Origin of the sequence: Lactovum miscens, assembly GCF_014202895.1 — a bacterium.
Taxonomy (GTDB): domain Bacteria; phylum Bacillota; class Bacilli; order Lactobacillales; family Streptococcaceae; genus Lactovum; species Lactovum miscens.
Window position 1 is genome coordinate 1 of the sequence record NZ_JACHHV010000013.1, and the last position, 45,873, is coordinate 45,873.

Annotated in this window: 43 protein-coding genes, 1 tRNA gene and 1 pseudogene; 11 read left to right on the forward strand and 34 right to left on the reverse strand. The window is 36.2% G+C overall.

Translation table 11 applies throughout. The features are described from left to right. Positions 1-416 precede the first annotated feature (416 nt). From HNQ37_RS04470 to ligA, 6 genes are all read right to left on the reverse strand, one after another. Positions 417-905 (reverse strand): PTS sugar transporter subunit IIA, encoded by a 489-nt coding sequence (locus HNQ37_RS04470; RefSeq protein ID WP_183539708.1) that lies wholly within the window; start codon positions 903-905, stop codon positions 417-419. Between the two features lie 377 nt (positions 906-1,282). After that, positions 1,283-2,638, reverse strand: coding sequence for a phosphoglucosamine mutase (gene glmM / locus HNQ37_RS04475; RefSeq protein ID WP_183539710.1), 1,356 nt, complete (start codon positions 2,636-2,638; stop codon positions 1,283-1,285). A gap of 55 nt (positions 2,639-2,693) precedes the next feature. Then, complete coding sequence (locus HNQ37_RS04480) at positions 2,694-3,395, reverse strand: CdaR family protein (RefSeq protein ID WP_183539713.1); 702 nt, start codon at positions 3,393-3,395, stop codon at positions 2,694-2,696. After that, a complete protein-coding gene (cdaA, locus tag HNQ37_RS04485; protein ID WP_183539715.1) occupies positions 3,392-4,267 on the reverse strand; it encodes a diadenylate cyclase CdaA in 876 nt (291 codons plus the stop codon). The genes HNQ37_RS04480 and cdaA overlap by 4 nt, the downstream gene beginning before the upstream one ends. Before the next feature lie 92 nt (positions 4,268-4,359). After that, the gene (locus HNQ37_RS04490; RefSeq protein ID WP_183539717.1) at positions 4,360-5,403 is read right to left on the reverse strand and encodes a diacylglycerol kinase; all 1,044 of its coding nucleotides are present in this window, start codon (positions 5,401-5,403) and stop codon (positions 4,360-4,362) included. 68 nt (positions 5,404-5,471) lie between these two features. Then, positions 5,472-7,439 (reverse strand): NAD-dependent DNA ligase LigA, encoded by a 1,968-nt coding sequence (ligA, locus tag HNQ37_RS04495; protein ID WP_183539719.1) that lies wholly within the window; start codon positions 7,437-7,439, stop codon positions 5,472-5,474. Between the two features lie 95 nt (positions 7,440-7,534). Between ligA and HNQ37_RS04500 the strand changes: the two genes are divergently transcribed. Further along, a tRNA-Cys gene (locus HNQ37_RS04500) sits at positions 7,535-7,605 on the forward strand. A 371-nt stretch (positions 7,606-7,976) separates the two neighbouring features. Further along, a complete protein-coding gene (locus HNQ37_RS04505) occupies positions 7,977-8,147 on the forward strand; it encodes a DUF3042 family protein (protein ID WP_183539721.1) in 171 nt (56 codons plus the stop codon). A gap of 70 nt (positions 8,148-8,217) precedes the next feature. On the opposite strand, the gene HNQ37_RS04510 is transcribed toward HNQ37_RS04505, so the two are convergent. From HNQ37_RS04510 to HNQ37_RS04575, 14 genes are all read right to left on the reverse strand, one after another. Next, positions 8,218-9,591 (reverse strand): glycoside hydrolase family 1 protein, encoded by a 1,374-nt coding sequence (locus HNQ37_RS04510; RefSeq protein WP_183539723.1) that lies wholly within the window; start codon positions 9,589-9,591, stop codon positions 8,218-8,220. 70 nt (positions 9,592-9,661) lie between these two features. Continuing rightward, positions 9,662-11,077 (reverse strand): PTS sugar transporter subunit IIC, encoded by a 1,416-nt coding sequence (locus HNQ37_RS04515; protein ID WP_183539726.1) that lies wholly within the window; start codon positions 11,075-11,077, stop codon positions 9,662-9,664. Between the two features lie 103 nt (positions 11,078-11,180). Beyond that, positions 11,181-11,930: a MurR/RpiR family transcriptional regulator gene (locus HNQ37_RS04520; RefSeq protein WP_183539728.1), complete on the reverse strand. Its 750-nt coding sequence runs from the start codon at positions 11,928-11,930 to the stop codon at positions 11,181-11,183. A gap of 177 nt (positions 11,931-12,107) precedes the next feature. Continuing rightward, complete coding sequence (locus tag HNQ37_RS04525) at positions 12,108-14,018, reverse strand: PTS fructose transporter subunit IIABC (RefSeq protein ID WP_183539730.1); 1,911 nt, start codon at positions 14,016-14,018, stop codon at positions 12,108-12,110. After that, positions 14,008-14,934 (reverse strand): 1-phosphofructokinase, encoded by a 927-nt coding sequence (gene pfkB, locus HNQ37_RS04530; protein WP_183539732.1) that lies wholly within the window; start codon positions 14,932-14,934, stop codon positions 14,008-14,010. Before pfkB ends, HNQ37_RS04525 begins: the two co-directional genes overlap by 11 nt. Continuing rightward, positions 14,931-15,632: a DeoR/GlpR family DNA-binding transcription regulator gene (locus HNQ37_RS04535; RefSeq protein ID WP_183539735.1), complete on the reverse strand. Its 702-nt coding sequence runs from the start codon at positions 15,630-15,632 to the stop codon at positions 14,931-14,933. Before HNQ37_RS04535 ends, pfkB begins: the two co-directional genes overlap by 4 nt. Before the next feature lie 154 nt (positions 15,633-15,786). Then, positions 15,787-17,214: an NADP-dependent phosphogluconate dehydrogenase gene (gndA, locus tag HNQ37_RS04540; RefSeq protein WP_183539737.1), complete on the reverse strand. Its 1,428-nt coding sequence runs from the start codon at positions 17,212-17,214 to the stop codon at positions 15,787-15,789. 131 nt (positions 17,215-17,345) lie between these two features. After that, positions 17,346-17,792: a YtxH domain-containing protein gene (locus tag HNQ37_RS04545; protein ID WP_183539739.1), complete on the reverse strand. Its 447-nt coding sequence runs from the start codon at positions 17,790-17,792 to the stop codon at positions 17,346-17,348. 57 nt (positions 17,793-17,849) lie between these two features. Next, positions 17,850-18,251, reverse strand: coding sequence for a DUF948 domain-containing protein (locus tag HNQ37_RS04550; RefSeq protein ID WP_183539741.1), 402 nt, complete (start codon positions 18,249-18,251; stop codon positions 17,850-17,852). Between the two features lie 132 nt (positions 18,252-18,383). Continuing rightward, complete coding sequence (gene lgt, locus HNQ37_RS04555) at positions 18,384-19,169, reverse strand: prolipoprotein diacylglyceryl transferase (protein ID WP_183539743.1); 786 nt, start codon at positions 19,167-19,169, stop codon at positions 18,384-18,386. A gap of 4 nt (positions 19,170-19,173) precedes the next feature. Further along, a complete protein-coding gene (hprK, locus tag HNQ37_RS04560) occupies positions 19,174-20,100 on the reverse strand; it encodes an HPr(Ser) kinase/phosphatase (protein WP_183539745.1) in 927 nt (308 codons plus the stop codon). A gap of 51 nt (positions 20,101-20,151) precedes the next feature. Next, entirely contained in the window at positions 20,152-20,526 is a 375-nt protein-coding gene (locus tag HNQ37_RS04565) for a hypothetical protein (protein WP_183539747.1), read from the reverse strand. A 658-nt stretch (positions 20,527-21,184) separates the two neighbouring features. Further along, positions 21,185-21,553, reverse strand: a complete 369-nt coding sequence (locus HNQ37_RS04570; protein WP_183539749.1) for an iron-sulfur cluster biosynthesis family protein — start codon at positions 21,551-21,553, stop codon at positions 21,185-21,187. A gap of 70 nt (positions 21,554-21,623) precedes the next feature. Further along, complete coding sequence (locus tag HNQ37_RS04575) at positions 21,624-22,577, reverse strand: alpha/beta hydrolase (protein WP_183539750.1); 954 nt, start codon at positions 22,575-22,577, stop codon at positions 21,624-21,626. A 126-nt stretch (positions 22,578-22,703) separates the two neighbouring features. Here HNQ37_RS04575 and HNQ37_RS04580 point away from each other — a divergent pair, with 126 nt between their 5' ends. The 5 genes from HNQ37_RS04580 to HNQ37_RS08505 all read left to right on the forward strand — a co-directional run bounded on the left by HNQ37_RS04580 (position 22,704) and on the right by HNQ37_RS08505 (position 26,397). Beyond that, a complete protein-coding gene (locus HNQ37_RS04580; protein WP_183539751.1) occupies positions 22,704-23,141 on the forward strand; it encodes a MarR family winged helix-turn-helix transcriptional regulator in 438 nt (145 codons plus the stop codon). Positions 23,142-23,418: 277 nt separating this feature from the next. After that, positions 23,419-23,580 carry a hypothetical protein gene (locus HNQ37_RS04585; RefSeq protein ID WP_183539752.1) on the forward strand — a complete coding sequence of 54 codons (162 nt, stop codon included), beginning with the start codon at positions 23,419-23,421 and terminating at the stop codon, positions 23,578-23,580. A gap of 421 nt (positions 23,581-24,001) precedes the next feature. After that, on the forward strand, positions 24,002-24,937 hold the full coding sequence (locus tag HNQ37_RS04590) for an IS30 family transposase (RefSeq protein ID WP_183539753.1): 936 nt from the start codon (positions 24,002-24,004) through the stop codon (positions 24,935-24,937). Between the two features lie 43 nt (positions 24,938-24,980). Beyond that, complete coding sequence (locus HNQ37_RS08500; RefSeq protein ID WP_246415598.1) at positions 24,981-25,346, forward strand: hypothetical protein; 366 nt, start codon at positions 24,981-24,983, stop codon at positions 25,344-25,346. Positions 25,347-25,617: 271 nt separating this feature from the next. Further along, a complete protein-coding gene (locus HNQ37_RS08505; RefSeq protein ID WP_246415599.1) occupies positions 25,618-26,397 on the forward strand; it encodes a tyrosine-type recombinase/integrase in 780 nt (259 codons plus the stop codon). 256 nt (positions 26,398-26,653) lie between these two features. On the opposite strand, the gene HNQ37_RS04600 is transcribed toward HNQ37_RS08505, so the two are convergent. The 7 genes from HNQ37_RS04600 to parE all read right to left on the reverse strand — a co-directional run bounded on the left by HNQ37_RS04600 (position 26,654) and on the right by parE (position 33,905). After that, positions 26,654-27,550: a class II fructose-bisphosphate aldolase gene (locus HNQ37_RS04600; RefSeq protein ID WP_183539754.1), complete on the reverse strand. Its 897-nt coding sequence runs from the start codon at positions 27,548-27,550 to the stop codon at positions 26,654-26,656. 150 nt (positions 27,551-27,700) lie between these two features. Next, positions 27,701-28,093: a rhodanese-like domain-containing protein gene (locus HNQ37_RS04605; protein WP_183539756.1), complete on the reverse strand. Its 393-nt coding sequence runs from the start codon at positions 28,091-28,093 to the stop codon at positions 27,701-27,703. Between the two features lie 2 nt (positions 28,094-28,095). Beyond that, positions 28,096-29,067 (reverse strand): ROK family glucokinase, encoded by a 972-nt coding sequence (locus HNQ37_RS04610; RefSeq protein WP_183539758.1) that lies wholly within the window; start codon positions 29,065-29,067, stop codon positions 28,096-28,098. A gap of 30 nt (positions 29,068-29,097) precedes the next feature. After that, a complete protein-coding gene (locus HNQ37_RS04615; RefSeq protein ID WP_183539760.1) occupies positions 29,098-29,322 on the reverse strand; it encodes a YqgQ family protein in 225 nt (74 codons plus the stop codon). Between the two features lie 702 nt (positions 29,323-30,024). Then, complete coding sequence (gene dinB, locus HNQ37_RS04620; protein ID WP_183539762.1) at positions 30,025-31,128, reverse strand: DNA polymerase IV; 1,104 nt, start codon at positions 31,126-31,128, stop codon at positions 30,025-30,027. Positions 31,129-31,136: 8 nt separating this feature from the next. Continuing rightward, positions 31,137-31,847 carry an XRE family transcriptional regulator gene (locus HNQ37_RS04625; protein WP_183539764.1) on the reverse strand — a complete coding sequence of 237 codons (711 nt, stop codon included), beginning with the start codon at positions 31,845-31,847 and terminating at the stop codon, positions 31,137-31,139. A 117-nt stretch (positions 31,848-31,964) separates the two neighbouring features. After that, positions 31,965-33,905, reverse strand: a complete 1,941-nt coding sequence (gene parE, locus HNQ37_RS04630) for a DNA topoisomerase IV subunit B (RefSeq protein ID WP_183539766.1) — start codon at positions 33,903-33,905, stop codon at positions 31,965-31,967. 55 nt (positions 33,906-33,960) lie between these two features. Between parE and plsY the strand changes: the two genes are divergently transcribed. Then, a complete protein-coding gene (gene plsY / locus HNQ37_RS04635) occupies positions 33,961-34,608 on the forward strand; it encodes a glycerol-3-phosphate 1-O-acyltransferase PlsY (RefSeq protein ID WP_183539768.1) in 648 nt (215 codons plus the stop codon). 63 nt (positions 34,609-34,671) lie between these two features. Here the strand turns inward: plsY and ftsX are convergent, their stop codons facing one another. From ftsX to queG, 4 genes are all read right to left on the reverse strand, one after another. Then, positions 34,672-35,607 (reverse strand): permease-like cell division protein FtsX, encoded by a 936-nt coding sequence (gene ftsX, locus HNQ37_RS04640; protein WP_183539770.1) that lies wholly within the window; start codon positions 35,605-35,607, stop codon positions 34,672-34,674. Continuing rightward, positions 35,600-36,292, reverse strand: a complete 693-nt coding sequence (ftsE, locus tag HNQ37_RS04645; protein ID WP_183539772.1) for a cell division ATP-binding protein FtsE — start codon at positions 36,290-36,292, stop codon at positions 35,600-35,602. Before ftsE ends, ftsX begins: the two co-directional genes overlap by 8 nt. A gap of 203 nt (positions 36,293-36,495) precedes the next feature. Continuing rightward, positions 36,496-37,596: a peptide chain release factor 2 gene (gene prfB, locus HNQ37_RS04650; protein ID WP_183539774.1), complete on the reverse strand. Its 1,101-nt coding sequence runs from the start codon at positions 37,594-37,596 to the stop codon at positions 36,496-36,498. Between the two features lie 69 nt (positions 37,597-37,665). After that, positions 37,666-38,733 (reverse strand): tRNA epoxyqueuosine(34) reductase QueG, encoded by a 1,068-nt coding sequence (gene queG / locus HNQ37_RS04655; protein ID WP_183539777.1) that lies wholly within the window; start codon positions 38,731-38,733, stop codon positions 37,666-37,668. A gap of 67 nt (positions 38,734-38,800) precedes the next feature. On the opposite strand from queG, the gene HNQ37_RS04660 reads away from it, so the two are divergent. Next, positions 38,801-39,664 (forward strand): metallophosphoesterase, encoded by an 864-nt coding sequence (locus tag HNQ37_RS04660; RefSeq protein ID WP_183539779.1) that lies wholly within the window; start codon positions 38,801-38,803, stop codon positions 39,662-39,664. A gap of 1,220 nt (positions 39,665-40,884) precedes the next feature. On the opposite strand, the gene HNQ37_RS04665 is transcribed toward HNQ37_RS04660, so the two are convergent. Next, positions 40,885-41,322: a MarR family winged helix-turn-helix transcriptional regulator gene (locus tag HNQ37_RS04665; protein WP_183539781.1), complete on the reverse strand. Its 438-nt coding sequence runs from the start codon at positions 41,320-41,322 to the stop codon at positions 40,885-40,887. An 86-nt stretch (positions 41,323-41,408) separates the two neighbouring features. On the opposite strand from HNQ37_RS04665, the gene HNQ37_RS04670 reads away from it, so the two are divergent. After that, positions 41,409-41,957, forward strand: a complete 549-nt coding sequence (locus HNQ37_RS04670; protein ID WP_343066570.1) for an NADPH-dependent FMN reductase — start codon at positions 41,409-41,411, stop codon at positions 41,955-41,957. A 112-nt stretch (positions 41,958-42,069) separates the two neighbouring features. Here the strand turns inward: HNQ37_RS04670 and HNQ37_RS04675 are convergent, their stop codons facing one another. Further along, positions 42,070-42,717 carry a TetR/AcrR family transcriptional regulator gene (locus tag HNQ37_RS04675; protein ID WP_183539783.1) on the reverse strand — a complete coding sequence of 216 codons (648 nt, stop codon included), beginning with the start codon at positions 42,715-42,717 and terminating at the stop codon, positions 42,070-42,072. 263 nt (positions 42,718-42,980) lie between these two features. Here HNQ37_RS04675 and HNQ37_RS04680 point away from each other — a divergent pair, with 263 nt between their 5' ends. Next, entirely contained in the window at positions 42,981-44,423 is a 1,443-nt protein-coding gene (locus HNQ37_RS04680; RefSeq protein WP_183539785.1) for an MDR family MFS transporter, read from the forward strand. A 1,260-nt stretch (positions 44,424-45,683) separates the two neighbouring features. Here the strand turns inward: HNQ37_RS04680 and HNQ37_RS04685 are convergent. Next, a pseudogene (locus HNQ37_RS04685) lies at positions 45,684-45,873 on the reverse strand (IS30 family transposase); the annotation flags it as partial.

A 45,873-nucleotide genomic window follows, 5' to 3' on the forward strand; every position in this document is an offset into this window, starting at 1 on the left:
ATCCTTTTCTACTTTATTTTTCCAAATTCAAGTATAAAGGTTTCAGGTGTTTTTTTCTTGCTTCAGGTGGCTAACTTAATTTTACAATTTGCCATTAGTAATTATATCAAAAAATGAGCAAAGTCAGATTCACTATTGACTAGAGTTGTTTGGTACTTTTTCATTGACTAACTTTTTTATGTAACTCTTCTAATAATTACCTTAAACCTATTTTGGAAATATTAGGTTCGCTAATATGTGTGTGCTTTTCTAATTTCAAAATCTTTTTAAAATTTGATCAGGCTAATCATATCATTTACACTTTTTGATTTTCATACTTTCTTTACGATTTCATTTTTTATAAAAAAAATCCTGAAAATTTCAGGAATTAACATACTGTAATGAAGAAACTTTTTATAAGGCTTGTTTCAACTAACTTATTTTATGTTAGCACTACCAATTGAAGCTCCGGCTTCATGTGAGCCGTAATCAACAGCAAAATCTGCCAATTTCTCCGCAGTGTTTGTGAAAATAACCATACTTGTCTTTTCAAGACCAGCAGCCTCAACAATTGACCAGTTTACAGAGCCAATTTCCTCGCCACCTTTAACAACATCACCAACTTTAACGTTAAAAGTAAAGGGAGCACCATCTAATGAAACTGTATCAATACCAAGATGAAGCAAAACTTCGAGACCATCTTCTCGTGTGAAACCTAACGCTTGAGCTCCTGCAAGGGTTACCATGCCAGAGATTGGAGCTGTGACTTTACCTTCTCGAGGCTCAATTGCAAAACCTTCACCCATAATTTTTTGTGAAAAGATAGGATCAGAAGTTTCTTCTATTTTTATTACTTGACCCCCAAGTGGGGCATAGAGTCCTTTATCATCTTTAAGTGCGTTTTTTTTCTTACCAAAACCGAGCATTTTGTCTCCCTAACTATTATGAAAATAAGTTTAATCAAAAAAATAAATATATTTCATTTTACTCCTAAAAAGTTACTTATGCAAAGAAATTACTGAAAGTTTGCAAATGCTATTTCAATATTCCTAAATTATGCCAAAAAATCTGCCCCCCCAAAAAAATGAGTGACAGATTGAAAAGATAAATTAAGTATCATAATGTAGTTAAATCCAAACCATATTTTGGTTTTTGTAAGATTTAATATTAACTTAGAAAATGGTAAATTTGTAATTTACCCAGATTTTATTTTATATTGACAGAATAATTAGTTAAAAAATAGACATGTTATTATTAACATATCTACCATAACAGGTATGATTAAATTCGTTCTTCTTATGGTTTATTCCCCAATTTCAGCCTTAACAACTTCAACGATAGAATCTACAACATTATCTACCATTTTTTTTGTGGATGCCTCAGCCATGACACGAAGAAGTGGTTCAGTACCGCTAGGGCGAACCAAGATACGTCCTGATTCACCAAGTAAAGTTTCCTTTTCTGAAATTATATCCGTAATAGCACTAAAATCTTTCCACGTATCCTTATAAGAAAGTTGCGACAGCCGTACATTTACAAGTTTTTGTGGGTATATTGTAACCTCAGCGGCAAGTTGTGAAAGTTTTTTCCCTGTCTCCCGCATTACTTTAAGAAGCTGAATCGACGATAACTGGCCATCACCTGTTGGACTTAAATCCAAGAAGATCATATGGCCAGACTGTTCACCACCAAAATTATAGGCAGACTTGCGCATTTCTTCCAACACATAACGATCTCCAACTGCGGTAACAATTGACTTCATACCATTTTCTTCCAAAGCCTTGTGGAATCCAATATTTGACATTACAGTTGTAACAACAGCATCTTGAGCAAGTTTTCCTTGAGCTTTTAGGTGCTTACCAATGATGAACATGATACGATCACCATCGACAATATTTCCCATTTCGTCAACAGCAATAATGCGGTCGCCATCACCATCATAGGCAAATCCAGCATCTGCTCCATTTTCAAGAACTTCAGCAACAAGTGCTTCTGGATGGGTTGATCCTATCTTGTCATTAATGTTCAAGCCGTCAGGTTTGTCACCGATGACCTCAATATCAACCCCCAAGTCGAGATAAACAGATCTTGCTGTTGTTGAAGTTGCACCATTTGCTGTATCAAGTACAATCTTAAAGTCTTCAAAATTTCCTTTCGCAGTATTTTCAAGAAATGAGATATATTTTTGTTTGGCTTCTTTGTATGTATGAAGTTTTCCCAAACCCTCAGCCGAAGGACGCGGAAGATTATCATTATCTGTATCAATCAATGCTTCAATTTCAAGTTCTTTTGCATCATCTAATTTAAAGCCATCGCCACCAAAGAACTTGATGCCATTATCCAGAGCCGGATTATGACTTGCTGTGATCATTACACCAGCTGATACCTTATCTTTTTTTACAATGTAGGCAAGCCCTGGTGTCGCAATGACCCCAAGGTCAAAAACTTCAATACCAACTGACAAAAGGCCAGAAATTAAACTTGTTGAAAGCATTTGGCCTGAAATTCTAGTATCACGTGCCACGTAGACCTTTGGTTGTTCAGTTTCATGTTGACTTAGGACATACCCCCCAAAACGACCAAGTTTGAAAGCCATCTCTGGTTTCAAGTCTACATTTGCTTCTCCTCGCACGCCATCAGTTCCAAAATATTTACCCAATTTTATTCTCCATTTTCAGTTTACTTTCTTTTATATTTTAGTCAACTGACTATATTTAGCCATTTTTACTTAACTTAACTGTCATTCTTACGGAAGTCTGTGAAAAGATTGCTGGAACAATTTTACCCGATCTGTCAACTGCTTGTAAGTTGACAGTAATTGTTGTCTCCTTTGTGAGATCTGTATCTGAAGGCAAAACTGCTTGTACCAACTTAACATTATTAATTGAATCTGTTCCTGCTATCACAACAACCCTTGACGGGCTTGTTGTAACACTTGTTAAGGTATAGTTTTCCGGAATCAAAGACTTATCAACTATTGGGCTAACATCAAACACTTTTGATTTTTTCCTTTCAACAGTGATTGCTAGACTGTTTGGGCTGGTCTTTGCATTCATATCTGAAGAGAGATTTTTTACCACAATAGGAATTGTATGTGTTCCGGTACCAATATCTGATAAGTCAGCTACCAATTTAAAAGTACGTAAATCTGTTGACTTTTCTTGTAAAATTTCTACTTGGTTATTCGAACTCAAGGTAACAGTCGCAGTGCTGTTGTACCCAGAAATAAAATATTTATCAAAATTATATTGTACTGAAATTGGAATATTTTCCAAAGTTGCAGTATATACTTGACCACCTGGCTGGACTGAGCCATCATTAAGCGCCGCACTTGAATTTACATTTAAGAAAAGAAAGACGGCAAAAAGAATACTCACAAGGACATAAAAAGGTTTCGAATTAATCAATCGGCTCATCTATTATCCCCCTTACCTCGTTTTTTGAACCAACTTGAGAGTCTAGTTTGACGTTCTTCTGGGCTATTATTAAGTTCATCCGTTAAAATTTGATGAAACTGTTCTTTACTAATATCTGAATAGAAATTTCCTCGATGAGCAACCGAAATTCCTCCTGTCTCTTCTGATGCAATAAGTACCAAGGCATCCGAAACATCTGCCAACCCAATGGCCGCCCGGTGTCTGGTACCATATTCTTTTGAAATATCAGAACGTTCACTTAAAGGTAGATAAGCCGAAGCCACTGAAATTTTATTATTTTCAATAATTACTGCTCCGTCATGAAGCGGAGTATTGGGAATAAAAATATTAATGAGAAGGCTACTTGAGATGTCAGCATCAAGCTTAATCCCCGAGGATGCATACTCTTTCAAAGTCTGTGAGCGTTCTATTGCGACCAGAGCGCCAATTTTTCGCATAGACATATATTCAAAAGAACGCTCATATGCCTCAATTTGATTAGAAGCTGAGTTTTTTGGCTTAATCCATGGAATTAAGTTAGTAGAGTAACCTAGTCTCTCTAGGGCTTGACGTATTTCTGGCTGAAAAACAATAATTAAAGCAATTACCCCATAAGTGATGACTTGGTTGAGCAACCATTTCAGTGTTGAGAGATCTAAAAAAACAGCAAGTAAGTCAATCACAATAAAAAGAAATACACCACGCACTAAAATCATCAACCGAGTTCCCTGAACAAAACGGGTTAGACGATAAATAATGTACGCTACAATGGCAATATCAAAAATTGACATTAACAGATGCCAAGGATTACTGTTTTGATTAATTATTTGTTGCCAAAAATTGTTATTTAAAAGATCTGTGATTGAAGTCATTTATTACTTTCTATTTTACTAGATTCTATTCCTAGTTTTAGTAAATATGCAATATAACATGTAAAATTTCAATTTTAACATTGTCTTTTACACTACTTTTCTTCATTGAGTTCATTAAGGCTTTCAGGTTTAATTGCCGCCGCATGTTCTATAAACTTTTTAGCCATTTCTTCGATTTCGCGATCTCTCAGTGTCTCTTCCTCAATGTATTTTCCATCAGGGACACGATCAAGATTTACAAAGGTTTCTATAGCACCCTTTAGATTAACAAACTCTACTGGTGCTTCTCCACCATATTCACCATCTAGATTAAGCATCCACTTATCATCTGTCAGTGGCTCAACCTTCACATTAGTAGCTTTGAGATATGTAACATTGACATCGTTCACATGATTACCTGACCCACTTGCAACAATAGCAAGAAGGGCAATAAGTTCAAAAAAGTTGTCGGTTTTAACTAAAATTAAGGTAAACAGGCCATCATTGATCTGAGCATCTGGAGCGATATTTTCAAAACCACCAACTGAATTAGTTAGGCCACAGAAAAACATTGAAATTTCTTCTTCAATCACATTGCCATCATATGTAATACGAACAAGGTGTTTTTTTACCCGAGGAAGAAGCTCTGCCCCTTTCTGGATATAAGCAAGGTAACCAAAGGTAGTTTTTAACTGACTAGGCACTGAAAAAGTCAACTCTGTTAAAGCACCAGCCGCTGCAATATTGATAAAATGCGTCTGATCATCCTTTTTTCCAACATCAATACCTAAGGTCTGCTTCTTACCAACGATTTTAATGGCTTCAAGAGGCTTATTGCTTGGAATCTTCAAGGCACGTGCAAAGTCATTGGTTGTTCCAGCAGGAATCAAGGCAAATTTAGGACGCTTGCTACGATAAACTGTCATCATACCATTGACAACTTCATTAAGTGTCCCATCACCGCCTGCTGCAACGATCAAATCATAGTCAGCTTTCGAAGCCCTTTCAGCCTCATTTCGAGCGGAATCTTTTTCAGCTGTCGTCGCAAAAGCCGATGTTTCATAGCCATAAGATTCCAATTCATTCAAAATATCTGCGATTGATTTCTTTATAAGTTCTTGCCCAGATGTTGGGTTATAAATTAAACGTGCCTTCAAGTATTACCTCCGTTCATTCTACAACAAAAATTTCTGTATTTTAATCGATGCCATATCTATACTTTATATTATATTGCTTTGAGGTCTGATTCAGACCAAATTTCAATCCCTAACTCTTGAGCTTTTTTGAGTTTGGAACCTGCATCCTCCCCTGCAACTAAAAGATTTGTTTTCTTAGAAACAGATTCCGTCACAGTTGCCCCAAGATTTTCCAATTTTTCTTTGGCTTGATTACGTGAGAGCGACGTTAATTTTCCTGTCAAAACAACTATTTTGCCAGCTAGTATCCCTCCCGTTTGGACTGGATCACCAAGAAAATCAAAATTCAACATTTCTTCTTGCAACTCAGACATAAGCTTTTGACTTCCAGCCTGATTAAAATAATTACTTACAGCCGTTGCCACGGTTTCACCAATTGTTGGAATTACAGAGATTTCTTCAATACTTGCTTCCGCAATTTTTTTTAAATTACCAAAATGTTGAGCAAGAATCTTGGCCGCCTTTGATCCAACATGACGGATTCCCAACCCAAAAATCAATTTTTCAACGGAATTACCTCGGCTGTTATCAATTGCAAACAACAATTTTTCCGCTGACTTCTCTCCAAATTTATCCAAAAGCAGAAGATCTTCCTTGCGAAGCCGATAAATATCAGCTTCATCTTTAATTAAATTTTTTTCAAAGAGCTGGGTTACTACTTTTTCACCGAGGCCAACAATGTTCATTGCATCACGGCTAGCAAAGTGAATCAGACGTTCACGTAATTGAGCAGGGCAGAGAGGGTTAATACAGCGCAATGCGACCTCGTCCTCAAAATGGATCAAATCTGAATTACATTCAGGACAATTTAAAGGAACCTCAAGGGGAACTGAGTCAATTGGCCGCTTTTCAAATAGAACCCGCTCAACTGCTGGAATGATATCTCCTGCCTTATAGATAATAACTCTGTCTTTCAGACGAACATCTTTTTCAGAAATATAGTCAACATTATGGAGCGTTGCACGTGAAACAGTAGTTTGAGCCAAAGTGACAGGCTTCATGTTGGCGGTTGGTGTTACCACACCAGTCCGACCAACTGTCCATTCAACAGATAAAATTTCAGTTTCTGCAAGATCAGGCGGAAACTTATAAGCAATTGCCCAACGGGGGTATTTTACCGTAAAACCAAGTTCATCTTGTTCGGCTAGACTGTTAACCTTAATCACAACTCCATCTATATCATATGGTAGGCTTTCACGACGTTTTGTTGCTTGCTCAATAAAACTCCATATTTCATCCATATTCTTCGCAAAATGACGTTCTTTATTAACAACTAGACCGAGTTCTTCAAAGTATTCAAGCACTTCTTCTTGAGTGTCTTTGGGTGAGGATCCAGCCACCTGATAAAAGAAGGTGGCTAGCCCACGTTTACGTACTACTGATGTATCAAGCTGACGAAGGGTTCCTGCTGCTGCATTCCGTGGATTTGCAAAAGCTGACAATCCTTGTAGCTCGCGTTCATCATTAAGCTTATCAAATGCCTTCTTAGGTAGATAGGCTTCTCCACGGACAACAATACTAATCTTTTCTTTTAGTGTTTGAGGGACATCTGAGATACGTTTAACATTTTCAGTAATATTTTCACCAATTGACCCATCACCACGGGTTGCAGCATTGACCAATTGACCATTTTCATAATAGAGAGATAGGGACAGACCATCGATTTTTAGCTCACAGATATACTCCGGATTAGGTATCGCCTTGCACACCCGTGATTCCCATTCAGATAACCCTTCTCTAGAAAAAACGTCCGCCAAAGAATAAAGATTAAAAGGATGTTGAAATTTTTCAAAACCAGAAAGAATAACATCTCCCGTTCGCTGAGTTGGTGAATCCTCACGAATTAAGCTAGGGTTCTCAGACTCTAGCTTAACTAATCGAGTATAAGCTTGATCATACTCAAAATCTAAGACCGAGGGCTTATCTAGAGTATAATACTCATAAGCCCATTGATTTAAACTTTCTACTAAATTTTTTATTTCTTCTTGAAGATTCATGTTCTTATTTTACCATAATTGAGCTTGCTTTTCTAAAGATTTTTGATATAATGAAAAAGTTGTTTGAGCCGTTCCTTGGCTTAATTACAGTATATGGCGTCATAGTGAAGTGGTAACACATGGCTCTGCAAAAGCCTAATCGTCGGTTCAAATCCGACTGGCGCCTAAAAAATAAACGAAGACCTTGCTATGAGTAGGGTCTTCGTTTATTTTTTTTTATGGAACAGAACCCAAAAACTCGGTATTTTAATGCCTAGATGAAGGGTGCTTCACTTACGGTCTCCCTTTAGGAAGGGGAAAACTAGAAGGCGATTATTTCTATCTTGTGCATAAGGTCATATAAAATGATAATACTACTATAATGATATTGGTCCATGTCTAACGCATAGTTGAACTTCTATATAAAATCTTAGCTGTTATCTCATTAAATTGATATTTATTATAATATTTTATTAAAAGACAAATAACAGCAAGCGATTTCAATTATTCTTATTCTTATCTGTTATAATAGATCTATTAAGTAAACGGAGGTAAGCTATGAAATCAAAATTCACAATCGGATTTGTAGTCGGTGCAGCTTTTGCTCTCACAGTAGTCGCTGGAGCACTAACAACTGTTAAACTTGCAGTCATTGATCCCATTGAAAAACACGATGAATGGATTGAGGAAAACAAGAAAAAAGCCAATCGAAAATTGGTTGGAAGATAATAAAAAATCCCTATCTGGCCCAAGCCAGTAGGGATTTTTTATTGATGCGTTTAATGCTAGATCGCAATAATCATATTTTTTCTCCATTAGATTTAAAAGCTCTTTGAAACCAACCAAATGACTTTTTCTTAGCACGTTTCATATCCCTCAAGTCATGATTTCCTCGATTAACATAGACTGCTCCATAACGTTTTTCCATATCGGCATGGCTTGATGGAATATCAATCAAGCCCCAACCAAGGTAACCAAGGACTTCTGTTCCGTCTAACTCGACAGCATCTTTCAATGCCTGAATGTGAGCTTTATGGTATTCAATGCGAACATCATCCTGAATCGTATTAATTCCATCCCAATTTTCTCGTTGACCAATTCCATTTTCGATAGGAAACACTGGAAGACCATAACGACTATAAAGACGGCTGATAATATTTCTAAACCCAACTGAATCAACGGTCCACCCCCATTCATTAGCCGGAAGACTGAGATCTGACTTCATACCAATTTCAAAATAATGATTTGGCGAATCATTTTCTGTGATTTTTGAGGCGTCAAGTAAGCAAGAACGATAGTAAGAGAATGAAATAAAATCTGAAATTCCCCTTTTAAGAATCTTCTCGTCGCCTTCCTGCCAATCCATGTCAATGCTATGGTTTTTTACAAAGGTTAATACAGCTTCAGAGTAATGTCCCCAAGCATAGACATCACAAAGATTATAAGTAAGAAATTCTTCAAATCTACGGACTGCTAGATTATCCACTGGTGAAGTACTGGCTGGATAAACTTCGGTGTGAGCCAACATGCCACCAATTCGCACATCCTCATAACTCTGATGTATGAAATCACTGATTTGACAATGTGCTAGCACAGTATGGTGGAAAATTGTATAAAGTTCTGATAATGTCTTTTCTCCTGATTCATAGCCAGCAATCGTGTATGCTTCAGGCCCAAAATACAAATTATGTTCATTGAAGACAATCCAATATTTTACACGATTTGAAAAACGACGTATCATTTCCTCGCTAAATCTGACAAAAGCATCAACGACATGACGAGATAAAAAGCCATTATATTTTTCTGCAAGTGCTAAAGGCATGTCAAAATGATATAAACAAACCATAGGTTCAATGCCTCGCCTGATCAAGCCATCAATTAGACGACTATAAAATTCAATACCCCCTTCGTTGAATTCACCATCACCATTTGGGACTACTCGTGACCAAGAAATCTGGAAACGGTACATATTCATACCCATTTCTTTCATCAAATCAAGATCAGTATCAAAGTCGTGAAAATTGTCAATGGCAACATGCCAGTCCGTTGTTTTTTCTGTGGCGGGGCGAACATCATAAACAGAAAGTCCTTTGCCACCTTCATTCCACCCTCCTTCAGTTTGCATAGACGAGGTTGAATTTCCCCAAAAAAAATTATCCTTTAAAGTTGTCATAAGATAATGTTTGACTCCTATTCTTTAAAAAGTCTGTCAAGTTTTTTGACAGACTTCAATTTTACTCAGATTATTCTGCAATCTTTGCTTCTTCGGAAAGTTCTTGCTCAAGTAAGAACTTGTCATAACGACGTGCGAATGGCAAGTAAATCAATATTGATTCAGCCAAGGCAAAGATTTGTAAAATCGCATACTTCCATCCGCCAATTAAGAATCCGGAAATAATTGGTGGTGTTGTCCAAGGCGCAGCAACACCATTCATTGGTGGAACAATTTGGAAAAAGATAGCTGCATAAACTGTTGTCGTAACCACCACAGGTACAAGGAAAAATGGTATTGCCAAGATAGGGTTCATCACGAGTGGTAGACCAAAGAGAAATGGCTCGTTAATATTGAAGAGGCCCGGCACTAATTCAACACGGCCAATTGTTTTCATTTGTTGAGAACGTGCCATGAAAACCGTAAAGATTATTAAACCAAAAGTAATACCTGAACCAGAAAGGTTAATAAAGTTATTGTAAAATTCATTAGTTACGATGTGAGCACCATTTGCAAGAGTCAGCTTACCCACCTTAAATAAAGCTGCATTATCTGCTGTGTTTGGAATCAAGAAAGCACCAGTGATTGCTCCCATGATCAAGCCACCATGCACACCAAAGAACCAGAAGAAAGGCACAAGGAGTGAAATTACCAAAATACCAAAATATGAGTCACCAATGTGTTGTAACGGAATTTCTAACCAGTGATAAATGAAAGTTACTAAATCAGTATTACCAAGTTTGTTGAACAAAGCGTAAACTGCAGTGGCTGCAATGATTATTACACCTGAAGGAATCATTGAAGTAAATTGACTAGCAACGTTTGCTGGTACTTGCTCAGGTAGAGAAATCTTCCATCCTGCATTCATCATGGCAACATAAGCCCAACCTGAAAGGATACCAATCACAATAGCTGCAATCATACCTTGTCCACCTTGCCAAGTCAAGTTCAAAACACCTGTCACGGGGGTGTGCAAGAATGCTTGCATTGCTTGTGGAAGTTTAGAAACTGCTGCTGCAGCTTGATTACCTGTTAAGTTACCAATTCCTGAAGCGGCTTTGCCAGTTCCAATAGCACTGACGATTGGATTTGCAATTGACAGTGATTGAACAATGAAGAATGCCGCCAAGGAAGTCAATCCAGCTTGAAGGGCAACTTCTGGATGGCCATCATCACGGACATAGACATAACCAATACCAACAGCCGCCCAAATGGCCAAGACGCCAAACGACATATTGAAAGCTTGACTAAATAGTGCAGACCAACCATTATTAGCCAACCAAGTGGCTAAAGATGGGATCGGGATATTTGACAGAATCAAGAAAATAGATCCGACAATTATGAATGGCATTGCATAAAGCATGCCATTTTTCAAAGCTGAGATAGCTTTTGTGTTAACAAACTTCATAATTGGGGGTAAAAGCTTGTCATTAACGAAAGTATTCATATTATTCCTCCTAAATTATTACAAAATTGATTGTAGCGCTTACAAAACAAAAAACAAGAGTTTTTTCGACTCTTGTTACATGTGACTTAAGTTGTCACAACTTTTATTCTAATATCTTATTGTCTTTAGAAGCCTCATGGGCTAATATTTCAATAATTGAAAGCACCGGGAGTTGAGAAGTCAGATTTTCAAGTGGATCATATGTTGAATACTCTTCCCTGAAATTATACGATAGATTTATATCAGACATTTTCGAAATTGTCGTATTTTCACGGTTGGTAATAGAAATAATTTTTGCGTGGTTTTCACGCAATTTCATTATACTATCAACGAGCTTATCCGTTTCACCAGAAACAGAGAGAATAATATTTAAAATATGATCTTCATTTCGCCTTTTAATCGCTTGATAAGGGTCAGATATAGCATAGCTTTCAATACCCGAATTAGTAAAATATTTTGCCGAATAATCTGATAATGAACCTGATGTTCCTAAACCTACAAAGACAACATAACTTGCGGATTTGATAAGCTTTATAGCTGCCGCCAATTTTTCAGAATATTCACGACTGGTAATTCCTTTAAGAAAAAGATCAAGCTGCAAAAGGTTTTCATAATAGTTAACAGGCAAAACTTCTTCTTGCGCCTTAGTTTGTAAGTAATATCGAAAATCTGTCCATCCTTTAAAACCTAGAGTCTTTGTCATGCGCAAAACAGTTGCCGTCGAAGTATGTGTCCGTGTTGCCAATTCACGGACCGTCAAATTTTGAGCTTCATCTAAGTTTGCCAAAATTTCGTCAAAGACTGACATTTCAAGTTCATTTAATTGGCGAATTTTTGAAAAGGTAAAGTTCATGTTTTTATTTTAACAGAAAAAAGTAACAGTGGTAAGGACATGCTGAATAAATAAAAAAATGCAGAAATTCCATGGCACTAACAAATATAAAAGTCTCAGAATATTATCTATTCTAAGACTTTTATTTTATACAGTAATATGTTTTACTCATAAATTAGTTACTGTCATACAAAAACATTATTTAACTTTTTTCAACCAGCCAAACAACACACCACTGACTAATGCACCAACTAAGATAAATAGCAAATAAAGTAGTGGATTATTTGTTAAAGCAAGAACGAAGATTCCACCATGAGGTGCCATTAGTTTGATGTTGGCCATTCCTGTCAATCCACCGGCAACTGCTGCTCCAACCATGAAAGATGGAATAGCACGTGCTGGATCTGCTGCTGCAAATGGGATTGAACCTTCAGTAATGAATGAAAATCCCATTACAATATTAGTCAAACCTGAATTTCTTTCTTCTTTGTTAAATTTATTCTTAAAGAGAAGAACCGCTACTGTAGTAGCAAGCGGTGGAACCATCCCACCAGCCATAACCGATGCCATAACAACAGAACCACCATGTGAAACTGTCGCAGCCAATGTACCTGTTGCAAAGATATAAGCTGCCTTGTTAATTGGGCCACCTAAGTCAATAGCCATCATTCCACCAACCAGTAAGCCAAGTAAGAGAGCTGAACTTCCATTAAGTCCGTTCAAGAAATTACTCAAAATCTTATTGAAATCTCCCATTGGTATATTGATAAAGAGCATTATAAGTCCAGTAATGAATGTTCCTAAAAGTGGGTATATCAAGATAGCTTTAATACCATCTAAAGATTTAGGTAACTTAGCAAAGATTTTACGAAGAAGTAAAATTACACCTCCGGCTACGAAACCGCCAACCAACGCACCTAAGAAACCTGAAGGAATTTGTTTTGTAGGATCTAATTGACCAAATGCAATTCCAGTCGAAGCCATTGATCCAGCTACAAAACCTGCAACCAAACCTGGCCGGTCAGCAATTGAATTTGCAATGAACCCAGCCAGAACTGGCAACATAAACCCAAAGGCAATACCACCAATTCCCTTAAAGTAAGCAGCAAGAGGGTGGTAAACACCAAGACTTGAAAGCTGAGATTGAGGAACACCCATTGACTGATCAATCAGAAAAGCAAGAGCGATCAGGATGCCACCTCCAACAACGAAAGGTAGCATAGCTGATACACCACCCATTAGGTGCTTATAGAATGCCTTGCCCAATCCTCCAGTACTCATATCACTTGTATTATCGACTCCAGAACCATCTCCCTGATATATTGGAGCAGTACCTGACAAAGCAGTTTGGATCAAATCTTCAGGATGACGTATTCCTTCTGCAACGGGCTTGTTAACCAAGTGTTTTCCAGTAAAACGGTTCATCTCAACTTTTTTATCCGCTGCTACAATAACACCAACTGCCCGAGAAATATCTGAAGCAGTTAGTCTGTTATCAACTCCTTTAGCTCCATTAGTTTCAACCTTAATTGAAACTCCAGCTACTGCAGCCGCCTTTTTCAAAGCTTCTTCTGCCATGTATGTATGAGCAATACCTGTAGTACAAGCAGTAACAGCAACAAGAAATTTGTCTGATTTAACAGGCGTCACAGCTATTTCTTCACGATGGCTGAACAATTCTAAAACTTCAGATGGATTTGAAGCTAATAAAAGCTTTTCTTTAAAGCCATCTTGCATCAAAAACTTTGCCAGCTCAGCTAAAGCCGCAAGGTGAGTATCGTTTGCTCCTTCAGGAGCTGCAATCATAAAGAACAAGTTCACTGGATTGCCGTCGAGAGCTTCATATTGAACACCTGTGGCACTTTTAGCAAAAAGTACTACTGGGCTTTTCACAGCTCTATTTTTCGCATGAGGCATCGCGATTCCATCGCCAAGTCCCGTTGAAGTAAGTGCTTCCCTTGCTAAAATGTCTGTTTTGAAAAGGTTGAAGTCCGACACAAAGCCCTTGTCTACAAGTTTTTGCACCATCTCGTCAATTGCTACCTCTTTAGTTGTAGCTGCGAGATCAAAAATCATGACCTCTTTCTTTAATAAATCTTTAATCTCCATTGGAGACCTCCTCAATTTTTATTTGTTCATAACATTTTTGAATAAAGCGAGCAGACGGCATATCTTCTGAGAAAACTTTCGCCGTGCCACATGCTACACCTTGTTTGAAAGCAGTCAATACGTCATGCGACTGACTCCATTCAGCTAAGAAGCCTGCAACTGTTGAATCACCGGCACCAACTGAATTTTTGATAATTCCCTTGACCGGTTGAGCAAAATAAACTTTTTCTTTTGTGAAAAGCAAAGCTCCATCACCCGCCATTGAAACTATTACATTTTGCGCACCCATACTGAGCAATTTTTGACCATAAGGAAAAATATCATCTTTCTTGCTAAATTTTACAGAAAAGATTTCTTCCAATTCTTCCACATTAGGTTTGATAATCAGAGGTTTCATCAGTAAAGTTTTTAGTAGCTTTTGACCATCAATATCAATTGCAAACTCTGCTCCCCTTGTTTTAACTAAACGTATCAGGAGGTCATAGAAATTTTCTCCCAAACTTTTCGGAACTGTGCCAGCAAAGGCAACGATGTCTCCTTCCTGAAGCGTATCAAACTTTGTTAAGAAATTATTCACATCCTCACTCGTCAAGTCCGGGCCTGCTGCATCGAGGCTAGTTTCATCACTTCTTGTCTTGATCTTGACGTTAATTCTAGTTTGACCAAATACTTGTGTAAAGTCTGTTTTGATTCCCTGTTGTTCCAAAGATTCGCGAATAAATTTTCCCGTAAATCCCCCAATGAAACCTAAAGCTGTGTTGGGAACATCAAGGCTTGACAACATTCGACTTTCCATGATCCCTTTTCCACCAGGTGTCATTCTGGTTAATTTAGTTCGATTAACTAAACCATTTTCAAGTTCATGATACTCCATAAAATAATCTAAAGCTGGGTTTAGTGTAACTGTAAATATCATTCTTCCTCCGTTATAACCTCTACTTCATCAGGGTTAGCAAATTTTACAAAACTAGTTTCACCCAGTTTGCTCGTATCAACTAATAAATAACTTATCTCAGATTGATGGATAGCAGAAGTTTTTACTGATGCTTCTTCACTATCCGGGGTCATCGCACCGATCTCCTTATCAAATGCATTTGCACCCATGAAAGAACTGTTGAAACGATAATTTGACAGCTGTTTCAAGGCATTTCCGCCTACAACAGAATCTGTAATTTTTTTGATTAAGCCACCTAAAATATAAACCGTCAAATGCTCCCCATTTAACTTTGAAGCATGGGTCACCGAATTTGTCACAATTGTTAGGCGAAATTGAGACTGATTTAACTTTTCAATTAAAGCTCCTGTAGTCGTTCCTGCATCCAAGTAGATGGTGTCACCATCTGAAATTTTTGAGAAGGCACGATCGGCAATTTGACGTTTTTCTTGAACGTTTTTGGTAGATTTTTCAATGAATGACAATTCTTTTGACAGATCTTGCAAAAGTTCTGCACCACCATGGACTCTCTTCAGCTTTTTTTCTTCTTCTAGATCATTCAAATCCCGCCGCATTGTAGATGCTGAAGATTCCGTAAGAGTTTGCAATTCTTCAATTGTTGCAATATGTTTCTGGTTGAGATATTCTAAAATCTTCTTTTTTCTGTCAAAAACTATCATTTTTTCCTTTCTGAAACCGCTTATATTTTGTATTATACACTTTTTATTTCCAATTTCAACCATTTTCTTCCAAAAATAATAAAAAAATTCCCATCATTGATAATATAATGATAGGAATTATTATTATTGTATAATTTTGGGTCGGTTTATTAGATTAATCTTCGTCAGTATACCAATCAAAATGGAAGAACTCACCACGAGGTGAATCTGTACGCTCATATGTATGTGCGCCAAAGTAATCACGTTGGGCTTGAATGATATTAGCAGGTAAATTTTCTGAACGGTAGCTATCATAATATGCTACTGCTGAGCTGTAGGTTGGTGAAGGAATACCTGCTTGAACAGCAAGAGAAACGACATCGCGAACTGATTGTTGATATTTACCAGTGATATCAATAAAATATTCATCAAGAAGTAAGTTTTCAAGAGCTGGATTCTTATCAAAAGCGTCAGTGATCTTTTGCAAGAATTGAGCACGAATGATACAACCAGCACGCCAAATTTGTGCTATTGTAGCATATGGAAGCTCCCAGTTATATTCTGCTGAAGCTTGACGCAATTGGGCGAAGCCTTGAGCATATGACATTATTTTGGAGAAGTAAAGAGCTTGACGAATCTTTTCAATAATTTCCTTCTTTTCACCCTCAAACTTCACAGTTGGACCAACCAAAACTTTGCTAGCCTTGACACGTTCATCTTTGAAAGCAGAAATAAAGCGAGCATACACTGATTCTGAAATCAGTGGCAATGGTACACCAAGGTCAAACGATGATTGTGATGCCCATTTGCCTGTACCTTTGTTACCAGCACGGTCAAGAATTTTATCAACAATAAATCCTTCACCTTTGTCATCTTTACGTTTCAAGACTTCCTTAGTGATTTCAATAAGGTAGGAATCAAGTTCACCTTCATTCCATTCCTCGAAAATGGCTTGAATTTCTTGATTTGAAAGACCAAGGGCGCGTTTCATCAGGTCATACGATTCTGCGATTAATTGCATATCACCATACTCAATACCATTGTGGACCATCTTAACATAGTGGCCTGCTCCATCAGCACCCATATATGCCACACATGGTGTACCATCTTGAGGAGCTTTTGCTGCAATTTGCTCGAAGATTGGAGCAACCAAATCATATGCTTCTTTTTGTCCACCAGGCATCATTGATGGACCAAGGAGGGCACCTTTTTCACCACCTGAGACACCTGTTCCGATAAAGTTGATACCTGAATTTGCCAATTCAGCTGAACGACGCATTGTATCTGGGAAATGCGTGTTCCCACCGTCAATTAAAATATCTCCTTTGTCAAGAAGCGGCAAGATTTGTTGAATGACTGCATCAGTTCCATGTCCAGCTTGGACCATTAGCATGATACGGCGTGGCTTTTCAATAACCTCTACAAATTCTTCAAAAGTTTTTGTAAAAACGAGATTTTTGTCAGGATGTTCAGCAATTACTTCTTCAGTCTTTTCAGTTGTACGATTATAGATAGCAACTGTATAACCACGTGATTCAACGTTAAGAGCAAGATTCTTTCCCATAACAGCCATTCCGATTACGCCAAAATTAGCTTTTGTCATTATTTTTCCTTTCAATGTCGAAATATCTCCGACGGTACATTACTCTTACTATTATACTGAAAATATCATTTAATTGTGTAATGAAAATTTCGGGAATCAATAGATTTCCGAAATTTTCATAGATTAAATTCTCAATGGGGTTGTTCAGTTGGATCTTCAGTCCAGCTATAATCCATAGTTAAATCTCCATCGTCAGCTTCTTCACCCGTCAGATTTGAGAAATGCTCTGCAAGTCCATCTTTTGTGTTATAAAAGAAATCCTTCACTGTATCAACTGACAACTCCCCTGATTCAACCTTTTCTTTGATTTCATCTCGTTTTGCAACTAAGAAATCCTTGGCTGCCTCTGCTGAGTACTCACCAGAATCGAACTTATCCTTAATATTATAGAACTTGTCAACTGAGAAGTCTCGTAGATCTTCAAAAGTACCTTGAGGATCTTCTCTGAAATCATTGTATTTATCAAGTGCATCCTTACGCAAGTCAGTTCCTTTTTTGGGAGCTACAAACAGAGTTGCCGCCACACCAATTGCAGCACCAATAAGTGCAGCACCTAAAAAACTAGATTTTTTTGCCATAAAACACCCTCCTCTTGTTAGTTTTTAAATTATTGATCAGAAAGTGAAAATCTTTTCTTAGTCAACAATTTTTTTCTTTTTTGAAAGAAGACTAGTTGCCGTTCGCCCTACCTTAATAATTGCAGATTGTTTGACATGCTTTGCCTTTGCTTTGCTAAACTTTGAAACAAAGCTACGTCCTGACTCGTTAACAGCTGATACAGACTCGGATAGATCCGAAACTGCCGCAAAGAGTGGATCAATCTTTGCAACTTTTCCATTCACATCTTCCAGCAATGTATTTGCCTTGGTCATCATATTATCCGCCTGATGCAATATAACATCAACATCACTTGATACAATTTTAACGCTTTTATTCACACCTGACATTGTTTGAATAAGCTTAATGACAAAAATAATAACAAAAATGACTAACAAAATTAATACGCCATAAAGCACTTCGAGTAGAGTGGTTTCCATAGTTTGAATCCCCTTTATTAATAACTCAGATGATTTTTAGTGTCCTTTAAACAAAATACCTTATCAACTTAGCTAAATTATAGCAAATTTTTAGAAAAAAGCGATTGCAAGAACAATAGAACAACTTTTACTTTAAATTTTTCTTGACATCTTATGATTGAAGGCAATTAGGATGACACCTGCAACAACTAAAATAAGTGAGAACCATTGTGATACTCTAATACTTCCCCACATAAGGCTATCCGTGCGCATACCTTCAACAACGTAGCGAACGATTCCATACCAGACTAAGTAAAAAGCAAAAATATCACCTGATTTGAGAAATTTTAACCTATGTCGGAAAATAATAATAAGCACGAAGCCTGAAAATGTTCCTATACTTTCAAATAAAAAAGTTGGTTGTCGAAAGTGGCCCTCAATAAACATTTGATTTTTAATGAAGCTAGGAAGGTAGTTCAAATTATTCACGATTTTTCCGTAGGCCTCTTGATTTACAAAATTTCCCCAGCGACCAAATGCTTGAGCTAAGAAAACACCTGGAATGCTAATATCAAGGAAATCTCGAGTATCAATCATCTTGTAGTAACAAAAGATGAGTAAGGTAACAAAACCAGCAATCAAGCCACCATAAATAGCCCCGCCACCATCCCAAAGTGCAATTATCTCACTTGGATGTAATGAATAATATGACCATTGAAAAGCCACATAATAAATGCGGACACCAATGAGACCAATAGGGAATGTGATAAGAATAAAGTCAATGACGGCTTCCGGATCAATTTTTTTCTTTGGTGCTTCGCGGTAAGCGAGCCAAACTGCCAAAATTGCTCCTACGACAATGAAAATAGCATACCAGTGAATCTGAAAGGGTCCAAGTTTGAGGGCAATCTTGGGAATAGTCATGCTCAAAAATTTCATATTGTTACTCTTCTTTATTTTCCTGTGTCAACTGAGTGAGATGTTCAAAAAACACTTCTGTGGTATTATACCCCATTTGCTTAGCTGAGAAATTTGATACTGCTGCCTCAATAATAGTAGATAAGTTTCTACCCACATTAACCGGTATTTTAAGCAGTGGCACAGAGACATCAACCAAGTCAATGCTATAGACATTTTCCCCGAGACGATCATATTGAGCTTCCTGATCATAATTTTCTAGTCGAATAGCTAAGTCAATTTTTGAAGAGGCTTTGACAGCACCAGTTCCAAAGAGAGTTTGAACATCAATTATGCCTACACCACGAATTTCAAGAAGATTACGTAAGATAGTTGGTGGCTCACCCATAACTGTGAATGCATCTTTCTTATAGACATCAACACGATCATCAGCAATCAGCTTGTGACCACGACGTACCAAGTCAAGACCTGTCTCAGACTTACCAATCCCGCTTGTTCCTTGAATAAAGACCCCAATGCCAAAAATATCCATAAGAACACCATGAATTGAAGTTCGTGGAGACAAGACTTCATCAAGATAACTAGCAATTTGCCCTGACAAACGGCTGGTTGGCTCATTAGACTGGAGAAGGGTAACATCACGATGGCGTGCTGCGTGAATCATCTCGATTGGTGCTTCTAACCCACGTGCCAAAATAACAGCAGGTGTTTCGGCAGCGAAGATTTTTCTTAACAAGTCAAAGCGGTTTAAGCCCACCTCGCGCATCATATAAGACCATTCTTTCATACCAAAAAGTTGGAGGCGTTCACCCTGAAAGTAATCAAAATAGCCTGTCATCTCAAGTCCAGGACGAGTAATATCAGATGATGAAATTTCCTTTTTTAAAGAACTTTCAGTTGAATAGAGTTCCTTAAAATTTATCTTTGCAGTTAAGTCTTTTACGGTTATCATATAGCTTTAATTATAACACATGCTTGCTTTTGGAAGAAAGTTATAAAAAATTTAGTTTAAAATATGTAAAGAAAAAGTCCCCTCTCGGGGATCTCTATTAAAAAATAAGCCTTTATTTTCACTTATAGATTCTACTTTCTTCCAGCCCAAGAGTTTAATGATTAAAGTCACAATTATCAGATCAACAATCAGCCATGGAAAAATTTCTTCAATTATAGCATGTCTAAGAACGAAAATACTGCAAATCGTCATTACCAATAACATTATAGAAAGCACAAATGCGAGATTAGTGAGCTTGTGGACGACCTGACCCAATTTATTTAGTTCTTCGTTTTCGCCAATTGGACTGTTTTCAGAATTTATATGAGGTACATACTGTTGGATCACATTGATAATAGCCTGAGGATTACCTACGCCGAGAACCATTTTAATTTCATAAGTACTGGAAAAGTGCATATTTATTTTAACCACTTATAAACATCTGAACTTGCATCTGATATTTTAACATGTTTCTTGGATAGCAATTTATCCATGTCTCAATTTTGGGGTTACAACATAAGTGATAAGGCCTTTCTTTACTATGAGTATTTCAAATAAGTTGTTAATTTTATTGTGGCAAAATTTTATGAAAATATCTTAAAAAGTATAAAAAAATTTATGAGTTAATATATTAGTATTTCAAAAGTTTTTACTTTCTATATTCTGATTTCACAACTTTCACAACATTTAAGGGCACTCTATGACTACAAGCCTACTGTAACATAGCCTTCTGCTCTTCTTATCATCATCCATAATCTCCTTTAATTAATAATATATTTACAATAGTAACAAAAGCCAAAAAGTGAAACGAACGATTTTATTTTTCTCATTGAATTTCTTTTTGTATTTGTTCAATACATAAGCTTAGATAGTAATGGCTGTAAAATAATATTGATAATAGCTTGGATTCATGACTTTTTTCCACAATGTCCCTTTATGGATATTTCTTTCTCAAATAAAAAAACAAGAAATTCTCCTTGTTTTTTTATAAATCTAATTTGTTAAAACTTACACTCTTTGCTTAATTCTGCTAATTGGTACACTTTTAAAAAATTGCACTTTTTTTACCACGAAAGTCTACAATTAAAAGGTTGGAACTTAAGAGTTCAGCCGTACTACGAAGCTCAATTAGATTATAAGATGTATTAATAACAGTATACATCTCATTTTGGAAGAAATAAGCACCATATCCCTTGTAATAAATTGGACCGAATTCTGAGCCGATTGTCCCATCAAATTCTTTTGGAATTTTACCCTTATCTACGGCTACAATGCGGTAGCGAGAAATACCACCTGCACATGCATCGACTTCAGTATTTTCCTCGCTTAATGTATGATCAAAATCAAAAGCCAAGTCAGCTTCGCCTAAATCTTTAATCTTAGTAGCAGTCTTTTCATCAAATTTAATTTTCATCCTATTCTCCTAGGTTCAAAAAAGAAAATCAGAAATACAAGTTTTCTTTTTATTTATAATAACCAATACTTTACAGATTGTTTTTTCTATTAACCCACTCTGTAGATAAAACCATTGCTGCTCGAGTCGCTTTGGTTTGGTCTAAACTATTCACCATAACAAAGTCATGAATCATTCCTTGAAAACGAACTTGTGTAACTTCTACACCAGCATCACGTAATTTTCTTGCATATGCTTCACCCTCATCACGTAAAACATCTGCTTCCCCATTCAAAATCATTGCGGAAGGCAAGCCTTTTAAGTCATCAATAGTTGCTTTTAACGGAGAAGCAGTAATTTGTGAACGTTCTTGCTCATTTGTTGTATATTGATCCCAGAACCATTGCATTCCTTCTTTAGTTAAAAAGTATTCTTCTCCAAATTCATTATATGATTCTGTTTCAAAATCCGAATCTGTCACAGGGTAATACAATAACTGTTGGTTAATTGGCAAGCCACTACGCTGTTTTGTCATAATCGTCATTACCGTTGCCATATTTCCTCCAACAGAATCACCAGCCACAGTTAAGCGACTAACATCAAATCCTTTACTTTCTCCGATATCAGGTAATTGTTGTAGGATAGAATAGTTTTGTTCAATAGCAGTTGGGTATTTTGCTTCTGGTGATAAACTGTACTCTGGAAAAACAACTACAGAGTTAGTTCTCACAGCAAGTTCTCGTATCAACTTATCATGTGTTTTAGCACTACCAAATACCCAACCTGCACCGTGGATATAAAATATCAGAGGTAATTTAGCGTAGTTTCCAGAAGGACGAATAAAGCGTACATTAATTTGTCCATACTTACCAGTATCCATTAGTTTATCTTCAATATCAACATCATATTTATTGACGATTGATTCTTGTACTTTTTCAAGTAGCTCACGACCATCTTTAGGATCTAGTTCATAGATACGAGGATGAGGCGCATTTGCCTCACTGAAATCAATTGCTTCTTTTTCTAATGAAATTCTTTTTTTCATTGTCAATTTCTCCTTTATTAAGTTTATATATTCATTATAGACGCTCACGATTAAATCGTCAAGGATTTAAGCTTGAACAATTTTATTATTTAGTTTATACTAGAAAAAATAAATAAAAGGTTTAAAATGACTCCAAATAAAAATTTAACTCCCTTAAGTGATCATCTTTGTTTTTCTCTTTACACCACTTCACGTGCGATTCAAAGATTGTATATTCCTTCATTAGAAAAGCATAGTTTAACGTATCCTCAATATTTAATTTTAGTGAGCTTGTATGATTTAGGAAAAATATCCGTAAAAAGAATAGGAGAGGAACTTGATCTAGCCAGCAATACTTTAACACCTTTGCTCAAACGTATGGAGCAACATGGTTTGATAAAAAGAGAAAGAAGTGAAGAGGATGAGCGAGTTGTCTTACTCACCATCACTGATTTTGGAAAAAAGATACGAGAAGAGTCTTGTGATCTTCCACAAATTTTATTAAACAAGTCCAGCTTATCAGATAAGGAGTGGAATGAATTAGCCAGATTACTAGAAAAACTTCATCAAGATACTAAAACATAATAGAAAATTTTATCCCAAAGTGTGGTCCTCCTTATAAATGAAATCATGTATAGAGGGGAAAAGGTATTCCAAAAAATAGTCTTAACTTGGCTTACTTCTATTTGTATTAAGTATAAGTTATAAATTGGTTTTAACTTTGTTAGAAACTATTTCTATTGTTGAAAAATATAATATGCTAATTATTAAAGATGACCAATAATTGTACTTCTTTTCTAATGGCTTTTTTTGTTTTTTGCTAAACTATATTTAATATATACATGAAAAAGTTGGTGTCAATATGGAGATCAGCATCAGATTATCTAGTGAAGCATTAAATGGGATTGCTGAACTAAAAGATTCCTATAATGGGAATAATCTTATGGATGAACTCAAAATTACAAATGGTGCTACAATTTGCCTAGCACTATTGGAGATTAAACAAAAAGCTTCACTCAAATAATACGACTGGGAGTCCGTTATATATGGTAATATGTTTCAAGGCAAAAATAATAAAGCTGAAAAATCAAGTATAAGAACAAGCCTAACACTTGATGAAGATGTAATTTCTGATATTAATCAATTAAAAATTGTATTCCCTCAATTCACTAAAACAAATATGTCACTACTTCCTATGTTATTAGAATCGTAGTAAGAGCTGCACTTAGTCAAAACAATTTAAATAAAAAATCTGATATCAATAGATATCAGATTTTTTATTTATTAACAATTGTACTTCTTTATTGACGTCTTTACTTTTTCTATTAATCTTAGTATAAAATTTGGCAAATTGTAAAATTAGTTTAGCCACCTGAAGCAAGAAAAAAACACCTGAATCTCTTATACTTGAGTTTGAAAGAACAAAAAGTAGAAAAGGAATTCAGATGCAAGGTTATTTTAACACAAAAGGCAAGGAACTTACTTATACAGAACGTCAGTTGATTGAACGTTGGCACAACAAGGAGAAGCTAAGTAACCGTCGGATCGCTCAGCGCTTAAATAAAGCCCCTCAGACAATTCATCATGAACTCAAGCGGGGACAGGTTCAACTGAAGACCAAGACAAAGTACTCTGCACATCAAGCACAAGAATTCCACAGCGCCAATAAGAGTCACTGTGGCCGACATTCTAAGCTCACGTCAACCCTCAATGAAACCATAAGTGCAGGTGTCAGAGATAAAAAATCATTAGAAGTCATTCTCCAAGAACTGACAGGTGTTTGCCTTCGCACCCTCTATCACTGGGTAGACAAAGGCTGGCTCGATGTAAAATACCATAATTTACTTTACCCTCATTATAAGAAAGCAAAGAAGCTTCGGAAAACACCCCCCAAGCGTCCCTATGGCTTGTCCATTGACCAACGTCCAGAGAAAATTAATCAACGTGAAGCATTCGGCCATTGGGAAATCGATACGGTGCTGTTGACCAAAGAAAAAAATGACTGCCTTTTGACACTCACAGAGCGCCAAACACGCTTCGAAATCATTCGTCTGATTCCAGATAAGTCTGCCCAATCTGTCAATACGGCACTCTTAGCACTTCAAGAGAAGGTTCAGTTTGAATCCCTCACGTCAGATAATGGCCGTGAATTCGCCCGTTTACATGAAGCAGTGACTTGTCCGGTGTACTACTGTCATGCCTATGCGAGCTTTGAGCGTGGAAGCAATGAGAATCATAACCGCATGATAAGACGTTTCTTACCCAAAGGAACAAAACAAACCACAGCTCAAGCTGTTGCCCAAATTGAGACATGGATGAATCGTTATCCAAGAAAAATGTTCAAGTATCAGACACCACTTCAGATGTATCGGGGTGGCTAAATTAAATTTGCAATTTGCATAGTATAAAATTTATTTCAAAATCATGAAAGGAGGTCATTTTTATGACTCTCAAACCAGTAATTTTTCCCCCCTAACTCTTGAAACAATCCTTGTTCTAGTCGATATAACAGAAAGAAATGAAATGGTAAAAAAAGAAGATGGTTCTTTTGATAAGACTGAAAATATCATAGGCTACAATTATGAGATTGTCTGCTTAGAAAGAAGGGAGTTTTTCTTAGAGTGGTACACCATAAATAAAAAATACGATGATAAAGAAAATTTGAAAATTTCCTCACAGCTTCAAAGTATTATTCAGCGAGATATGCAAAATCTTGCTAATACACTTTATCAAGATATTTCAAAAGTACAGCTCATCTCAAAAGATAAATTGACTATCCAAAAAGTTTAGAATGAATGGCACGATGATAGAGTTATGAAGAAAAAAGTAGCTCCCAAAACTATCGCAGGAGAAGTTGGAAGATTTAACAATCATATTACTCGATTTATTCCACATGATAGCCTTTTGAAAAATATTCATTATAAAGCTAATCCAAAGCTTACTTGATGATTTATATCCTATCGGAAATCATAAGCGCGTAGCCCAATCAATCAAATCTGATTTAAGCTCAATCTATACTTTTGCGATTAAGAAAAATTATATTTTACCCGAACAAAATCCAATGCCCTCTGTAACAATTGAAGAAAAAGGATTGAGTGAACAACTCGAACAGCTAGAAAATAGTAATATTCAAAATCATTATTTAGAAAAAAATGAACTAAATGAAGTTCTAACGATTGCCAGAACGTATAATCAGCAATATGCTCGAATTCTTGAATTTCAAGTGCTTACTGGTATGCGCATCGGGGAAGTTCTTAGATTAAAAACTTCTGCTGTCTCTTTTGACATCGCTCTAGCTACAATTAGGCAAACTCGTGCAACACATGGCGGAGCTTCCCAAGATGATTATGAGGGAGATGTAAAAAACAAACAAAGTTATCGTACCATTAAATTATCTCAAAAATGTTTGCTTCTACTCCAAGAAGAAATCGAAATCAATCAGCACCATATTATAGGCTACCCTGACTATAAAGATAATGGCTGGATATTTACTTCTAAGAATTCATATAAAAGCGATTATAATGGTACTCCTCTTCATTATTATTCCGTGATAAATAATTTTCTTAATTCTTTCGAAACTGGAAAAATTACTAAAACAGGTCACGTTAAAAAAATTGGTATAAACATTGATAATCTACTTAGCTTCAACAAGCATATAAGTCCTTATATTTTCCGCCATACATTTGTCAGCCATATGGCAGAGCAAGGAGTTCCATTGATTGCTGTTCAACGCTATATAGGTCACAAATCAGGAAGTAAAATCACAGAAGAAATATATACACATATCACAAAGAAAATGAGTGATACAATAACAGAATCAATAGACACACTGATTGATTAGCATTATATAGGACTTATCAAATAAGATACGTCCTATTTTTGTGGCAAAATGTGGCAAAGATTTTTGCAAGTCATCCTAGAAACATAAAGAAGCTTCAAATGCTTTTATAGCAATACCACAGTCTTATCGGATCTAAACTACTAATTCTAAGCCTTTTTATCATTCGTGGTAAAAGTGTGGCAAAACCTAAAAAATTGTACTAAAAAACGCCTGTCACAAGTGACAAACGTTGATTTAATCTTATTTTGTAAGCTAATTAAGCTTTGTTTGCTGAACCAAACACATCAATACGCTCTTCAACTGAAGTTGTAATTGCATCAAAGCCATCTTTCAAGAACTTACGTGGATCGAAGAGTTTCTTCTTCATGTATTCAGCTTCATTTGCATCAAATTTGTTAACAAACTTGCGTGTAGCACTTGCAAATACAAGTTGGCATTCAGTGTTAACATTGACCTTGGCAACACCATTAGCAATAGCTTCGCGAATTTGATCATCAGGGATACCTGAACCACCGTGAAGAACGATAGGAACGTTATGTCCCAATTCAGATACAAGTGCTTCATTAAGCTTTGTCAAGTGATCAATGTGAAGACCTTTCCAGTTCTCTGGATAAGGACCATGAATGTTACCAATACCAGCAGCAAGGAAATCCACGCCAAGCTTTGCCATTGCTACAGCATCCCCAATTGGTGCAAGCTCACCTTCACCGACGATTCCATCTTCTTCACCACCAATAGTACCAACTTCACACTCTACAGAGATACCTTTAGCATGAGCTTTTTCGATAATAATTGCAGACTTTTCAAGGTTTTCTTCAATTGGAAGGCTTGAACCATCAAACATCAATGAAGTATAACCAACTTCGATACATTCCAAAGCATCTTCAAAATGACCATGATCAAGATGGATTGCAACTGGTACTGTGATACCCATTGATTCTACAAGAGTCTCAATGATTAGTTTACACATTTTGTAGCCACCCATGTATTTAGCAGCACCCATTGAAGTTTGGATAAGAACTGGAGTTTTCTTAGCTTCTGCAGCGCGCAAGATAGCTTGAGTCCACTCAAGATTGTTTGTGTTAAAACCACCAATTGCATAACCGTTATCACGTGCGGCTTGGATAAACTTTTCAGCTGAAACAATAGACATTATATTGTTCTCCTTAATTTTTATTTACATCTAAAGTATAACATTTTGAGAAATATTTTACAAAAATATTTTTCCTGAAAACTTTCTTGAAAACATTGATTTTTTTCTGAAAAACAGCTTTCAGAAAATCATCTGAAAGTTGCTAAAAATTTATCCTTGTTTTACTTTTCCACCCCATTTAGAAAGGCCAGTCTTCAAAATATAAACATTTTTAAACCCTGCTTTTTTAAGTCTTCCAGCTGCGGCAGTTGTAAGTTTCATTTGGCTGTTCTCGTAAAGCAAGATATCGGTATCTTTACGAAACGAAGAAATAGATTCTTTAATCTGATTAGCTGGAATATTTCGAGCCCCCAAAATATGCTTTTGTCGAAATTGAGCAGGCTCACGAACATCAATCAACTGAGCATTTTCAGAGATTTTCTGATTAAATTCTAAATTATCAATAATTTTTGCAACTAAACGTGGGCGAATAAGTGGCCATATAAGCATATATACCACTAAAGCCACAATAACAATCCACTCTAAAATAACTATCCAATTCATACTTAATCCTCAATAAATTTTTTTGCCAAACTTGCTGCACCAATAATACCCGCATCATTTCCTAATGTAGCGAGTTTGATACTCGTTGTCTTTCTCACCGTTGGAAAGGTGAACTTCTTAAAATAGCTTTCAATTTGTTTTCTCAAGAACTCACCTGCTGCCGAAACACCACCACCGATTACAATTGAATCTGGATTTAATGTGTTCCCGAGATTACCACAGGCTAAACCGAGGTACATTGAAACTTTGTCTACTACCTTTGAAGCAAAGAGATCACCATCTTCTGCTGCTACAAAGATGTCTTTTGAACTCACTGATTCACCTGAATCAAGTGCATTCTTAATTAATGAATCACCTTCGAATTCTTCAGCCATTTGGCGAGCTACGCGAACTACACCTGTTGCTGAAGCCACCGTCTCAAGACAACCTCTAGAACCACAAGTACATTCAAAACCATCTTCAGGAACAACTACAATGTGACCAATTTCACCACCTGCACCAGCAATGCCATGAATAAGGTTGCCTCCAGCAATGATTCCCCCACCAACACCAGTTCCAAGTGTGATGAACACAACATCTGGATTATTTTCGCCAGCACCAACCCAGCGCTCTCCAAGAGCGGCAACATTAGCATCGTTATCAATGGCAAATGGCAACCCTGTCTCTGCGGTGATTACAGAGCCAACTTCTTGTGTCGTTTTCCAACCAAGATTGTATGCTCCTGTGACTGTTCCCTTTTCAATGTCAACAGAACCTGGTGACCCCATACCAACCCCGGAAAAGTCATTTTTATCAAGTTTATATATTTCAAGACGATGATTGATTGATTCAACAATGTCTGGAACAATATGCTTTCCTTCATCAAGAACATTCGTGGCTACGGACCATTTATCTTGAACTTGTCCATCAGCTGTTAAAATGCCGAATTTAATTGAGGTACCACCAAGATCGATTCCGATGATTTTCTTTGCCATTTTTTCTCCTTATTTTAGCAAGAATATGTGTTAATTACTTTTTAGATCTTTTTCTTTATCTTCTTCAATTCGAGCTTCACGGCGCAAAATGAGGTTTGCCGTAAAAAGTTCGGGGTCATTATCTTTAATGATCCCTCTCTTTTTAAGCTCTGTTAATTCCAATTTCATAAAATAAATCGCATCAAGGCGATTTGGCATTAAATTGATATAACCAAATTTTTTCATCCACTCTTGAACATCGAAAAGGCTTTGCATTTCTTTATTTTACAGTTTTTGATGAAATATTTCAAGCTTTGCAAGCACTTTCAAAATATACCCACTGTTTATTACACATATGCTAGAATTCACAAAAAAATTCATTGAATATTTCAAAATATATTTCAAACATGGTTATTTTAAAACCTTAAAATATTTGAATTTGTCTTTAGCTTGTATTTGATCGATATCTAATTAGGAGCCGTTTGCTTTTTAAAATTTGCACTTAAAAATAATCTACGGTTCAGTTTGGCAGAATACGCACTACTTTTCATAAGCCTATCAAATTAATATTGTTAATGCTATACAAATTAGAATTTTAACTCATGTGGCTAACATTAATTTTCATTTGACTTTCTTTTAGTTGATATGAGATAGAATTTTTTATTTTCCTACAAGAATTTTTATTTCACGCCTTGTAAATAGCAATAACCTTCTTGATCTAAGTATCATGAATTTATTTTTGAATGTTCACTTCTTAACAATTTTACTACTAGGTTTGATAACGGGTAACATTCATCTTATTCTGACTGAACCCTATGGGTCATACAAATTCAATCCATATTTAGATTTTTTACAACATCATGTATTTTTTATATTAAGATTATCAAAACAAAATAATAAATTTTACAAGCACTACTCAAATTAAATCTCAAAAAGAGTATGAGAGCTCTTAAAGAAAAGTTTATGGTCTTGATTTTATTACCAATCTAAACCTGGAATATCTAGCTCTCCTTGTTCTTCTTTAAAACCTGTTACAGTAATACCCAACAGACGAATTTCTTTATCTTCAAATTTAATTGTTTCTAAAATCTCATTGATTGCCTGTTCAAGTAATTCCTGATTATAAATAAGCTCTGGCATTTTTTTTCGTTTTGTAAAAGTTGAAAAATCATCATAACGAATTTTCAAGACTACAATGTTTCCAGAAGTCTGATGTTTTTGCAAACTTTCGGTAACTCTTTCGCTTAGTTTAATTAGTTCTTTCTGCACTTCAAACTCATTTTTCAAAAAGGTTGAAAATGTTTTTTCTTTACTAATAGACTTTCTAATCCTAGAGTTATGTACTTCTGAGTTATGAATTCCATTGGCCTTGAGATAAAGATACCATCCAAATACTCCAAGTTGTTGAGATAAAATCAATGGGTCCATATTCTGGACATCTTTTCCTTTAAAGATTCCTATTTCGTTCAGTTTAATGATTGAAGCTTTACCAACACCATGAAACTTTCCAATCGGCAACTCCGCAATAAAGTCAACAGCTTCTTCTGGTCTAATCACAGTTAAACCATGAGGTTTCTTAAAGTCTGAACCAATCTTTGCCAAAAATTTATTATAAGAAACGCCTGCTGAACTGGTTAACTGGAGCTCATGGAAAATATCATATTGAATCAACTTAGCAATTTTTACAGCTGAAGTTGAGTTAATTTTGTTTTCTGTCACATCAAGATATGCTTCATCAACCGAAGCCATTTGCACCTTGTCTGTGTACCGGTAAAAAATTGCTTCAACTTGCTTAGAAATACTCGTATACTTATTGTAATTGCCATGAATGAAAATTGCCTGTGGACAACGTGCATAGGCTTCCTTTGAAGACATAGCCGAATGGATTCCAAACTTTCTAGCCTCATAGCTACAAGTGGAAACGACACCTCTCCCTCCAGTTTCTGTAGGATTAGCCCCAATTATTACAGGCTTTCCTCTTAATTCTGGATTGTCTCTTTGCTCAACTGAAGCAAAAAAGGCATCCATATCAATATGAATGATCTTTCGTGACCTATCATTGATAAGGGGAAAAGTCAACATTGACATGACTAAACAGCAACAGGATTAAAGTTACCGATGGCTTTACCAACTATTTGAGGATTGTCTTCGTAAGGGATAAAACGATCTGGATATTTTTTATTGTATGAAACCAAGCGCAAGCCTTCTGTTTCACGATAGACTCTCTTCAGATAAGTCGTGTTACTTTCTGGAACGTAAACTGCGTAAACAGCCCCATCATAATCAAATTGGGTATCCTTTAGTAAAACTACAGAGTGGTTATCAAATTTTGGCTCCATAGAATCGCCATCAATCCAAGTCGCAATATCATAGCGAGGAAGATTTTGATCAGTTAAAATTGTATCATAATCCCCATCCCCAATAACTCCCGTACCCAGACCAGCTGAAACACGTTCGAAGACTTTAACCTCATAATAAGTTTTTTCTTCTTGTACAAAAGTTGAAGTAGAATCCTGTTCTTTAAGCTGCTTGGACGCAAAAGCTGTAACTAATTTCTGACGAAGAGGTTGTAACTGCTTGTAGAAATTAATTAGTTCACCAGCATCTGAGTCATCTTGCAGATAAACAGTTGACACGTGAAAGGCCTTTGCAATCTTCTCTAAATTATTTGCTGAAGGATTTTTTATATCTTTCTCCCAGTTTCGATAAGAAACTTGACTGACACCAACCATTTCTGCAACCTGCTCTTGAGTGAATTTATGCTCTTTGCGCAGAACTTCCAATTTATCACCGATACTCATATCATTTTCTCCATTTTAATATTAAAAAACTTCTGGTTAAATTATATAACCAAAAGTTTCCTTTGTCAACTGATTTTGTTAAATTTTATCTATCTATATTTTTATTCATAGGATGACTCAAAATATTGTTTCTTCTTCAAGAGTGAACTTTACATTACTCTCTATCCATTTACGGCGTGGTGGGACCTTATCCCCCATAAGAACAGATACACGTCGTTCTGCCTGTGCAAGATCATCAATTGATACTTGGATAAGTGTACGAGTCTCTGGATTCATAGTTGTCTCCCAGAGTTGCTCTGCATTCATTTCACCAAGCCCCTTATAACGCTGAAGTGTTCCTCCCTTGGTAAATTTCTTACGAAGTTCGTCAAGTTCAGAATCTGACCACGCATATTCTACTTTTTCAGATTTCCCTTTCCCTTGCGACATCTTATAGAGTGGAGGAAGGGCAATGTAGACCTTTCCCGCTTCAATCAATGGACGCATATAACGATAGAAAAAAGTCAGTAGAAGGACTTGGATATGAGCCCCATCATCATCCGCATCAGTCATGATGATGACTTTATCATAATTGACATCTTCTATGGTAAAATCTGCCCCCACACCAGCACCAATGGTATAGATCATTGTATTGATTTCTTCATTTTTGAGAATATCAGCCATATTTGCTTTTTCGGTGTTTATAACCTTACCACGCAATGGTAGAATTGCTTGAAATTTACGGTCACGGCCTTGCTTAGCTGATCCACCAGCTGAGTCACCTTCGACCAAATAGAGTTCATTCTTAGCTGGATTTTTTGACTGAGCAGGAGTTAGTTTTCCCGAAAGGAGGCCTTTATCCTTCTTTGATTTCTTGCCATTTCGTGTATCTTCACGCGCCTTACGGGCCGCTTCACGTGCTTCTCGTGCCTTAATAGCTTTACGGACTAAAGATTGAGCGATTTCACCGTTTTCCAGCATAAAAAACGTTAATTTTTCAGACACAATTGAGTCGACGATTGGACGAGCCAATGGTGAACCGAGCTTATCTTTGGTTTGACCTTCAAACTGAAGATGTTCTTCAGGAACAAGTAAAGAGATAACTGCAGTCAATCCCTCTCGATAATCTGAACCTTCAAGATTTTTATCTTTATCTTTTAGTAGACCTTGCTTACGTGCATAATCGTTCATGACCTTTGTCAATGCTGAACGAAAACCAGTCTCGTGTGAGCCACCATCTTTGGTGCGAACATTATTCACAAAACTCATTACATTCTCGGAATATCCATCATTGTACTGAAGAGCGAGTGAAAGATGGAACCCCTGCTCATCACCTTCAATATCCACAATTGATGTCAAAGTATCTTTGTCTTCATTTAAATAAGCTACAAAGTCCTTGACTCCATTTTCATAATGAAATTGATCTGTTTCGCCTGAACGCTCATCAGTCAATCTCATAGTGACTTCTTTAAGCAAAAATGCTGATTCTTTCAACCGTTCTTGAATAGTAGAAAATTTAAAATCAATTGTTGAAAAAATTCGATCATCTGGCATAAAGGTGACTTTTGTACCAGTGACTGATTTATTCGCCTTGCCAATCTTCTCAAGTGTTGTCACAGGGTGACCACCATTTTCAAAACGCTGAAGATATATACCACCGTCACGAGTTATCTCTACTTCTAACCAACGTGATAGAGCATTAACAACAGAGGAACCTACACCATGAAGACCACCCGATGTTTTATACCCACCTTGACCAAATTTACCACCTGCATGAAGCACAGTAAAAATTACCTCAACAGTGGGAATACCTGTAGCATGTATGCCTACTGGCATACCCCGGCCTTGATCTGAAACTGTCAAAGAGCCATCTTTATTGATTTGAACATCAATTCGAGTTCCAAACCCAGATAATGCCTCATCAACTGCATTATCAACGATTTCCCAGACTAAATGATGAAGTCCCGTACCATCGGTTGAACCGATATACATACCTGGACGTTTTCTTACAGCTTCAAGTCCCTCCAAGACCTGAATAGAACTGTCATCGTATTTATTAATATTAATATCTTCCGTCATACTGCGTTATTATATCACAATTTGTTTAGGGTCCTAATATGATATAATTTTAAATATGAATATAGTAATCGCGCTCCTCCTTGCTTATCTGCTAGGATCTATCCCTTCTGGTCTCTGGATTGGTAAGCTGATCTTTCACAAGGACCTTCACGAACATGGCTCAGGGAATACTGGGGCTACTAATACCTTTAGAACTTTAGGTGTTACAGCTGGGATGGTAGTCTTTATTATTGATCTCTTAAAGGGGACTCTTGCCGTCATGCTTCCAATGTCATTTCTTTTTGATATTAAAGGAATTTCCCCTCTCATTTTTGGATTACTTGCAGTATTGGGCCACACGATTTCAATCTTTGACAAGTTTAAAGGAGGCAAGGCCGTCGCAACATCTGGGGGTGTTATTCTAGGCTACCAGCCAACCTTTCTTCTTTTCTTATTGATCGTCTTTGTAATTATTTTAATTCTTTTCTCAATGATTAGTCTTTCAAGTATTTCGGCAGCTTTTGCGGCGATTTTCGGAATTGCAGTGTTTCCGGCCTTTCATTTCATCCTAAATAACTATAATTGGTTTTTTTCTTTGATTATCTGTATCATGTCGGCTGTCATTCTTGTTAAGCATCGTTCTAATATGAATCGAATTAGGGATCATCAAGAAAGTCTTGTTCCTTTTGGCTTCAATTTAAGTCATCAAAATAAACGAAATTAAAATTTTTATGACAAAAAGGAATCACATCAGACTGATGTGATTCCTTTTTGTTTTCTATTAATCTTATGCTTTTAAATAACGACGCATTGAAATGGTTGCTCCGAATGATCCAATGACCACACCGATTGCCACCAAACCAATTGACATAGTTGTAAGAAAGACCTCAGGCTTGTACATATAAAGCTCTTGAGTGGTCAATGAAGGTTGAACGCCTGCATAAACGATTCGATAGAGGAAGAACATAAGTACAATCGGGAGAATAGCTCCAAGCAAACCAACCCAAGCACCTTCTAAGAAGAAAGGCCAACGGATATAGGAATTCTTTGCTCCAACAAGACGCATAATTTGAATTTCGCGTGAACGTGACATGATCGTAATTCGAATAGTATTTGAGATCAGGAACATTGCAACAAAAACAAGCAAGAGTGCAAAGATTCCACCATAGGTCTGAATGTTGTTTGACAAGGCAAAAATTTGCTTCGTGTTGACACCACCATTATTAACATCAGAGATATCACTAATTTTTTTAATATCTGTTGTTATTTGCTGAACATTTTTTGAATCATTTGCACGAATAATATAAGCATCATAAAGAGGGTTTGCATCTCCTTTATAAAGATTCCAAACGCTACCTAATGAATCAGTCAAATTCTTAAGCTGTTCTTCTTTACTTGAAAATTTCAGGTTTTCAACATTCTTGACGGCCTTAACTTCGTTGTAAATTCTTTGATAATTTGGGTTCGGAATTTGTTTTGTCGCATCATTTGGGTCAGCAATAGTTTTTGATTGATCATGACTATCAAGCTTCATGTAGGCCACGATACGAACATTATTTTCAAGATTTCCAGCCAATTTTGTAGTATTTAAGATAACTGACATGAAGACACCTACAAGTGTCAAAGTAATCATTACTGATGAAACAGCGGCCACTGTCATCCAACCATTACGCTTCAGGTTCTTCAAAGAATCCCAGATATGTCTAAAAAATATTCTAATCATCGTATCCGTATCCTCCTTCTTCTTGGTCACGGACGATGTGTCCATTTTCAATAGCGATAACCCGATGTTTCAAAGTGTTTACGATCTGTGAATTATGAGTCGCCATCAAAACGGTCGTCCCTTGAAGGTTGATGCGTTCAAGCAAATTCATAATTTCCCATGAATTCTCGGGATCAAGGTTACCAGTTGGTTCATCTGCAATTAAAAGTTTCGGTGAGTTAGCAATTGAACGTGCAATTGCAATTCGTTGTTGCTCACCACCAGAAAGCTCTTCTGGGAAAGAACGCACCTTATGCTTAAGTCCAACAAGATCAAGAACTTCCATAACACGTTTACGTATTTCATAAGGCTTTTTCCCAACAACTTCCATTGCATAGGAAATGTTTTCAAAGACTGTTTTTTTATGGAGAAGTTTGTAATCTTGGAAAACAACACCAACCGAGCGCCGAAGTAATGGAATTTGACGTTTTTTCATTTTAATGAGATCAAAATCAACAATCTTTGCGGTTCCCTTATCGGGTTTTAACTCACGATACAGCAGTCGCATAAATGTAGACTTACCTGCTCCAGAAGGACCAACTAGATAAGCAAACTCACCAGGTTCAATATTAATTGAAATATCTCGAAGAGCAGTTGTACCATTCGAATATTTCTTTGTCACATTTCTGAGTTCAATAATAGGCATGAAGCCAAATCTCCAATCTAAGATTTTAATAATTATAACACAGGGACTATCAATTACTATTTCATTTTCATTACAGGAGCCTAACAGTTACCTTATAGAATCCTTGTAATAAAAGGCTGTAGACATTCTACAGTATCCAACTTTTTCAAAATGGAAATTGAAAATTTTTACTTATTTTCTTTACTCTTCTCGGCTAATAAGTTTTATAGAGTTAACCAACGTAAGTAAGCATCAATGAAACCATCAATGTCACCATCCATAACCTTATCAATTTGACCATTTTCATATCCTGTACGAGTATCTTTAACAAGTTGATAAGGCATAAAGACATAGGAACGAATTTGAGAGCCCCAGCTGATTTCTGATTGGTCCCCACGCAGCGCATCTACCTCCGCTTGCTTTTTCTCCATCTCAAGTTGATAGAGTTTTGACTTCAACATGTTCATGGCAATTTCATCATTTCCATATTGAGTACGATCAATGGTAGACTGAGCCACAAGTCCAGTTGGAATATGAGTATACCGGACACCTGTTGTAACTTTATTGACATTCTGTCCGCCTGCACCGCCTGCGTGAAAAGTATCTCGACGAAGATCCGACTTGTTAATTTCAATTTCTATCGTATCGTCAAGTTCAGGCATCACATCAATAGAAGTGAATGAAGTATGACGACGATTAGCCGAGTCAAATGGAGAGATACGAACTAGACGATGGACACCCTTTTCAGACTTTAAGTAACCATATGCATTATGACCCTCAAACTTTATGGACACTGATTTAAGACCAGCCACATCTCCATCTTGGTAATCAAGAATTTCCACCTTAAATCCGTGTGCTTCTCCCCAACGGGTATACATTCGCATGAGCATTGAGCCCCAGTCTTGAGCTTCTGTTCCGCCAGAACCTGGATGGATTTCAACAATCGCATTCATATGATCATAGGGCTTATTCAGCAAGATATCTATCTCAAAAGCTGAAATCTTGTCAATAAGCTCTTTAGTCATTTCTTCAAGCTCTTTATGGAGCTCTTCATCTTCCTCTTCTTGAAGCATCTCTAGAGTGGCTTCATTATTCTCAACCAACTCTTTCATATCATTATAGCCATTGAACTGAGCTTTTAAGGCGTTAGATTTATCAATAACTTTTTGAGCAGCAATGTTGTCATTCCAGAAATCTGGATCTACCATGTCATTGTCAAGCAAAGCAATATCTTCTTCAAGTCGGTCGAGATTGAGCGACTTAGAGAGTTCAATAATCTTGTTATTTTGTTCTTCGAGGATTCTCTTAATTTCGTGTAATTCCATATATTATATTTTATCATACTTTAGTTCAAGTTTTTTAAAAAATTAAAAAATGCCCTGATTTGACAAGGCTCAGAGCAATTTATAAACTTTATTTGGCTTCTCTTTGGGTTTTCTTCTATTTTCCAATTTATCAATAGCCCAATTTGCCGCATCAACAATATAGTCTCGATTATCTGTTGCAGCAATTTCCCTAAGTTTAGGAAGGGCTGACTTATCATTTGAATTTGCAAGTGCATAAATGGCATTTCGTTGAATAGGATTCTTTCCCCGCCAGCTTCCTGCCAAAATGCCAAATTTCTCTTTAAATTGACGATTATTTAAATCTTGAAGAGGAATTAATTCTGGGTTTACAAGTTCTGGATTTGATTCCATTTCAATATGGAAATGATTATCAATCCCACGATTATAGGGACAAACCAATTGACAAATATCACAGCCATAAATCACGGTCTTTATCTTTTCCCGATATTCCTCATCCATGATGCCTTTAGCCTGGGTTTGGTAACTCAGGCACCGAGGTGCATTTAAAGTGCCATCACCAATTAGTGCTTTGGTTGGGCAAAAATCAATACAGCGAGTACAATCTCCACAACTGTAATCTACTGGCTTGTCAGGTTCAATCTCAAGATTGGTAATGAGTTCGCCTAGATAAATCCAAGAGCCATATTCTTTGCTAATTAAAAGACCATTTTTCCCAATAAAACCAAGTCCTGATCGAGCTGCAACAGCAGTATCAATTAATTCACCCGTATCCACCATAGCCTTGTAATTAAATTTGCCGGCAATTCGTTCAATTCCTTCCGCAAGAGATTCCATTTTTCGCCTTAAGATGAAATGATAGTCTTCCCCCCAAGATGCACGAGCAAAAGATCCTCGTCGATATTCCGTCTTGTCCATCTTTGGCATTTTGGAAGGATAAGCCAAAGCAATTGAAATAATCGTCTTTGCATCTTCCACCAAAAGTCGAGGATGAAGGCGCTCATCTATATTCTTGTGTTCAAAACCAGAGCTATGCCCATTTTCTTTTTGCTTTTCCAGAGATTTGCGCAAATATTCAAAATTATCAGCTGTTGTAAAACCTATTTTTTGGATGTTTAAATCAGCAGCTAGTTGTTGGATAGACTCTTTAAGATTCATATCTTAATTTTAACATAGAAAAACTCTGTTTATAGCTTCATTATCGATTTTCTTGTATAATCACTTTATGAGTAAATTGGCGATAATTAGCGATTTTCATATGGATTCAAATCACTTTTCTGAAGAAGAACTTTTAGTATTTGAAGAAGTCTTACGAGAGGAGCAAGTTACTGATTTGCACTTTGCTGGTGATATTAGCAATGATCTTTATGGAATCAGCTTCCCCTATTTAAATAGGCTCAGTCGGAGTTTTATTGTGACTTATAACCTCGGTAATCATGATATGATTGGCCTAACAGAGAATGAGATTGATAAAAAAGATTTTCTCATAAAAAAATTAGGAAATAAAACTTTACTCGCCTTTCATGGTTGGTATGATTATAGTTTTTATGGAGGTGACCTTGGTAAAATTGGTCATTTCAAAGACAATTTTTATTTTGACCGAAAAATACATCGAGATTTTGATGATCAAATGACTACTGAAATTCTTTTAGAAAAACTCAATCAGGTACTTAATAGTCTTGAAGGAGACGTGATTGTCGCTTTACATTTTGTACCACATGCTCATTTTATCATTGACACGAGATATGAAAAATTCGAACGTTTTAACGCATTCCTTGGGTCGAAAACTTTCCATGAAACTTTCTTGAAATACCCTAATATCACAGATGTCGTTTTTGGACACATTCACCAAAGATACAACCCCACTGTGATTGATCAAATAAACTATCATGCCCGCCCTCTTGGTTATACTTATGAATGGGAGATATTGAGAAAATTTTTAATCAAATATCCAAAATTTCAGGATGATACAATTCGACAACCTAAAAAAAATTATAACCATATCAAGGAGCTAGTTGAATGGAAAGAATATAAAAAAGAGCATTTAAAAGATGAATTTCGATCAGCAATGACAACCTTTAATTTTTAAAACTAATGCATTTGTATGGTTTTCTATTTGTAAGCTTAAAAATATCCTTGAATAATATCCTTAGGGACAATGAATTTTGAATTATCGAGTGCCATTTTATTTAGCTTTCCTTTAATTTTTTAGCTTCAGTTTCATAAATATCTTGATGGACTTCAAAGTGTTCATAACACACAACTAGGTATTGGCATCAAGTAGTTATCTTTGATAAATTAGAAAATTGGTTCGATACTTTGGGAAAATGATTCTAGAATTTTTAAAAGATTGGGAATGATGTGGTAGAAAGAATTTGGGTGTAAAAGAAAAACCTCAAATCCGATTAAAGGGTTACGGCTTTAAGCTTATTTTCGATCTGATTAATTTGTTTTACAAAATTGTTATAGTCATCACACTCTTGAGGAATTTTGAATTTATAAGTGAACATTTCACCACTAACAACTTGAATGTTGTCCAGTTTCGTATAACCATTTTTATACTTACTTGGCTACAAAAAGCCACCTTTTCTAAACTCGTAGTCTCGTTACATTTTTGCAAGAATCATTAGGTGGGCGTCTTGCACGCTTTATTGCCCTCAAACTAGTCAATTTTCACTCTGATTCAAAATCATATTAACTATTCAATTTTTTACAGTTGTTATTATGTGCCTGCTCATGTCGGGGTTGCAACGATTACTTTTAAAAGGAGTAGTAATTTACCGTTCTATAAGAAAGGGTTAACTACTTTAAACATTAAATTTCCATTTGCAACCTGTTGGCAATTAATTATCACGGGTCCCATTATTCGTAGTATCATTAAATTCATTCATAAATAACTCAGGCTAGTCTTTTTCTAGCTAAATGAACGAAGATATATTTTATATTTCAGATTTACCTATTAGTATTTAAATTGTCAGAAAAAGGTCACCTAAACTTTCGTCATAAAATGGCATCATCCTGTCTTTAACTAACCAATATTGAAAAAATAGGATTTCCTATTGGTTTGAGTCTGTTGCTTGTTCTTTAAATGTCTTCGTTTTAGACCGTTTATTTATAAGTATAGTAGGATTGGTTGTTCATTCTTATTAAATACATTGAATAATTAAAAAAGAGCTTTGTGTCAAAACTTCTTATCCTACAACATCCTTAATTCTCATATGTTCAACACCATTTCTTTTTTCTTTAATAATATTATATCAGGATTTTAGGTATAGGTTGAGACTACATCAGTTTTTGGGGGGTAAAAAACTATTTTTTAACTTTTGATAATAGATTTTTTAACTGTTCTAAACTTTCCGCAAGCTTAGTAATGTCTTCTTGCTTTAATCCCTTAAACAGTTCATCAAATAGTTCAAACCGAGCCTCATTAATCTCTTGATAGAGTGCTTGACCAATGGGAGTGAGTGAAACTCTGTGAACCCTTTTATCAGAAGAGTCAGTCAACGAAAAAAGGAGTCCCTTAGCTTCTAATTTATCAACTTGTCGACTAACGGAAGAGTGATTTTTCCCTAATTGCTTCGCTAATTCTCCAACATTAAGGGAGTTTTGTCTCCCCACTCTAACAATGATAGGCAGTCTGTTTTTATCATAAGCAGCTCCTGCTTTTGTTAAAAGAATTTCATCTTGTTCTGGATCATTAAAGAAGTCAACGATAGCAATAAGAGATTCAAAAATTTGATTAATCATAGGTAGTATTATATACTAAATTAGTGCAATACGCACGCATTTAATTTAAGAGGAGAATCTTCAATGGGAGACAAAAAATAGGGCTCATTTTAGGAAGTAACCGCCCTAATCGGATAGGGAGCGATATTGCACAGTGGGTTAAACAAACGATGTGTCATCCCGCCTTAGAAATTGATATCATCGATTTAGCTCAAATCAATCTCCCTTTTTTAGATGAACCAGAAATACCCGCAAGAGGAAATTACCAAAAAGAGCATACCAAAAGATGGAGTCAGCTTATTCAAAAATATGATGGCTTTGTTCTCGTTTTCCCTCAATATAATTGGGGATATCCAGCTGTTTTAAAAAATGCAATGGATTATTTGTACATGGAATGGGAAAACAAGCCCGTCAGTTTAATGCCTTACGGGGGACATGGCGGATTTCAAGCACTCATTGCTATGAAACTTGTAACACAAGGCTTGAATATGTATAACATGTCCGTCAATCCACCGTTAAATATTTCGAAGGAGATGTTTAATGAAAAAAATCAATTTATTGATATTAACGCCTCCTTTGGTTCTATAAGTCCACAAGTTAAAATGGTCTCAGAAGAATTTATTCATCTGTTTTCCCTAAATAATCATCATTCATAGAATAAAAAATAGAGAATCTCTTATGAATCTCTATTTTTGTATTAGTACACCTTTGTTCTTATGCTGTTTTCCACACTTATTACATAAGTGAGTTATGGAATGATTATGGTCATTAGATTTCCTTTTTATAGATTGGAAGCAGAACCTCATCTACAAGGGCAATGATATCTTTATCTGTAATCGGATCGCCACCAATCATGATATGATAGCGTAATATTTGAAAAGGAAGAACTTTTGCAGTTTGCCCAATAGTCTCGCGTGCTTCTCCACGCTCTTGAGCCCGTGCAAGAATTCGTTCAACAATAATAAGATTGTTGTTCGTAATTTCAGAAACCATATCATCCAAAATTCCTTTTCCTTGTGATTGTTCGAAAAAGATAAACGACAAAAAATTTTTGGGATAAAGCTTTGAATTTTCTCTCGTGTAGGTCGCCATCGTAATGAGATCCTCTCGTAGGCTTCCCGTGTTGAAAACTTGATCAATGACTGCCCCATGCCAATTTGGATTTTTTTCAATGTGATACCGGGCCGCCTCATAAATCAGACTAAAATTATTATCCCAGTAGCGATAAATAACACTGCGGGTTGTATGTGCCAACTGAGCGACATTTTGAAAGGTAACCGCCTCATACCCTTTCTTTTCCAAAAGATCAATCGTTGCATTATAAATTGCCCCATTTAACTCAGATCCTCTTCTACGTGATCTTCGGGAGGGGACAACAGAAGATTGTTCCTCTATTTTTCTCTGCTTTTGCGTCATTTTCTTCTCCTAAAATGAAGATTATTTTCTACGGAATATATCTTATTCTTTCGTATTCATTTTATCAAATATCACAAAAAATCACAAATAAAGATCTTCTTGTCTTCTTTATATCATCTTACAATCAGCTCAATAATGCTATTCTTTTGTTAATTAGATACAAATAGTTTCTTATTTTTGACAAAATAAAAAAATAATTTTATAATGATTTTTACAAAGATAAGATACAGAACGTATCTAGTTGTTGTAGGAAGGATTTATAAATGACTAAAAAAGTAAAACAGGAAAAATTGCCGAAGGAGCTCACTCGAATTGCGTGGATTCTCGTTATTGGAGCGATCCCAGCCATGCTAGATTCAACCATGGTGAATATCGCCATTAATAAGCTTCAACTTGATCTCAATACAAGTCTAAATATGATTCAATGGGCAATCACAGGTTACACTTTAGCACTAGCTGCTGCTGTACCAATTACTGGTTATCTCATGAATCATTTTGATGGTAAGAAAATTTTTGCCATCTGTGTTGCTCTTTTCGGCGCAGGATCAGTGCTTTCGGGATTCGCATGGAATGTGGATGCCTTCATCCTTTCACGAATGGTACAAGGATTTTTCGGAGGAATCCTTGTTACCTGTCTCACAACACTTTTATTTGCAGTAACTCCCAAAGACAAGATCGGACAACTCATGGCTGTTGTGGGAACACCAATGATTTTAGGACCTATTTTGGGACCAGTTATAGGTGGCTTCATCGTTCAATACCTGAATTGGCACTGGATTTTCTTTGTCAATATTCCAATTGTTATTATTGCGGTTATCTTGATCTGGCATTACCTCCCCAAAATGACACCACTCAATCCTACCTCCAAACTAGATTGGATAGGAACGTTGATTTTGATTACTTTTTCAAGTAGTTTTATGTATGGAATTATCAAAGGATCTGAAGCGACACATTTTTTCGAAAGCCATGGAATGTGGTTGTTTTGTGGAGTGAGTCTTATTTGCCTTGTAGCTTATATCATTTATGATTTATTAAGAAAACATAATACCGTCATGCCCTTAAAATTCTTTGAATCACGGAATTTTACAGCGGCAAATATAGGTATTTTCCTAAATGGACTTGCGGTCAATGGAGCTATGTTATTGCTTCCCCTCTATTTTCAAAATGTTCGAAATTTCACAGTGGTTGAAGCAGGAATGATTTTGATTCCCCAGGGACTAGGAATGCTCATAACACGACCACTTGCGGGGAAATTCATTGATAAAGTTGGAGCTCGACCAGTTGTCCTTGCAAGTATTGCTGTTTCGCTGATAGGATCTGTTCCACTGATTTGGTGGGGAAGCTCAACAAACATCTGGTGGATTGTGCTTATCCTTTTTATCCGTGGTCTTGGAATTGGTGGTGTTTTCATGCCACTCATGACCGATGTCTATATTGGAATTGAACCCAAAGATGTTCCTGGTGCAGGAGTAGCAAATCGAATGATTCAAAACGTGGGCTCAAGCTTTGGTTCCGCTGTAATGTCAGCGATCGTGACAGGGATTGTCTTGAATTATATGACAAGTCATACTAGTGTTAATGCTGCAAACCTTGCTAAAATAACGGGTTATCAAACGGGATTCCTTGTAAGCTGTATCGCTCTTGCAGTTATCGCCATCCCCGCGCTATTCCTCACAAGCAAACACCAAAAATCTAAAATCTCTTGAGGCTACCTACTTTATTAAAGGATAAGCAACTGCTTCATTAAGGAAAATAAGTGTACGAACTTCGATTAAAATGGAGAGATTATTGAAGCATTCACAAGACTCAGTAGTAAAAATAAAAATCAATAAAATATCTGCGCTTGTATCACGAATATTTTTGCATATCAAAATAAGGTTCTTCACTAGAAAAGCCTATTTGTAGCAATGCACCGCTATTAGATCATTATTTTATGCGTTATTATCATAGGTGAGCTATGGGATGGTATGCATATCGCTATTTTATCACAGGCGACTATCAATATTAACGGCGCAACTAAAAAAGTAAGTGTCAAATAATTAGCCGTATATTCTAAAAATTGATTTTTTGTTTATACGAAAAGGCCCACCCTGAGTTTGTTAGGACCAAGGTGTGCTTGGTAAATTGAACGCTAGTCCAATTGATCACCTTTTTATCTATATCAAGACCGCTTTTAGAAGTACATTATGACTTTTTTTCAACCACGACTCGATTTTTTCAATGTTTCTTAAGGTGGCTCTAAACAAATATGAAATTTACCGTTTCAGATCAAATATACTATCAAATAAGTTTTGCCAATTGATTAACTTGTAGTCTCTAATAAAAGGCGTAATTGAGAGATTTCACCCTCAGTTATACTTGGAATATTACTCCAAGTGAACATCTTCTGCATGAAACCTTTATTCTGCTCTTTTAACAGATCCAACTTAGGCTGATGAAAGGTGATGGTGTAGTCTAATTGTTTGAACAATTTACCAATATATTTTGTATATTGTCTGATGAAACTAAAATTTTTGCAATCATAAAAATCTTCGAGAACTAGTTCACTCATCATAGTTCCCAACTTATTAGATTTTACAAGCAAGTGTTTGAATATTGGATCGCAATTGATGTACTGCTTCCAAAACAAAACATTCATAACCGTTATTGCTCGAATGGTTATAGAAGTACGGTTAAATTATTCAATTTCCAATATCATTCAGAACAAGCCTTCCAAAAGAAAATATTTTACTTATAAAGGAAATAATGGATAATTAAGACGAATGATTATATAAAAAAAATACAAAATCGGTGACTCCTTCCATTTAATTACTACTATCATGCTACTTTTAAAACATCAAAAAAGACAAAATCGTAAGGACTTTGTCTATAATCTGAGATCCACGTTATAAAATAAAAATAGATCTATCAACAATATTTTTAATAATTTACTTAATATTATTATTTAGGCAAATTGCAAATTTAATTTAGCCACCCCGATACATCTGAAATGGCGTCTGATACTTGAACATTTTTCTTGGATATTGATTCATCCAAGTCTCAATTTTAGCAACAGCCTGAACTGTTGTTTGTTTTGTTCCTTTGGGTAAGAAACGTCTGATCATGCGGTTATGATTCTCATTGCTTCCACGCTCAAAGCTCGCATAGGCATGACAA

Coding starts and splice junctions, on each gene's coding strand:
- HNQ37_RS04470 (WP_183539708.1), bottom strand. CDS start 905: ATGCTCGGTTTTGGTAAGAAAAAAAACGCACTTAAAGATGATAAAGGA.
- HNQ37_RS04480 (WP_183539713.1), bottom strand. CDS start 3,395: ATGAGCCGATTGATTAATTCGAAACCTTTTTATGTCCTTGTGAGTATT.
- cdaA (WP_183539715.1), bottom strand. CDS start 4,267: ATGACTTCAATCACAGATCTTTTAAATAACAATTTTTGGCAACAAATA.
- ligA (WP_183539719.1), bottom strand. CDS start 7,439: ATGAATCTTCAAGAAGAAATAAAAAATTTAGTAGAAAGTTTAAATCAA.
- HNQ37_RS04505 (WP_183539721.1), top strand. CDS start 7,977: ATGAAATCAAAATTCACAATCGGATTTGTAGTCGGTGCAGCTTTTGCT.
- HNQ37_RS04510 (WP_183539723.1), bottom strand. CDS start 9,591: ATGACAACTTTAAAGGATAATTTTTTTTGGGGAAATTCAACCTCGTCT.
- HNQ37_RS04515 (WP_183539726.1), bottom strand. CDS start 11,077: ATGAATACTTTCGTTAATGACAAGCTTTTACCCCCAATTATGAAGTTT.
- HNQ37_RS04520 (WP_183539728.1), bottom strand. CDS start 11,930: ATGAACTTTACCTTTTCAAAAATTCGCCAATTAAATGAACTTGAAATG.
- HNQ37_RS04525 (WP_183539730.1), bottom strand. CDS start 14,018: ATGGAGATTAAAGATTTATTAAAGAAAGAGGTCATGATTTTTGATCTC.
- pfkB (WP_183539732.1), bottom strand. CDS start 14,934: ATGATATTTACAGTTACACTAAACCCAGCTTTAGATTATTTTATGGAG.
- HNQ37_RS04535 (WP_183539735.1), bottom strand. CDS start 15,632: ATGATAGTTTTTGACAGAAAAAAGAAGATTTTAGAATATCTCAACCAG.
- gndA (WP_183539737.1), bottom strand. CDS start 17,214: ATGACAAAAGCTAATTTTGGCGTAATCGGAATGGCTGTTATGGGAAAG.
- HNQ37_RS04545 (WP_183539739.1), bottom strand. CDS start 17,792: ATGGCAAAAAAATCTAGTTTTTTAGGTGCTGCACTTATTGGTGCTGCA.
- HNQ37_RS04550 (WP_183539741.1), bottom strand. CDS start 18,251: ATGGAAACCACTCTACTCGAAGTGCTTTATGGCGTATTAATTTTGTTA.
- lgt (WP_183539743.1), bottom strand. CDS start 19,169: ATGAAATTTTTGAGCATGACTATTCCCAAGATTGCCCTCAAACTTGGA.
- hprK (WP_183539745.1), bottom strand. CDS start 20,100: ATGATAACCGTAAAAGACTTAACTGCAAAGATAAATTTTAAGGAACTC.
- HNQ37_RS04565 (WP_183539747.1), bottom strand. CDS start 20,526: ATGGTTCTCGGCGTAGGTAATCCTCAGGCTATTATCAATGTGATCCAA.
- HNQ37_RS04570 (WP_183539749.1), bottom strand. CDS start 21,553: ATGAAAATTAAATTTGATGAAAAGACTGCTACTAAGATTAAAGATTTA.
- HNQ37_RS04575 (WP_183539750.1), bottom strand. CDS start 22,577: ATGAAAAAAAGAATTTCATTAGAAAAAGAAGCAATTGATTTCAGTGAG.
- HNQ37_RS04580 (WP_183539751.1), top strand. CDS start 22,704: ATGACTCCAAATAAAAATTTAACTCCCTTAAGTGATCATCTTTGTTTT.
- HNQ37_RS04585 (WP_183539752.1), top strand. CDS start 23,419: ATGGAGATCAGCATCAGATTATCTAGTGAAGCATTAAATGGGATTGCT.
- HNQ37_RS04590 (WP_183539753.1), top strand. CDS start 24,002: ATGCAAGGTTATTTTAACACAAAAGGCAAGGAACTTACTTATACAGAA.
- HNQ37_RS08500 (WP_246415598.1), top strand. CDS start 24,981: ATGAAAGGAGGTCATTTTTATGACTCTCAAACCAGTAATTTTTCCCCC.
- HNQ37_RS08505 (WP_246415599.1), top strand. CDS start 25,618: ATGCCCTCTGTAACAATTGAAGAAAAAGGATTGAGTGAACAACTCGAA.
- HNQ37_RS04600 (WP_183539754.1), bottom strand. CDS start 27,550: ATGTCTATTGTTTCAGCTGAAAAGTTTATCCAAGCCGCACGTGATAAC.
- HNQ37_RS04605 (WP_183539756.1), bottom strand. CDS start 28,093: ATGAATTGGATAGTTATTTTAGAGTGGATTGTTATTGTGGCTTTAGTG.
- HNQ37_RS04610 (WP_183539758.1), bottom strand. CDS start 29,067: ATGGCAAAGAAAATCATCGGAATCGATCTTGGTGGTACCTCAATTAAA.
- HNQ37_RS04615 (WP_183539760.1), bottom strand. CDS start 29,322: ATGCAAAGCCTTTTCGATGTTCAAGAGTGGATGAAAAAATTTGGTTAT.
- dinB (WP_183539762.1), bottom strand. CDS start 31,128: ATGTTGACTTTTCCCCTTATCAATGATAGGTCACGAAAGATCATTCAT.
- HNQ37_RS04625 (WP_183539764.1), bottom strand. CDS start 31,847: ATGAGTATCGGTGATAAATTGGAAGTTCTGCGCAAAGAGCATAAATTC.
- parE (WP_183539766.1), bottom strand. CDS start 33,905: ATGACGGAAGATATTAATATTAATAAATACGATGACAGTTCTATTCAG.
- plsY (WP_183539768.1), top strand. CDS start 33,961: ATGAATATAGTAATCGCGCTCCTCCTTGCTTATCTGCTAGGATCTATC.
- ftsX (WP_183539770.1), bottom strand. CDS start 35,607: ATGATTAGAATATTTTTTAGACATATCTGGGATTCTTTGAAGAACCTG.
- ftsE (WP_183539772.1), bottom strand. CDS start 36,292: ATGCCTATTATTGAACTCAGAAATGTGACAAAGAAATATTCGAATGGT.
- prfB (WP_183539774.1), bottom strand. CDS start 37,596: ATGGAATTACACGAAATTAAGAGAATCCTCGAAGAACAAAATAACAAG.
- queG (WP_183539777.1), bottom strand. CDS start 38,733: ATGAATCTTAAAGAGTCTATCCAACAACTAGCTGCTGATTTAAACATC.
- HNQ37_RS04660 (WP_183539779.1), top strand. CDS start 38,801: ATGAGTAAATTGGCGATAATTAGCGATTTTCATATGGATTCAAATCAC.
- HNQ37_RS04665 (WP_183539781.1), bottom strand. CDS start 41,322: ATGATTAATCAAATTTTTGAATCTCTTATTGCTATCGTTGACTTCTTT.
- HNQ37_RS04675 (WP_183539783.1), bottom strand. CDS start 42,717: ATGACGCAAAAGCAGAGAAAAATAGAGGAACAATCTTCTGTTGTCCCC.
- HNQ37_RS04680 (WP_183539785.1), top strand. CDS start 42,981: ATGACTAAAAAAGTAAAACAGGAAAAATTGCCGAAGGAGCTCACTCGA.